We start from the raw sequence: 57,208 nt of genomic DNA on the forward strand, positions 1-57,208 counted from the left end.
CGGTGGTCGAGCGGCCCGGCGGTGACGCCCGGGCCGGCCGGTGCGCGGGGCGGCGCACGGCGGGCCCGCCGTGCGCCGCCCGGACGGCCGGGTCAGACGATCCGGGACAGGTACCCGTTGTCGACCAGCCAGAGCACGTTCAGCTTGGCCGGGCCGCCGGGCAGCAGGCTCGCGTCGAGCTGGTACTGCAGGCCCCAGCCGGGCTGGCCGAACCACGGGGCGATCGGGCCGGCGTGCACCTTGAAGGGCTTGACCACCTTGTAGTCGTGGTAGTTGCAGCCCGCCGGCGGGGTGCCGTCGAGGCTCTGCGGCGGGATGGAGCGGGTGGAGTAGGGCAGTCCCTCGGGGGCGAGGAAGGCGCCGTACTCGCTGCCGTAGCGGTCGATGTTCTGGTTCGGGTAGAGCGTGAGATCGAACTCGACCGGGGTGCCGTCGGGCAGGGTGACGTAGCCGTCGGACGGCGGGTAGATCCAGCCGCCGGCGCCGTTGTTGCCGGCCGGGTCATAGTAGGTGGTGAGGAACTGCTGCTCGCTCAGGGAGCCGGTGCGCTGGTACCCGACGAGTTCCCTGCCGACCCGGCCGGTGGTGGGCAGGTCGGCGGGGCCGAGCCGCTTGTCACCCTGGTAGAAGTCGGCGGAGCACTCGTCGGAGGGCGTGGCGGCCCGGGCGGAGGTGCCCGCGGTGGCGGTGTCGGCCGCGGCGGCCGGGATGCTCGGGGCGATCAGGGCGGCGGCCGCGGCGAGTGGCGCGACGAGCAGGCGAAGGCGAAGGCGCACGGTGTCTCCGTCGTGAGGGGGGTCGCACGGAGGGGGCGTCCTGCTCACCCTCCGTGTCCGTTTCGGCACCAGGCAAGCGGATCAGCTGATCATCCGTCAACACGACTTGGCCGAAGGCGCACCGAATTCCCCGGTTCCGGCCAACCCCCGGACGCCGGACCGGTTCACCCGAAAGAATGAACGGTTCGGCACCGGCCGGACACTCCGGACGGCCGGCCCCGTCAGCGCCCCGGCGCGACCCGCCCGACCAGGTGGAGCAGCCGGTCGAGGGCGTCCTTGGAGTTGGGCTCGGTGAGGTTGACCATGAGCCGGAACGCCACCTTCAGCAGCGCCGGGTGGCCGAGCCCGGCGGCGCCGGCCGCGCCGAGCAGCCTGGGCCGGCCGAGCAGGTCGGCGGCGAGGCGGCCGAGCGCGAAGTAGCCGGCGTAGGCGGAGCGCAGCGCCTGCGGGTAGGCGCGCAGGGCCAGTTCGCGGCCGCGGTCGGTGCGCCGGGCGAGGGCCTGGACGATGGTCTCGGCGGCGTAGCGGCCGGATTCCATCGCGTAGGCGATGCCTTCGCCGGTGCCGGGGCTGACCGTGCCGCCGGCGTCACCGATGAGCAACAGGCCGTCGGCGTAGTGGGGTTGGCGGTTGAGGCCCATCGGGAGGGCGGAGCCGCGGACGGGCTCGGTGACGGCGTCGGGGGTGTAGCCGTACGCGGGCGGCAGGTTGTCGCACCAGCGGCGGAGCAGGTCGCGCCAGTCGAGGTCGACGTGGGCGGTGTCGAGGACCCCGAGGCCGACATTGGCGGTGCCGTCGCCCATGCCGAACACCCAGGCGTAGCCGGGCAGCAGGCGGCGGGCGGGGTCGCCCGGGTCGCGCAGGTCGAGCCAGGCCTCCAGGTAGCGGTCCTGGTGGCGGGGGGTGGTGAAGTAGGTGCGGTAGGCGACGCCCATGGCGCGGTCGGTGCGGCGGTAGCGCTTCATCGCGACGGAGAGGCGGGTGGAGTTGCCGTCGGCGGCGACCACGACCGGCGCCTGGTAGCTGACGGGCCGGCGCTCGTCGCCGAGCTTCGCGGTGACGCCGGTGATCCGGCCGCTCCGCTCGTCCACCAACGGGCCCGCCACGTTGGCCCGTTCGATCAGCCGGGCGCCGGCCGAGGCGGCCCGGCGGGCGAGCAGTTCGTCGAAGTCGGCGCGCCGGCGGACGAGTCCGTGGCCGGGGTAGGCGGACAGCTCGGGCCAGTCGAACTCCAGCGCGCGCCGGCCCGAGATCAGCCGCAGCCCCTGGTTGTGCAGCCAGCCGGCCTGCTCGGAGACGTCGATGCCGAGGTCGGTCAACTGCTTGACGGCGCGCGGGGTGAGGCCGTCGCCGCAGACCTTCTCGCGCGGGAACGCGGACTTCTCCAGCAGCAGGACGTCCAGGCCGGTGCGGGCGAGGTGGTAGGCGGCGGTGGAGCCGGCCGGGCCTGCGCCGACCACGATGACGTCGGCGTTCTCCTCGGTCCGGGCGGGCCGGGGGGCCCGGCCGCCGTCTGCGGGCACCTGCTGCTCTGGGCCGGGCATCACGCACTCCCACGGGGTCGGATCGACTGCGGGCCCGACGGGGCCGCAGGGCTGCCCGGACGGACTCGGACAGGGTCATTCGGACAGGTTGTTCGGACGGGGCCATTCGGACGCGGCCGGACTCGGCGGTCCGAGACGGACGATAGAGAACCACGGCACCCGCCCGCCGCCCCGACACGCGGGCCCGCCCCGATGACCGGTCAATACCGGCCACGGGGGCGGCTGCGCGGTCACCCGCCGGGTCGGGGCCCGCCGTTGACCACCGCGCCGGAGACGGGGCCCGGCCCGTCGGCGGGCCGCCGTCCGACACGCTCCCCCGGGAGACCACGGAGCCCCTGCCTCCGACGGCGGTGTCGGACGGCAGGGGCTCCGTGGAACTGCCACCGGCGGCGTCAGGGGTTGAGCGCCAGCACCACGTAGGCGGCCAGCACGGCGAGGTGCACGGCGCCCTGGAGCGGGGTGGCCCGGCGCGGGATGACCGTCAGGGTGCCGAGCACGACGGTCAGGGTCAGCAGCACCATGTGCGCCGGGCCGAGGCCGAGGACGAGCGGGCCGGAGAGCCAGGAGGAGGCGATCGCGACGGCCGGGATGGTCAGGCCGATGCTGGCGAGCGCCGAGCCGAGGGCCAGGTTGAGGCTGGTCTGCAACCGGTTGCGCAGGGCCGCGCGCAGCGCCGCGATGGTCTCCGGCAGCAGGACGAGCAGGGCGATCACGACGCCGACGACGGAGTGCGGCAGTCCGGCGTCGTCCACGGCGGACTCGATGGTCGGCGAGACGCCCTTGGCGAGGCCGACCACGGAGACCAGGGCCACGCCGAGCAGCAGCAGGCTGATCCAGGCGGCCCTGGCGGTCGGCGGCGCGGCGTGGTCCTCCTCGTCGAGCACCCGGCCCTCGGGGGTGACCGGCAGGAAGTAGTCCCGGTGCCGGAAGGTCAGGGTGGTCACGAACAGCCCGTACAGCACGATCGAGGCGGTGGCCGCGAAGACCAGCTGGGTGGTGGAGAACTGCGGGCCCGGGGAGCTGGTGGTGAAGGTCGGCAGCACCAGGCTGAGGGTCGCCAGGGTGCCGATGCAGGCGAGCGCGGCGCCGGTGCCCTCGGCGTTGAAGACGGCGGTCCGGTACTTGATCGCGGCGACCAGGATGGACAGGCCGAGGATGCCGTTGCAGGTGATCATCACGGCGGCGAACACGGTGTCCCGGGCCAGGGTGGCGGACTTGGAGCCGCCGTCGGCCATCAGCGTCACGATCAGCGCGACCTCGATCACGGTGACCGCCACCGCGAGCACGAGCGATCCGAAGGGTTCCCCGACCCGGTGCGCGATCACCTCGGCGTGGTGCACGGCGGCGAGCACGGCGCCGGCCAGGAAGCAGGCGACGACGCCCACCACCCAACCGGGCAGGTCCCGGTGCCAGGTCAGGGCGAGGACGACGAACGACACCACCGGAACGACGACGGTCCATTGCGCGGCGGCCGCGCGGAGCTTCGTGATCATGCCGCCGAGCATCCCAGACCGGGGGCCGCCCACCCGGTTGCCCGCGCCGGGATACGTAGGGATGTGGTACAACTCATCCCGTTTTGCCCGCTCACCCGCCGTAGTCGGCGAGGTACCGGAGCACCTTGTCGACGTGCGGGCGGACCCGTTCCGGGACGCCTCCGGCGGCCGCCACGGTCTTGTCGCTGGTCCGGTAGGCGGCGGTCACCAGGGCCGGCAGGTCGCGGGTGAGGCCCCGGTGCTTGAGCTGCTGGTCCAGCCAGCAGACGTAGTTGCCCATCGCGGCGATCGCGTCGCCCGGATCCAGGTAGGACTTGGGGCCGTCGTGGGCCGCGGCCTTCGCCCAGGCGTCGAAGACGGCGGGCGTCCACATGGCGATGCCGTACTCGCCGGTCTCGGGACGGGCCGCGTTCGGGTCGAAGCCGCTCTCGGCCTTGAGCATCGCGGCCAGCAGCGCCGGGGTGATCTCGGGCTCGGGGCAGCGCCGGGCGGCGACCTCGATCATGCCGCGGTAGGCCACCGGGACGTCGGAGCCGGCCGGGATCGCGCCGGGCAGCGGGGGCGCGGCCGGGTGGGCGGCCGACCCCACGGCAGGTACTGCCGCGCCATGCTCCGCGGCCTCCGGCTCGGGGGCCCCGGTCAGGGCGAGGACGGTGACGGCGCAGGCCAGCAGGCCGGTGGCGGCCCGCAGGGCGCCGCCGCGGCGGCAGGCCGGACGCGCGCCAGCCCGGGCGACCAGCGCGGCGAGGTCGGCGCGGGCCCGCTCCTCCCGCCCGGGGGCCAGGCAGGCGGTGACCACGGCCCGCCAGGGCCCGGGCAGCGCCTCGTCCAGCCGCAGCGGCGCCGCGCCGCGCGCGTACGCCTGGGCGGCCAGCGAGCGGGCCCGGGCGGTGGCGCCGAGGAACGGGTGCAGGCCGCCGGTGAGCACCTGGTGGGCGATCACCCCGAAGGCCCAGATGTCGGCGCTGGGGCGCACCGCGACGCCGCGCGCGCCGGTGCGCTCGGACCACCACTCGGGCGGGACGTGGTCGGGCGAGCCGAGCGGCGGCGTGTAGGCGTGGGTGCCCTCCAGTTCGGCGGTGAGGCCGAAGTCCGCGATCTTGGCGGTGCCGTCGGGCATCAGCAGGATGTTGGCCGGTTTGAGATCCCCGTGCACCCAGCCGCCCCGGTGCATGTGGGTGAGCCCGGCGCAGACCTCGGTGAGGACGCGTCCGGCGCCGGGCACCGGGGTGCCGGGGCGGGCGGCGGCGAGGACGTCCTGGAGGCTGCGGGCGGCGCGTTCCATCACCAGGGCGACTGCGCCGTCCAGGCCGGGGTGGGCCGGGTCGTCGACGACCGTCACGGCGAGGGTGCGGATCAGGTGGGGGTGGTCCGCGCGGCGGCTGAAGCGCATCTCGCTGCGGGCGACCTCCGTCATGGTCCGCCGCTGGCCGGGGCTGAGCCGGGCGGGGCTGAGCAGTTTGACGGCGGCCGGGGCGCCGTCGGGGCCTTCGGCCGCGTACACGCTGCCCCAGGCGCCGGCCCCGAGGTAGGCGCCGGTGCGGTAGCCAGCGAGCCGGTAGCCGGCCGGTACCTCGAACTGCTGGTCCGGCGGGGGCTGGTCCTTCTCCGGCACCCACTGCTCGGACGCCGGCTCGTCGGGCGGCTGCCCGTCGGGCGCCTGGCCGGCGGGCCTCACGGTCGGGCGGCCGGGCGCCGGGGCGGGAGCAGGGCCAGGTGCTCCTCCCGGACGAGGTCGAACTTCAGCGCCAGGGCCGCGAGTTCCTCGCGCTTGCCGCCGCCGGGGCCGTCCTCGTAGGGCTCGCGCAGCCGCAGCTTCGTCCACACCAGGTAGTCGATGTGGTAGTTGACCGCCGAGCGGGTCAGCCCGTGGCAGGAGGGCAGGGCGCGCAGCCGGGCCAGCACCTCCGTCACACCGGGGACGACGGCGGCGGAGGGCGAGCGCAGCCGGGGCTCGCAGAGCGCGAGCAGCACCAGGAAGTACTTGGCGGTCGGGTCGAGGGCGAACGGGCTGACGGTGAGTTCGCCGCCGACGCCGCCGGGCCGGCCCTCCAGGTAGGCGTGCTGCGGGGCGAAGACCTTGAACCAGGCGGGTTCGCCGAGGGCGGGCAGCAGCACCCGGGAGAACTCGAACGGCACGGGCGCGCCGAGCCGGCCGGGCGCCACCTTGACGTGCTCGCCCGCGCCCTCCAGGTTTTCCACCACGTAGGTGGCGGAGGTGCTGAAGTTGGACAGCCGCCAGTAGTCCTCGGCGGCGGTGACCTCCCCCGCGCGCCGGGAGACGCCCTGGTCGGGCAGGGGGATGGGGGCCGGACGGCCGGGCTCGCCGCGCCCGAACGCCGCGGCCTCGCCGGGGCCCATCCGCAGCAGGCCGGGCGGTTCGCCGGGTGCCATCACGGGCTCCCGGTCGGGCAGTTGCACGATGACCGTGTCCACGCCGACACCTCCGTGGTTCGGGTCGATGCTAACGGCCCGATTCGCCCCGACGGCAGTTCGCCACTCGGACGAGTGAAGGGACACCGCCAACCCGACCCGGGCGTCGCCGAGTTGCCCCCGGGCCGCCCACCTGCCGGTCCGTCGACCGTTCGACGGGTGGTTGCAGCACGTAGTTGAATGGTCACCTTGAGTGTGACGCAACACACACACGGCATGTCCACGTTCTGTGCAAGACTCATCTCAAGGAGTGAGATCCCCTTAATTTCCAAGGAGGTTCATATCATGCGCGCTCGGATCGCAGCTGTGACGATGATGGTGGCAGGGATAGCAGGCCTGGCGGCCGGACCGGCCATCGCGGCCCCGGCGACGACCGAGAACGAAGCGGTGGCCTGCGCCTCCGTGCTCAACAAGCCCTGCATCTCGCACCAGCACGACGGTGAGGGCTTCTTCGGCGTCGCCCAGGTCTCCGCCGACCCGCGCCAGTTGACGATGGTTCAGGTCGCGGTGCGGACCCAGAAGGCCTGGGGCAGCCCGTGGGAGACGATCGCCTCCGCGACCACCGTGCGCCTGGGCTCCGCGAAGGCGGTCACCCCGCGCGTCGTCACCACCGACCTGCGGATCATCTGCGCCACCGCCGGCCCGGCACTGGAGGCGACCCAGCAGGTCACCACCTGCACCAACCCGTTCTGACGGACCCCGCCGCTCCACCAGCACCGGGGCCCTCGATCGACCCGACCCACCCCATCCGCCGGGGCGCCCGCGCCCCGGCTCCAGGGCCGGCCGCCAGCGCACCCGGCGGCCGGCCCGTCGGCATGCGGCGCCCTCGCAGGTCGGCTCCCGGCGGTCCGGGGCCGGCAGAGCGGCTCCGACCAGGGCCCGAGTGGACCTGGGGCACCCGTTCACGGCAAACTGGTCTAGACCTCAAGGGTCTAGACCAAGCACCCGGCTCAGAACGGTGGACCAGTATGGAAATCGTGATCGTCCCTGACGCCTCAGCGGCCGGCGAACTCATCGCCGCGGCGATCACCGATCTGCTGACCGGCAAGCCCGAGGCCCTGCTCGGCGTGGCGACCGGCTCGACGCCGCTGCCGATCTACCAGGCCCTCGCCGAGCGGGTCCGCGACGGCCGGCTCGACGCCTCCCGGGCGCGCATCTGCCAGCTCGACGAGTACGTCGGCCTGCCCGCCGGCCACCCCGAGTCCTACCGTTCGGTGGTGCTGCGCGAGGTCGTCGAGCCGCTGGGCCTGACCGAGGACTCCTTCCTCGGCCCGGACGGCAACGCGACGGACATCGCCGCGGCGGCCACCGCCTACGACCGCGCGCTGGCCGCGGCCGGCGGCGTGGACCTCCAACTGCTCGGCATCGGCACCGACGGCCACATCGGCTTCAACGAGCCCTGCTCCTCGCTGGCCTCCCGGACCCGGATCAAGACGCTCACCCGGCAGACCCGGGAGGACAACGCCCGGTTCTTCGACAGCCTCGACGAGGTCCCGCACCACGTCATCACCCAGGGCATCGGGACCATCCTGGAGGCGCGCCACCTCGTCCTGCTCGCCACCGGCGAGGCCAAGGCCGAGGCCGTCGCCCTCTCCGTCGAGGGCCCGCTGTCCGCTGCCGTCCCCGCCTCGGCGCTGCAGCTCCACCCGCACGCCACCGTGGTGGTCGACGAGGCCGCCGCCTCCGGCCTCAAGCTCGCCGACTACTTCCGCGACACCTACGCCGCCAAGCCGGCCTGGCAGAAGCTCTGAGGTCGGCGGGCCCGTGCGGGAGGCAGTCGCCTCCCGCACGGGCCCGACCCACGTTCCTTCCCGGCAGCGCCCGGCGGTCAGCGCGTGCGGAGCCAGTCGCCGAAGGCCGCCAGGGCGGGGCCCGGATCGCGGCGCCCCAGGCCGATCCGGAAGCGGTCGGCGGGAGCGGGCGTCAGGTCGGAGTGGAACATGCTCGCGGGCAGCAGCAGGACGCCCGCCTGCTCGACCAGCGCGGTGCAGAAGTCCTCGACCCCGTCCGCCCCGAGGTAGCGCGGGTAGGCGACGCAGCCGCCGTCCGGGGCGCGCCACTCGAAGAGGTCGCCGAACTCGGCGAAGAACGCGTCGAACCGCGGCAGGTTCTCCGCGATGATCGCGCGGTTGCGCGCCAGGATCTGCTCGCGGGCGTTGATCGCGATGCGGGCCAGCACCTCGCTCGGCGCCGAGTTGCAGATCGTGGTGTAGTGCTTGGCCCGCTCCAGCCGGGAGCGCAACTCCCGGTCGCGGCAGGCGATCCAGCCGATCCGCAGGCCGGGCAGGCCGAGCGACTTCGAGGTGACGTTGAGCGAGAGGGCGCGTGCGGAGAGGTCGGCGGCCTGCGGCAGCGCCCGGGCCGGGTCGCGCTCCAGACCGCGGTAGACCTCGTCGGAGAAGAGCCGGATGCCGCGCTCGTCGCACAGCTCCACCAGACGCGTGAAGTCGGCCGCGTCGATGACCTTGCCGGTCGGGTTGTGCGGGAAGTTCACCGACAGCACCCGGGTGTTCGGGCGCAGTGCGGCCGCGACCGCGTCGAGGTCGAGCGCCCAGTCGTCCTTCTCGTCCAGGGCGACGCCGGTGACCTCGCAGAGGGAGAGCGGGATGGTCTCGGCGGACTGGTAGTTGGGGGTCACCACCACGGCGTGGTCGCCCCGGCCGAGGAGCACCTGCATGGCGAGGTTGAGCCCCTCCTGCGCGCCGCCGAAGCAGAGCACGTCGTCGGCGTCGACCTCCTGGTACATCCCGGCGATGGCGCGGCGCAGCTCCGGATCGCCGTAGGTCTCGGTGTAGCCGAGGGCGAGGCCGTCCCAGGCCCGGCGGTCCTCGGGGCCGGCCAGGGCGAGGAGTTCGGCCATCGTCATGGTCTGGGCGTCGGAGGCGGCGAGGTGGTGGCGGGCGCTGAACTCCCAGCGCGAGAAGTAGGTTTCGAGTCGGAAGTCGGGGAGCCTGGTCATCTCTCTGTCACTCGCTCTCGTCGGCGCCGGCGCCGGCGCCGGGGTGCCGGTGCTGGGACTCGGGGGCCTGCTGGTTCTCAGGGGCTTGCCAGGGCTCAGGGGCCTGCCGGGGCTCGGGGGCCTGCTTGAGCTCGGCGAGCAGGGTGTAGGCGGTCGAACGGGAGACCCGCAGTGCGGTGGCGACGGCCGGGACGGCGCGGCGGACCGCGAACACCCCGGCCTGGTCGAGTTCGCGCAGGACGGCGAGCCGGTCCTCGCGGCCGAAGCGTTCGAGCGGGCGGCCGTGCGCGCGGACGTAGCCGCCGATCACGTCGTTCATCCGCTCCGTCCAGTCGCGCTCGAAGAGCGGTTCGGGGCGGGGCGCGGTGGGCGCGGCGAAACCCGCCAGCAGGGCGGCGGCGTGCTCCAGCGGGCCCCGGTCGAGGTTGACGCAGAGCACCGCCGAGGGCCGTCCGGCGTCGTCGCGCAGCACGGCGCTGACGGAGGAGAGCCGGCGCCCGTCGGGCAGCAGCTTCTCGTAGGGCCCGTAGACGTCCGGGGCGGACGGGTCGAGGGTGTCCAGTTCGCCGAGCAGCGACGGGTCACCGGGGGTGCGGGGGGTCATCGGGTTCCAGATGGCCAGCACCCGGTCGGCGGTGGCGTCGTGCAGCACCACCTCGGCGTACGGCCCGAGCAGCAGGGCCACGGCGCGGCAGACCGGTGTCCAGGTCCGGACGCGCGGGTCGGGGGTTTCGGTGGTCATGCTCGGACTGTACGTCCAGGCCAGACGTTTAGTCCAGACGATTCACCCGCGACGTTTCGTTCAGGCGTTTCGTTCAGCCGTTTCGTCCGGGCATCCGGCACCTGCGGCGACGACGAAGGCCCCGCCGACGCAGGCGGGGCCTTCGGTGCTCGGGGAGGGTCAGTGGCAGGTGATCAGCAGTCCGAGGACGGCGGTGCAGCTGCGGGTGTCCCGGCTGGTGGCCGGGGTCGGGTCGGCGGGCACGCCGGCGGTGCGGGCCACCGTGACGTCGAAGCTGCGGATCAGGCTGAGCAGGCCGACCGAGATCGAGAAGTGCCGGGTGGTGCTCGCCCCCTTGGCGAGCGGCCCGGTGAGCTTGCAGGTGAGCTTGGTGCCCGCGATGGTGCAGTCGCTGGAGGTCGCCGCGAGGCCGGCCGGGAGGTCGGCGGAGACGGTGCCCGAGGTCAGCGTGTCGGGGCCCTGGCCGGTCAGCGTGACGGTGTAGTCGACCCGGCCGCTCAGCAGGTTGGACACCGGCGTGGCGGTCAGGGCGACGCCGAGGTGGGCACTGGGGGCCGTGTAGCTGAAGCGGTCGGCGGCGACGGCGGCGCTGGTGCCGCCGGGCGTGGTGACCCGGACGTCCACCGGCCCGGTCACCGCGGTGGCGGGGGCGGTGGCGGTGCAGCTGGTCCTGGTGCAGTTGAAGGCGGTGGCGGCGCCCGCCGCGCCGAAGGTCACGGCGGTGGCGCCGTTCAGGTCGGTGCCGGTGACGGTCACCGTCGTGCCGCCGACCCCCGAGCCGCCGGACGGACTGATCCCGGTGACGGCCGGGACGGGCAGCGGGAAGTCGAGCACGTCGACGGCGCCGCCGGTGAAGTCGGTGAGGTAGCCGCGCCGGCCGTCGCCGGTGATCGCCAGGCTGTACGGGCTCGCGCCGACCGGGACGGTCGCGGTGACCGTCCGGCTGGCGGTGTCCACGACGCTGACCGTGTTGTCGGCGTAGTTGGAGACGTACGCGGCGCTGCCGTCCGGGGCGAGCGAGACGGCGTACGGGCCGGCGCCGACGGCGACGGTGCCGACGAGCGTGTTGCCGGTGGTGTCGAGGACGCTGGCGGTGGCGTCGTCGGCGTCTGCGGCCCACAGCCGGGTGCCGTCCGGGCTGAGCGCGAGACCGAAGACGCTGCGGCCGACGGGAACGGTGGCGCTCACCGTGCTGCTCGCGGTGTCGATCACGTTCACCGCCTTCGCGCCGGAGGCGGCGACGTAGAGCCGCTTGCCGTCCGCCGAGACGGCCAGCCCGTGCGGCTCGGCGCCGACCGGGACGGTGGCGGTGACCGTGTTGGTGGTGGTGTCCAGCACGCTCACGGTGTCGGCCCCGGCGTTGCCGACGTAGGCGCGCGAGCCGTCCGCGGAGAGCGCGAGGCCCCACGGCTGGGCGCCGACCGGGACGGTGGCCGTCACGGTGTTGCTCGTGGTGTCCACGACGCTGACGGTGCCGTCGAGGTGGTGGGTCAGGTACGCCCGGTGCCCGTCGGGGGACAGGGCGACCGCGTAGGAGCCGGTGCCGGCGGTGAAGGTGGCGGCCACCGTGTTGCTCGCGGTGTCCAGCACGCTCACGGTGCCGCTGCTCTGGCTCGTCACGTAGGCGTGGCCGCCGTCCGGCGTGAGCGCCACGCCCGCCGGGTAGGGCGCCACCGGCACGTGCGCCTTGACGGTCGGCGGCGGTGTGGCGGCCTCGGCGGTGGCGGGCTGCGACAGCAGTGCGGCCGTGGCCGCGGCTATCGCGGTCACGGCCGTCCAGGTGCGCCCGGGTGCGCGACGTGTTCTCACGAGTCTCTCCAGCATGGTCGGTCAAGGGATGCAACGCCGGTCGCTCCAGCCCCCTGCGGATCCGGAGCCGCACGAAGCGTAGAAGCCGGTATGACCATCCGTCAGGGGCTGATCGGTAATGTCGCCAACTGTTCAGATTCGACCGAGATTCGGACAGCAGCCACCCCGCCGGCCGCGCCCCGTCGCGACCAGGGACCGGCCGGGGGCGGGGCGCGGGCCGACCGTGGATGGGTCATGGGTCGGTCGGGGGCCGGTCGGGGCGGGGGCGTGCAGGAAATTGGAGTTGTGGAGTCGCATTCGATAGCGTTTCGAACGTGAGGCTGACCAAGAGCACCGACATCGCCCTGCGGATCGCCATGCGGCTGGCCGTCCTGAGCGAGGACGCCAACCCGACCACCCGCGAGGTGGCCGAGGCGGTCGGCGTGCCGTACACCCACGCGGCGAAGGTGGTCAGCCGCCTGCAGCACCTCGGCGTGGTGGAGGCCCGGCGCGGGCGCGGCGGCGGGCTGCTGCTCACCTTCGCCGGGCGGACCGGCTCACTCGGGCTGCTCCTGCGCGAGCTGGAGGGGGTCGGCGACGTGGTCGGCTGCGAGGACGACCCGCCGTGCCCGCTGCGGGCCGCGTGCCGTCTGCGCGGTGCGCTGCGGACCGCCCAGGAGGCGTTCTTCGCCGCACTCGACCCGCTCAGCATCGACGACCTGGTGGCCGCACCCACCGGCCCGGTGCTGCTCGGCCTCACCGCCAGGCCCACCGACTGATCCCCCACCCCCCGGGGCCGGGCTCACGCACGGCCTTTAATGCGAATCTCACATACCAGTTAGGAGCCGGACTGATGCTGTCCGCCAAGTCCGCCGAGGTCATCGAGGCCACCCTGCCCGTCGTGGGCGGCGCCATCGGAGACATCACCCCGCTCTTCTACGACCGCATGTTCGCCGCCCACCCGGAGCTGCTGCGCGACCTGTTCAACCGCGGCAACCAGGCCAACGGCACCCAGCGGCAGGCGCTCGCCGGGTCGATAGCCGCCTTCGCCGGCGCGCTGGTCGCCCACCCCGACCAGCGGCCGGACGCGATGCTCGCCCGGATCGCCCACAAGCACGTCTCCGTCGGAATCGACAGCAGCCAGTACCGGATCGTCCACGAGCACCTCTTCGCCGCCATCGTCGAGGTGCTCGGCGAAGCCGTCACGCCCGAGGTCGCCGCCGCCTGGGACGAGGTGTACTGGCTGATGGCCAACGCCCTCGTCGCCGTCGAGGACCGGCTGCGCGCCGAGGCCGCCGCCGGCGGCGACCAGGCCGACCTCTGGCGCCCCTACACCGTCGTCGCCCGCTACCAGGAGACCGACACCGTCACCAGCTTCCTGGTGCGCCCCGCCGACGGCGGCCCCGTCCCCGCCGCCCGGCCCGGCCAGTACGTCTCGGTGCGCACCGAACTGCCCGACGGCGCCCGGCAGATCCGCCAGTACAGCCTCTCCGGCACCGCCGACGGCGCGCTGCGCTTCACCGTCAAGCGTGAGCCCGGCGGCGAGGTCTCCGCCCACCTGCACGACCACCTGCACACCGGCGGCCTCGTCCACCTCGCGCCCCCGCTCGGCGACATCGCCCTCGCCGACGGCGACGGGCCGGTGCTGCTCGCCTCCGCCGGCATCGGCAACACCCCGATGACCGCCATGCTCGACCACCTCGCCGCCACCGGCTCCGCCCGGCAGGTCGTCTCGGTGCACGGCGACCGCGACCAGCTCACCCACGCCTTCCGCGCCGACCTCGCCCAGCTCACCGCCAAGCTGCCGAACGCCACCGCCCACGTCTTCTACGAGCGGCCGCTCGGCGACTGGCCCGCCGAGCGCACCGGCCTGGTCGACCTCGCCACCGTCGACGTCCCGGCCGGCACCACCGCCTACCTGTGCGGCCCGCTGCCCTTCCTGCGCGCCGTCCGCGAGCAGCTCCTCGCGGCGGGCGTCCCGGCGGCGGACATCCACTACGAGGTGTTCGGCCCCGACCTCTGGCTCGCCTGAGATCCCCTGGGACCCCACGAGGTCCCCGAGATCCCCCGCCCCGGCCGGCCCGCTCGGTACGATCGCGAGCGGGCCGGCCGGTGTCGCCGGACGAAGGGAGGGCCGATGCGGGTCGCACTGTTCGCCACCTGCGTCAACGACGCTCTGTTCCCCGCCACGGCGGTCGCCACCGTCCGGCTGCTCGAACGCCTCGGCGTGACCGTGGACTTCCCCGCCGGGCAGACCTGCTGCGGGCAGCCGCAGTACAACACCGGCTACCGGCGGGCGTGCGAGCCGCTGCTGCGGCGCACCGCACGGGCCTTCGCCGGGTACGAGCACGTGGTGACGCCCTCCGGATCGTGCGTGGCCATGGTCCGGGACAACTACCCGCGGATCGGAGCCCGGGCCGCCGCCGACGGCCGGGGCGGCGAACTCGACTCCATGGCCGCCGCGTTGACGCCCCGGGTGTACGAGCTGACCGAGTTCCTCACCGATGTGCTCGGCGTCGAGGACGTCGGCGCGCACTTCCCGCACACCGTCACCTACCACCCCTCCTGCCACGGCCTGCGGGTGCTCGGCCTCGGCGAACGGCCGCTGCGGCTGCTGCGCGCCGTCCGGGGACTGGAACTGGTCGAACTGCCCGGCGCCGAGGAGTGCTGCGGCTTCGGCGGCACCTTCGCGGTCAAGAACGCGGCCGTCTCGGCGGCCATGGCCGAGGACAAGATCGCCCACGCGCTCGGCACCGGCGCCCAAGTCCTGTGCGGCGCCGACAACTCCTGTCTGCTGCACCTCGGCGGCACGCTGCGCCGCCGGGGCGCGGCCCTGCGCCCGCTGCACCTGGCGGAGATCCTCGCCAGCACCGAGGAACACCCGTGGAGGCCCGCATGACCGGCACCTTCCTCGGCATGCCCGCCTTCCGGCAGGCGGCCTCCCCGCAGGCGACCTTCCCACAGGCCGCAGCGGCGGCCGTCCGGGACGAACGGCTGCGCGCCAACCTGCGGCACGCCACCCACACCATCCGGGACAAACGGGCCCGCGCCGTCGCCGAACTCGACGACTGGGCCGAACTGCGTGCGGCCGGCAAGGCGATCAAGGACCACACGCTGCGCCATCTCGACCGCTACCTCGTCCAGTTGGAGGAGGCCGTCACCGCGGCCGGCGGCATCGTGCACTGGGCGGCCGACGCCGAGGAGGCCAACCGGATCGTCGCCGACCTGGTCCGCGCCACGGGAGAGACGGAGGTCGTCAAGGTCAAGTCGATGGCCACCCAGGAGATCGGGCTCAACGAGGCGCTCGCCGCCGAGGGGATCACCGCGTACGAGACCGATCTCGCCGAGCTCATCGTGCAGTTGGGCGAGGACCGGCCCTCGCACATCCTGGTGCCCGCGATCCACCGCAACCGCGCCGAGATCCGGGAGATCTTCGCCGAACGGATGGCCGCCTGGGGCCGCCCCGCACCCGAGGGGCTGACCGACTCCCCCGCCGAACTCGCCGAAGCGGCCCGGCTGCACCTGCGGGAGAAGTTCCTGCGCGCCCGGGTCGCCGTCTCCGGCGCCAACTTCATGGTCGCCGAGACCGGCACCCTGGTGGTCGTCGAGTCCGAGGGCAACGGCCGGATGTGCCTCACCCTGCCGCGCACGCTGATCTCCGTGGTCGGGATCGAGAAGGTCGTACCGACCTGGCAGGACCTGGAGGTCTTCCTGCAGCTGCTCCCCCGCTCCTCCACCGCCGAGCGGATGAACCCGTACACCTCGCTCTGGACCGGCACCACGGAAGGCGACGGCCCGTCCGCCTTCCACCTCGTGCTGCTCGACAACGGGCGCACCGCCGCGCTCGCCGACCAGGTCGGCCGCCAAGCGCTGCGCTGCATCCGCTGCTCGGCCTGCCTCAACGTCTGCCCGGTGTACGAGCGGGCCGGCGGCCACGCCTACGGCTCGGTCTACCCGGGCCCGATCGGCGCCATCCTGACACCCCAACTACGCGGCACCACCAGCCCCTTGGACGCCTCACTGCCGTACGCCTCCTCACTCTGCGGGGCCTGCTACCAGGTCTGCCCGGTGGCGATCGACATCCCCGAGGTGCTGGTGCACCTGCGCGAGCGGGTCGCCGAGCAGGGCGGGCACCCGCTGGAGCGGGCCGCGATCGCGGCCGCCGGGTACGTGCTCGACCACCCGGCGGCGCTCGCGGCCGCCGAGCGGCTCGCCGGGCGCACCCGCGCGCTGCACCCTCGCCGACTGCCCGGCCCGGGCCGGGCCTGGACCGACACCCGGGACCTCCCGGAGCTGCCCGCCGAACCGTTCCGCGACTGGTGGCGGAGGAACCGCTCATGACCTCACGGGAGTTGATCCTCGCCCGGATCCGCGCCGCGCTCGCCGACCCCGCCCCCGGCCGGGACCGGGCAGCGGAGGAGCCGGTCGCCCGGGACTACCTGCGCACGCACAGTCCGGACGATCCGGCGGCCCTGCTCGACCTGCTGCACCACAACCTGGCCGACTACCGGGCCCGGGTGCACCGCTGCACCGAGGCCGAACTGCCCGCCGTCCTGGCCCGGTTGCTGGCCGAACGGGGCAGCCGCACGGTCGCCGTGCCGCCCGGCCTGCCGCCCGCCTGGCTCAGCGCCACCGCCGTCACGGCCGTCCCCGACGACGGCACGCTCACCGCCGCCCGGCTCGACGCCGTGGACAGCGTCGTCACCGGCTGCGCGCTCGCGATCGCCGAGACCGGGACGATCGTGCTGGACGCCGGGCCGGGCCAGGGGCGGCGGCTGCTCACCCTCGTCCCGGACCACCACCTGTGCGTCGTCCGGGCACCCGGGCAGGTCGTCGCCTCCGTGCCGCTCACACTGCCCCGGCTCGACCCGGCCCGCCCGCAGACCTGGATCTCCGGGCCGTCCGCGACCAGCGACATCGAGCTCGACCGGGTCGAGGGCGTGCACGGCCCGCGCACCCTGGAGGTGCTGCTGGTCGACGGCTGACCGCGCCGACCGGGGCCGCGGCGACTCAGCTCATCGTCACCTCGCTGTACCGGTCGCCCTGGGAGCTGTCCCAGGCCACCTGCACCCGGCAGTCGACCGGCCGCCCGGAAGCGGCCAGTCCCTGCCCCGCGATGGCCGCCGACGGGTCGGCCAGCGTGCTGAACAGGCCGCCCGCCGGCGGGGCGCCGCCAGGTGTGAAGCCAAGGTCCGCGGGCGCGACGGCCGTGGGGTAGAACACCGCCCGGCCCGTGATCGTGTACGTCCCCCGCGTGGTGTCCTTGCGCTTGCGGCCGGGGATGACCGAGCACAGCGAGAAGGTGTCCTCGGCACCGTCCGAGACGTTGCCCGCCGCGTCGACCGTCCACAGCTCCCAGTAGCGGGCGACCGTGGCGTGGGCGCTCGACCCCTTCGCGGTGATGTACGAGTCGATCCGGCTGCCCGACATCGCGTTCCAGTCCGTACCGTCCCATTCCTCCACGGCGAAGACGCGGTTGATCTCCTGGATGATGACGCCCTGCTGGGGCGCGGCGACGCTCAACTGCCGCCTGCGCTCGAAGTAGCCGCACTCGCCTTCCAGGTCGTCGGCCGTCAGATGGGTGAGCGCGATCTGCGTCGCCGGCCCGGTTCCGGGCGTGGGGGCCCGCTGGACCGACACCCCCGCGCCGCCGGAGGCGTCGTGGCCGTGTCGCTGCTGCTCGACCAGCCGGGCCACCGCGGCGTTGCCGAGGGTGCGTTGCAGGGGCAGCGCCGTCGAAGGGGACAGCGGGCCGACGGCCGCGGCCTCCCGGGCGCCCTCGGCCGGGAGGTCCGTGCTCCGGCGCTCGGACGCGGCCCTGCGCCGCCGCGCCGCCTCGTCCTCGGATGCGGAAGCCTGATCGCGCATGTGGCCCTCCTGTCGGCACGGCACCGCCCCGGATGCCCTGGCCAACCTCTACCGGACGGCGGGGCGGCCGGGAAGGTCCGCGAGGGCAGCGCGAAGGGCAGCGCGAAGGGCAGTGCGGACGGCAGGGTCCGATTCAGGCGGGCCGCAGCTCCAGCGTGCAGCACTTGGCTCCGCCGCCGCCCTTCAGCAGCTCCGAGACGTCCACCGGGACCGGCTGGTAGCCGTGCTCGACGAGCCGCCCGGCCAGGTGTTTCGCGGCCTCGGGCAGCAGCACCCGGCGCCCGTCCGAGACCGCGTTGAGGCCGAACACCTCGGCGTCGGCCCGGTCGGCGAGGATCGCGTCCGGGTACAGGGTGCGCAGCACGGCCCGGCTGTCGGCGTCGAAGGCCTCCGGGTAGTACATGACGTGGTCGTCGGCGAGCACGGCCAGCGCCGTGTCCAGGTGGTAGAAGCGCGGGTCGACCAGGGTCAGGCCGACCACCGGGACGCCGAAGAACTCGCCCGCCTCGGCGTGCGCGGCCCGGGAGGTGCGAAAGCCCGTCCCGGCGAGCACCCGGCCGCCGGCCACCAGGTGATCGCCCTCGCCCTCATTGACGTGCCCGGCGCGGTGCACCTCGCGGTAGCCGTGCGAGCGGAACCAGGCCTGGTAGGCCTCGGACTCGGCGGCCCGCTCCGGGTAGCGGAAGGTCGCGACCAGCGCCCGGCCGTCCAGCACGGTCGCGCCGTTGGCGGCGTAGACCATGTCGGGCAGGCCGGGCACCGGGTCGATCAGCTCGACGGTGTGGCCGAGGCGGCGGTACAGCCAGTACAGCCGCTCCCACTGGCGGATGGCGAGCGCGGTGTCGGTGGGCTGCGCCGGGTCCATCCACGGGTTGATCGCGTAGTCGACGGTGAAGTACGTCGGCCGGCACATCAGGTAGCGCCGCGGCCTGGCAGTGCGCTCCGGGGTCTGCGTGGGCATTCCTCAACCATCCTCGGGTGCAGGGGAGTTCGGGGATTCCGTTCCCCAGGCCGCTGCCCCGGCAAGGCTGTTCGCACACCCGCGCGGGCGCCCCCGGCGGGCGCAGGCCCCCGCGCACCCGGCGCGGGCTCCGGCGCACGCGCGGCCGATCGCCACGGGACGGACCGCACCGAGCGTCGTGGGGACGCGCCGCGCCGAACGTCACGAGGACGGGCCGCGCCGAGGTGTCACCAGCGGACCGCGCCGAAGTCCACCGGTGCGGGCCGCAGGCCCCGGCAGCGGCCGGCGAGCGCCCGCAGCCGGGCCGCCGCCTCCTCGGCGGGCATCCGGTGCCGCTGGCCGTGGCCGGGCAGCAGCCACTCGAAGCGCAGCGCGTCCAGGCTGCGGTCCAGCGAGGCGGAGAGCTCCTCGATCGAGTACCAGGTCACGGTGTCGTACACCTCCAGGTCACCGGTGGTGCGGGACCAGTACAGGGTGTCGCCGGTGAAGCAGTACCGCTCGTCGACCAGGTACAGCACGCTGCCGCGGGTGTGGCCCGGGAAGGGGTGGGCGGTGACGCCGGGGGCGACCTCCACCGGTTCGACGCCGCGCAGCACCCGGTCGGCGTCGGGCGCGGCGTCCAGGTCGCCCTCGTGGATCCAGATCCGGGCGCCGAGCCGGTCGGCGTACGCCCGGCCGTGCGCCGCGTGGTCGCGGTGCGTCAACAGGATGTCGGTGACCGGGCCGAGGGCCTCGTACCGGGCCGCGAGCGGCTCGGCGTAGCGGGGCGTGTCGACCATCAGCCAGCCCGCGGGGCGGCGGCAGAGGTAGGAGTTGGCCCCGGCGTTGCGGCGGGAGTTGTGGCCGAGCAGCAGCAGGCCGTCGTCGAGGACCAGCGGGAAGGGGTCGGTGGCCGGGTCGAGCGGGCCGGTGCCCGGCCGGATGGAGCGGGTCGGGCAGGCGTGGGCGGCGGCGAGCAGCTGGCGGTGCTCGGCCTCGTCGCGCGGCTGGCGGACCAGCTCGGAGCGGCCGGCGCGCTCACGGATCAGTCCTGGCGCGAGCTGCCGGGCCACGTCGCAGTTGGTGCAGCGGTCGTCGACGGACCACTGCCCGGACAGACCGGAGGTCGGATTCAGAGCCATGGATGTCTTCCCCCTGGAAGGACGGCGGCCGGGCCGGCCGCGCTCTTCGAGCATCGTCCGGGCGGGCCCAAAAGCGGAAGGGGGGCGGGATCTTGCGGTTTCCGGGGGCCGCCGCTCTGCACTCCGGTTGTATTCCGGGTGGGGCACGTGGCCCATCTCACGTGCCGGCGGGGTCACCTACGGTGGCGTAGGTCACTTGAATGGGTGAACTATCTCCTTCATGCCGAACCTCCAGGAGACCCTTGACCTCAGTTCGTATGCCGCCCTCGGCGACAGCTTCACCGAGGGCCTGAACGACCCCGGTGCCGACGGCGCCTTCGCCGGCTGGGCCGACCGCCTGGCCGGGTTGCTCGCCGACGGACGGCCGCCGGGCGGGTTCCGCTACGCCAACCTGGCGGTGCGCGGCCGGCTGCTGGACCAGATCACGGCCGAGCAGGTGCCGCAGGTCCGCCGGCTCCAGCCCGACCTGGCCACCTTCTGCGCCGGCGGCAACGACATCCTGCGGCCCGGCAGCGACCCGGACGAGGTCGCCGAGCGCTTCGAGGCGGCCATCGTCCAACTCACCGCCTCCGCCGGGACGGTGCTGATCTGCACCGGCTTCGACACCCGGGACGTACCGCTGTTCAAGCACCTGCGCGGCAAGATCGCCACGTACAACGGGCACATGCGGGCGGTCGCCGACCGCAACGGCTGCAAGGTGGCCGACCTGTGGTCGCTGCGCGCCGTCCAGGACCGCCGGGCCTGGAGCGAGGACCGGCTGCACCTCTCCCCCGAAGGCCACCAGCGGGTCGCCCTGCTGGCCGCCCGCTCCCTGGGGCTGCGCACCGAGCAGGACCCGGAGGCGCCCTGGCCGGCCACCCCGGAGCCGTCCGCCGCCGACCAGCGGCGCGAGAACCTCCAGTGGGCCCGCGAGTACCTGCTGCCCTGGGTCGGCCGACGGCTGCGCGGGGAGTCCTCGGGGGACCACGTCGAGGCCAAGCGGCCTGACCTGCTTCCGCTCTGACGAAACGTCAGGCGGCACCGGGTGCTGCGGTCGTCCTCGCAGCCCTTGCGGTCCTCGCGGTCCGCGCGGCCTTCGCGGTCCGCAGCACCCGGTGCGCCAGCGCGGCGAACGCGGCACCGACCACGTACCAGAACAGGTCCGGCGGATTGAACGTCGACCCCAGCACCAGCCGGGCCAGCTCGCTGCGCCGCCCCAACTCGTCGGGCACCCCGGTGATCTGGAACAGCTCCACCGCCCAGCTCAGTCCCGCCGCGACCACCGCCGCCCGCCCCGGCCGAACACGGGGCGCGACCAGCACCACCAGCGCGTACACCAGCACCGTGTAGAGCGCGTCCCCGGCGTACTTCGCGACGTCCCCGCCGAGCACGGCCCGCACGCCCAGCCCGGCCGCCACCGTCGCCCCGGCCGCCAGCAGCGGCACCACCCGCACCCGCAGGCGCCCCCAGAGATCATCCACCCGCCCCACCCTACGGCCCGGCCGCCGGGTCCAGGGCTGGGCCGTCCGGGTGACCTCCCGCATCCGTGACGCCCGGGCGTCGTTGGCCGCTGCGTGACCGCACACCGAAGCCTGCTCCGGATGGCCGCCGCCGCACTGTTCCTGACGGCCGTCACCGTTCCCTCCGCCGCTCCGGCCGGCGCCGCCGCCGCGGCCCACCCCGCGCCGCGGATCGTCCGCGGCATCCTCGAACCCCCGCTGCCCGTCGACCAGTTCCCGCCCCAGGTCGAGGAGGCGTGCCACATCTGGCACGACCTGCAGTGGCCGACCGCGAACGCCCCCCGGGACTACCCGGTGGCCGGCTCCCCCTTCGTGATCCGCGGCAGCAACGTCTACGGAAACCGCAGCGGCGACCTCCCCCAGGACGGCCACTACCGCGAGTACGACGTCAACCCGCGCCAGCCCGGCCAGCACCGCGACGCCGAACGCCTGGTCCGCGACCCCGCCACCGACCACGTCTGGTACAGCGACGACCACTACGCCAACTTCCACGAGATCAGCTCGGGATGCTCCTGATCCGACCCCACGGACACCGCCCGTGGGCCGGGACCGGGCACGTCACTCGCGTGACCACTCGGTCTCGGCCTCGGGCTCGCCGACGGCGTCGGACCCGCCCCAGACCCGAACCCTGACCGCCCGGGGCCCCGGGGCCGGTCGGGAGAGCGTGCGCACGAACACCTCCCGGACGTGGTTGGCGGCCTGCTGGGGCGGCCCGTCGTACTCCAGGGGGTTCGGCATGGGCGCGCCGCTCTGCCGGGCCCAGTCGCCGTCGTCGTCCTGGGTCTCCAGGACCCATCGGTAGTGCCGCATCCTGACCTCCTCCGGCCCGGGGCCGTTCCTCGGTGCTGTCCGGTCCGTGCGGTCCGGTCAGTGCAGTTCGGTCGTGGGCTCGGAGCCGATGCCGGTGGCCAGGAGGATCTGCCGCGCCGAGTCGGTACCGCCGGCCCGGACCGCACGGGCCATCGAGGCCAGGGCCGCTTCCCGGCCCGCCTGCGGCGGAACCACGAGCAGACTGAAGTGATCACGGTCGCCCCGCGTGACGATCACCGTGTCGTCGCCGACCGGATACCGGTCGATGCGCACCGACCGGCCCTCGACGACGATCCGGGCCGGCACCTCGTCCCAGGCGTCCGCGTCCAGGCCCACGCTCACCACGGGGCCGAGGTGTTCGGTCAACGCGCCGACCAGGCCGGGCAGTTCGGCGCCGATGTTCCGTGACCGCGGCCACCAGGCGCCATCGAGTGCGCCCTCGCGGGACCGCGTGGTCTCCAGGCGCAGCAGGACCGTCCCCGGTTTCACCGCCTGCCGGAAGCGGTCCGGCAGAAGCCCGGGGTGCGGGGCACCGGCATCGTCCGACATGGCTCGCCACCTCTCCGCGGGCGCGGATCGGGCCCGCTGAACGGGGCCGGCCCTTCGGTTCCAGCAACTGGGCCGCCCCGCCCTCCCACGGTACTCCGACCGCACCGGGGCCGAACGGGCGCCGGCGGACGCCTGCGCGGGGAGGGGCGGCCCTGCTCGACGGCCCGGGGCCGGCCCCGCGTCACCGGGAGCCGCGATGCGTAACACTGTGTGTTGTGTCGAATGCGAAGAATGACGACGGTGGCGCGGGGGCGGGCGGTGCGCCCAGTCCCGACGCCCCCCTGCCGGCCCTCGACCGGGAGCAGGTCGGGGTCCTGCGCCGGGTGGGCCGGGAATGGGGCCGGGCGGCCGGGGATCCGCAGGCGTGGCGCCGGGCACTGCCGGTGGACCCGGAGCTCGGCCGCTTTCCGGCCTCCTCCGAGATCCGGCCGGTGCGCTTCGGCCGCTTCGTGCGGGTGGCCACGGTCGGCGGGCAGCCGTCGCCCGTCGAGGCGGGCGGCGAGGACACCCGGACCTCCCGACTCGGCCGGGCGGGCGCCGGGGTCAGGCACGTGCTGCTCGGGGCCCCGCTGCGCAGTACCGCGATCGCGCACGAGCGGATGCGCAAGCTGGTGGCGCTGCCGGTGCTCTCCGCCGACGCGCTCTCGTCCGTCGCCTACGGGCCCGAGGCGATGCTGGCCGTCCTGGTCCTGGCCGGCACCGCCGGTCTGCGCTACTCGGTGCCCATCGCCGCGACGATCGCGTTCCTGATGCTGGCGGTCGGGGTGTCCTACCGTCAGACGATCCGCGCCTACCCGCACGGCGGCGGCTCGTACATCGTCGCCACCGCGAACCTCGGCCGCCTCCCCGGGCTGGCGGCGGCCGCCGGTCTGATGACCGACTACATCCTCACGGTCGCGGTCTCGATCGCCTCCGGCATGGAGGCCGTCACCTCGGCGATCCCCTCGCTGCGGGGCGACGCCGTGCCGATCGGCCTCGCCGTGATCGGCGTGCTGCTCGCCGGGAACCTGCGCGGCGTACGGCAGGCGGGCGCCCTGTTCGCCGCACCGACCTACGCCTTCGTCCTCGCCATCCTCGCCCTCATCGCCTTCGGCCTGTACGACGCGGCCGGCCACGGCTTCCAGCCCACCGCGGCTCCGCAGTCGACCGCGACCGAGGGGGTCGGCGTGCTCCTGGTCCTGCGCGCCTTCGCCTCCGGCTCGACGGCGATGACCGGCATCGAGGCGATCTCCAACGCCGTCCCGGCCTTCCAGCCCACCGAGTGGCGCAACGCCCGTACCACCCTGACCTGGATGGTCGGCCTGCTGATCGTGCTCTTCGCCGGCACGGTCGCGCTGGTCCACCTCGACGGCGTCGTCCCCGACGCCCAGGAGACGGTGCTGTCGCAGCTCGCCCACCGCGCCTTCGGCCCGGGCTTCGGCTACGTCTTCACCCAGGCCGCCACGGCCGCGATCCTGCTCCTGGCGGCCAACACCGCCTACAACGACTTCCCCCGCGTCCTCTACCTCCTGGCACGCGACAACCAGGCGCCGCGGATCTTCCTACGGCTGGGCGACCGGCTGGCCTTCAGCAACGGCATCGTCGTGCTCTCGGTCGCCGCGGCCGCGATCTACGCGGCGTTCGACGGCATGACGGCGCCGCTGATCCCGCTGTACGCGGTCGGCGTCTTCCTCGCCTTCACGCTGTCGCAGACCGGCATGGTCGTGCACTGGTGGCGCCTGCGCGACCGCCACTGGCGCAAGAGCCTGATCTTCAACGCCGTCGGCGCGCTGCTCTCGGCGACCGTGCTCGTCACCGCCGCGATCACCAAGTTCACCTCGGGCGCCTGGTTCGCCGCGCTCGTGGTGGGCCTGTTCATCCTGGTGGCCACCAGGATCCGGCACCACTACGAGCAGGTCGCCGCGGCGCTCGCCCTGCACCCGCACGCCGTCGAGGTCCCCGGCCGCGCCCTCACCCGCCCGCGCCCACGGGACGGCGCGCCCGCGCCCTCCGCAGAGGCGGAAGCGGAGTGTGAGCGCGAGGCGGAGAGCGAGGAGACTCCCGAGGAGATCCACCCGCTGCTGATCGTGCCGATCGCCGCACTGGACCTGGCCGGCATGCGCGCCCTCGCCTACGCCGCCTCGCTCCGCCAGCCCGTCCTCGCCCTGCACATCAGCGCCAGCGAGGAGGAGGCCCAGCGCTTCCGCGCGTACTGGAACCTGTGGGGCGACCACCTGCCCCTGAAGATCCTCCTCTCCCCCTACCGCACGATCGTCGCGCCCCTGGTCAACTACATCGAGGCCCTGCACGACCAGCGCCCGGACCTCACCCTGACCGTCGTCCTCCCGGAGATCGTCGTACGGCACCGGCGCCACCGCCTCCTGCACAACCGACTCGCCCCCCGCCTGCGCAGGGCGCTCCGCCCACTGCCGAAGATCGTCGTCACCACCGTCCCGTTCCACGTCTGAGGACTGTCCAGCGTGTCCGCACCCGGACCGCTACGCGCCGGCGGGCCAGGAGGCGGCGCGGCTTCGGGCGACGTCCGCCCGCCGGCCGGCCTCGCCTGCGCCGGTGGCGGGCACGACCGCCGAGGGCAGGACGTCGGTACCGGGTTCCGGTCCGGTCGCGCCGCGGGCCGGCTCCGAGGCAAGCAGTTCGCTCGCGGTCCGGCTGTCGGCGGGGTCGGCCGCCCGGGCCATCAGCCGCTCGGCGGTGACGGCGTCCGTCTCCGGCGGTACGACCAGCAGGTTCAGCCGCAGCGGGGCGTACGAGCAGACCACGATCAGGTGCTCGTCCTGCTCGACGGTGAACCAGCCCACGTGGACGGTGTGCCCGGCGACCGGGGCCCGGTGCGGGACGGTCGGCCACTGCGCGGGGTTCACGGTGGCCCGGGTGACCCGCCCCCACGGACCGTCCAACGCTGCGGCGAGGGAAGGGAGTTCGAGGAGAAGATCACGCGAGCGGGGCCACCAGGCGCCGTCCAGCCGACCGGGCCGGGTGCCCTCGGGCACCCGGGAGAGCCGTGCTGCGGGTACCGGGGCGGTGGGCGCCATCGCGCGATCGAGGGTCGTGGTCATGATCGAAGACCTGTCCCCGGACCCGGCCTCGGGCCGGATCCGGCATCGTCGTTCGCCGGAGACGACGCCAGTTGTCTTGCCCGGCATGCGAGGTGCCTTCGGTGATGTCCAGGCTACTCTCCGCCAGGCCCGGACCTCGCATGGCGGCCGCAGCAGCGCTTTCCCGACGATTCGTCGGCCGCGAGCCAGCACCCGGCTTCGATCGGATGGTTCCGGCTGCACGCCGGTGACTGTTTGCGCACGCGGCGTGTGGGACGACCCGCTGGAGTCCCGCCCCTCGCGCCGGGAGCGGCCGGCCGACGGGCAGCGGCGCGCCTGCCTGCCCTTCGGGAAGGGCGAGGAGAGGTGCCCGGCGAACGGCTTCGCCCTCAAACCGACCGGCAGGCCCGCCGCCCGGCCGCCGCCGCCGCGTCCGGCCTCTGCCAGGATGGGCGTCCTCGACCCCGGGCGCGGCGAAAGGGCGGCACAGTGGTGGAACTCGACCCGAAGAGGCTGCTGATCCTGCGCCAGATCGCCGATGCCGGCAGCGTGGCGGGCGCCTCGCGCGCGCTGGGCCACACCCCCTCCGCGGTGTCCCAGCAACTGGGCCGGCTGGAACGCGAGGTCGGCGTCCCCCTGGTGGACCGCACCGGTGGACGGGCCGAACTGACCGCCGCCGGCCGCCTGTTGGCGGGCTACGGCGACCGGATCGGCCAGGCCCTCCAGGACGCCGCCCGCGACCTGCGCGCACTCGGCGCCGCCGCCGCCGGCCCGGTCGCCATCGGCGTGCCGCCGCCCGCCATCACGTTCTTCGCCACCACCGCCGTCCACCTGCTCGCCCGCACCCACCCCGACCTGGCCCCCCGCCTGGTGGAGACCGGACGGCAGGAGGGCCTGCGCGCGCTGCGCCTGGGCGAACTGGACGTCCTGGTCATCGAGGACGACCGGCAGGAACCCACCCCGCTGCCGCCCGGCGTCGAGGCGAGCGTCATGTTCGAGGACGCCTACCGCCTGGTCGTCCCCTCCGACTGGCCCCCGCTCACCGACCCCGCCCAGCTGACCGGCCGCCCCTGGATCGCCGCCCCGACCGGCTCACCCCGCCAGCTGGCCTTCCGACGCCTGGCAGCCCGGCACGACATCGTGCCCCTGGTCGAGCACACCGCCCACTACCGCTTCGCCGTCTACACCATGCTCGCCGCCCGTCTGGGCGCGGCGATCCTGCCCGCGAACGCCGCCGCCCTGATCGGCCCGGGCGCCGGCACCGTCACCACGCTGCCGGTACCGGGCACCTACCTGGTGCGCCTGCTGCGCCGCACCGGACCGTGGGGGGCGCCGCCGGCGGTGCGGGCGGCGGCCGAGGCGCTGCAGAGCGCGCTGCTGGCGGCGAGCGAGCGGCTGGCGGCCCAGGGCCTGACCGAGAGTGAGCCGCGCGTGAACGGCCACCTGGTCGACCCCAGCGAGCCGAACACACCCGCCGACCCGCCCGTCGCGACACCGTAAGCGCTGCTGAACGCCGGGGGTGAGCGCCGCTTGCTGGTGCCCGGCCCGGCCCTCTGCCAGCGTGGCCGGGTGACCACCATCGCGGACGAGCGACCCCCCGCCCCTCCTCCTGCCCCCTCCGGCGGGCTGCGCCGCCGGGCGCGCGCCGCCACGCGTCTGCTCCAACGGGCGGCCTGGGCCACCACGCTGGTCGGCGCGGTGACGACGGCCTGCACGCCGTGGGGATCCACGCCCTGGTACACCGGCTGGATCGGCGCGGCCGGTGCGGCGGCACTCGCGGCGCTGGCCTCACCGGTGCGGCCGGCCCTGGGCGAGAGCCCGCGCTCCGGCTCCGTCGCCGCCCTGTTCCACGGCGCCATGCTCGCCCTGATGCTCTGCACCTTCGCCGGCTGCTTCGCCTTCTCCCTCAGCGGCTGGTTCCACGAGCACGACCGCGACCTGCACGCCACGCTGCGGGTGTCCGCCACCGTCACCGGCTGCCACAACAGCGGTGACACCAGTACCGAGTGCACCTTCCTCTGGACGGCGGACGGGCACGAGTACCGCGCCGCCGAGGGCACGGACGTGCAGTGGCCCGACGGGCACCGGGTCGACGTGCGGATCGATCCCGTCCACCCGCAGCGGGATCCCGTCACCGACGGCGGCTACTGGCCGCTGTGGATCGCGGTCGTCGTGGGCGGGATCGGCACCCCGTTCAGCCTGTGGGCCTGGTGGGTCCTGGAGGAGTCCGCGAACTACTGACACCGCACCGGGCCCCTGCGGGTGCGGGTGTCAACCAATCGTCTCCGGATCAACACCGAACTCGGCGTGACCAGCAGGCTCCAGGCCGACCTGCTGCTCCAACGGCCGCGCGCGAGCGGGCAGGGAGGCCTGAACACCGCTCAAGGCCTCGCCGACGGCGAGGCCTTGAGCGTGCCGGTCAGCCCACGGTGGTGGTGCTCAGGCGTCCACGCCGTAGTACTGCGCGAGGAAGCCGGTCACGTCCGCCGCGTGCGGGAGCAACTCCGGCAGTTGGGCGGCGAGCGCGGAGCGGGTGGCCTCGGCGAGTTCGGGCAGGCCGGTGGCGGCGCCCTTCACGTACGGGTCGAGGCGGCGGATGAGCTCGTAGTTGCTCTCCACGTCGAGCTGGCGCATGGCCTTCTCCAGCGGCGGCGCCCCGGCCGGCGGGACGGCGGGCAGCACCCGGCTGACGAAGGTGACCCGGTGCAGCACCCGCCAGCACGGGGGCTTGCGGTCCGACTGGCGGGCCTGGCGCAGCGCCGCCGCGTTGGGGTCGTTGCCGTTCGCGAGCCAGGTGGGGTCGACGACCTTGTGGAAGAAGGTCTCGAAGTGCTCGCTGTCCTCGCCGAGGTAGAAGCTGAGGAAGCGGTAGGCGTCCACCTTGCCGGGCACCTTGACGGGTTGGCCGTCCTGGTCGAAGACGGGCTTGCGGTCCTGGTCGTAGCGCTGGAGGTTGGTGGCGGGGTTGACCTCCACGTTCAGTCCGAAGGAGCGGGTGGCCTCCTTGCCCCGGGCGCGGGTGGCGGTCATCCCGCCGCCGACGGAGGCGTCCAGCTGGGCGCCGATGCCGATGCCGGCGATCTGGAAGGAGGTGCCGACCGAGGTGCCGACCGATCCGGACAGCGAGTACGAGCCCGAGGTCGTCTCGCTGACCACGTCGGTGGTCTCGGTGGTCTCGGCGAAGAACCCTCCGGCGGCGGTCCAGACGTAGGTGTTGACCAGGTCCCGGCGGGAGAAGCCCTGGCCGGTGGCGCTGTCGGTGGTCCCCCGCTCGCGGGCCGGCGAGGCGTCGGTGCCGATCGCGCCGCCGAGTACCCGGCCGGCCCGTTGGGCGGTGGGGTCGGGGGCGTGGGTCTCGGTGGAGACGGTGTCGTAGTAGCTGTGCAGGCGCTGCTGGTCGCGCTGGATGCGGCGCTTGAGCGCGTACGCCTCGCGGGGCTTGAAGTAGCTGTACTCGCCGCGCTCGCGGGTGCCCCGGTAGTCGGGGTCGGCGACCTTCCCACGCTCGTCGAAGCCGACGGTGCCGTCGAGGGTGCCCTGCTTGGTGTAGCGGGGGTTGATCGGGAACGGGATGACGTTCCAGTCCTTGGGGATGTCGGGGTTGGGCTGGATGCGGTAGGCGACCAGGGCCCCGCTGTGGGCCAGGCGCAGGGCGAAGACGTCGGCGGTCTGGGACTGCACGACGGCGAAGCCGGTGTTGGCCGGGACGTAGCGGCGGCCGGTGGCGGGGTTGAGCAGGCGGCCCGGGTCCTCCCAGTGGCCGGTGAGGGAGACCTTGGTGGTGCGGGCGGTGTTCTCGCCCTGGGAGACGGAGGTCTCCTCCGCCCAGCTGTTGGAGAACTCCAGGTTGCCGCGCACGCCGGCGGAGACGCCGCCCTTGGCGATGGCCTTGGCGATGCCGAAGCCGAGCGGGGCGGTGATCATCCAGACGTCGACGTCCACCTCGTTGGACAGGGCGAACCCGAAGGCGGCGTCGACGCTGCGCTCCTTGGCGGAGGACAGCGAGCGCACCACCTGCTCGGCCTCGGTGAGTTGGACGGAGGAGGCGCCCTCGAAGGTGTCGCTGCCGGGGTCGGTGAGCCCGGCGGTGAGGTTCTCCGAGGGGACCGGCGGGGCGCCCTCCACGTAGCCGACGAGCTGCGGGTCGAACTGGATCTGGCTGACCCATTCGCTCACCAGCTCGCCGACCTTGTAGCCGGTGACCAGGTGCCAGCGCCCGTCCCGCAGGTAGCTGTAGGCGCGCTTGAGGACGCCGAACGCCTCGCCGCGGGCGCCGTACTGCATGTCGGCGTACTCGGCCACGGCCGGGGCGGCGGAGACGGTCTCGTGGAACGGGGTGCGCATGCCGGCCAGCGCCGAGCGGACCTGCGCGGTGTCGGTGGAGACCGGCGCGCTGGACAGGACGGTGCGCGGGCGGGTGGCCTCGGCGCCCAGGCGCAGGTGGTTGCCGCGCAGGCCGTCGTCGCGGACCTGGGCGACGTCCGGCTCGGTGGAGTCGCGGTCGAACGGCCAGTAGGCGACCAGGTCCTCCTTCTCGCCCTTGAGCCGGGTGAAGAGGTTGTCGAGCACCTGCTCGTGGGTGCGGGCGGTGCGCCAGATCCGCACCTCCTCCAGCACGCCGTTCAACGACTCCGCGGCCTTGCCGCCCCTGATCACCGCGCCCAGGGTCAGCTGGGCGTCGCCGGCGTCGGCGAGGGCCGCGCTGTCGGGGGCGCCGGGGGTGCCCGCCGGGTCGCAGGCCACGGCGACGCCGTTGCGGTAGAGCCGGAAGACGCTGCCGCGCGGGTCGGGGTTGCGGACCCAGCGGGCGCCGCGCAGCCGGGCGGGGTGCGAGCCGGTGGCGTCGGCCGCCGTGCCGCCGGCGTTCTCCTCGAACCGCCAGTGCGCGATCAGGCCCCGGTCGCGGGCGGTGACGGCGGTGCCGAGCCGGGCGGCGTCGCGGGCGGCGCCCCAGATCCGGACCTCGGCGAGCACGCCGGTCAGCCGCTGCACGACGGAGCCGTCGCGGGCCCGGCCCAGCTCCAGCGGCGCGTCGTTGCCGCGCGGGCCGGGGCCCTCGTAGCGGGCCGTGCCGATCTCCCGGCCGTCCAGGTGGAAGCGGATGTCCTGCCACTCGCGGACCGCCACCGACTCGACCAGCTCGACGCTCTGGGTCACCGGCTTGCCGTCGGCCCCGGCCGCGGTGATCTGGCGGGTGCCCTTCTGCTCCTGCATCGAGCGCCCGCTCTTGCGGACCACCGCGATCCGGTGGAACGCCCCGGCCTTGACGCCCTCGGTGGAGGTGTACCGCACGGCCCGGCCCTCGGGCTCCTCGAAGGCGAACTCCAGCCTGCCGTCGGGCAGCACCGCCAGGCGGTACGGCACGCTGCCGCCCGCGCCGTCGGCGGTGCGGCCCTTGGAGAGCAGGCCCTGGGTCTCGCCGAGCCGGTCGAGGCGGGCGAAGACCTCCAGCGTCAGGTCGTCGGCGATGTCGAGGGCGTCGTCGTCGGCGACCTCCAGGTAGGCCTCGCCGTCCAACCGGACGGCCCAGGACTGCTGGTAGGCGGCGGCGAAGTGGCTCCACTCGCTCAGCGGGAAGGTCTCCCGGCTGACCACCCGGCGATCGCCGACGGTGGCGACAGCCCAGTAGCGGCCGCCCTCGATCGGCGACGGCGCGGGCACCGGGCCCGGCTTGCCGCGCAGTTCGGCGTGCCGCTGGTTGCCGGAACGGTCGGCCAGCACGGGCTGCGCACCGGCCGCCGGGGCGGAGTAGAGCCAGTAGCCGAGCAGCCCGGTCTCGCCGCCGGTGAGCCGGCGCTTCATCGCGGCGCGCACGTCGTCGCCGCCGCGCGCGCTGGACCAGAGCCGGACTTCGTCGATCTGTAGGGAGGCGAACTTGGTGGCCTGGAAGGGCACCTGCGCCAGGGAGAGCCTGCCCTGGCCCCGGTAGGGGGCGCTCGCGGTGCGGCGGGCGATCTCCTGGCCGTCCCGGTAGACCACCTGCTGGCTGGTGCCGCGTTCGAAGACGCAGGCCCAGTGGTGCCACTGGGTGTCGCCGAACCGCTGGGTGGTGTCCAGGTCGTCGCCGAAGAAGGCGAAGGTGAACTTGCCGTTCGACCGGAAGCCGATGTGCAGGCTCTCGTTGTTGCGGCCCTGGTCGCCGCCGTGCCCGAGGACGAAGTGGTCGCGCTCGTCGACGGCGGTGCGGCGGGCCCAGAACTCGACGGTGAAGTCGCCGTCGCCGAAGCCGAACGCGCCGGGCACCACCGCGGCGGCGCTCACCCCGTCGTAGGCCAGCGCCGAGGCGGCGGGGCCGCCGAGCAGCCCCAGGCCGTACGGGGTGTCGCCCGCGTTGGCGTGCACCAGCCGCACCGGGCCCTCGACCCGCTCGGGGTTCACCCAGGCCTCCAGGGTGAGGTCACCGGGGGTGGCGGCCCGCGGCAGTTGCTCGGCGGGCAGGGTCAGGAAGCGCCCCTGCCCGTCGAAGGCGTAGGCGCGGCCGGGCATGTCGGCGCGCCAGCGTCCGCCGTGGCCGCGCAGCAGGTCGCCGGCGGTGCCGACCGGGATCTCGGCGAGGCCGCCGGGGTCGACGGTGACCAGCCGGGAGCCGGACGAGAGCGCCACACCGGGCGCGGAGGCGGTGGCCCAGCGCTGGTCGTAGCGCACCCGCTGCACGCCCATGCCCGGCTTCAGCACCGTCGGGTCCGCGCCCGCGCCCAGCTTCAGCGACTTGCTGCCGGCGGGGTGGTCGCCCTCGAAGCGGAAGCCGTGGCCGCCGACGGTGACGAAGCCGGGGCCGACGAGCCGGGCGAGGGTGCCCTCGGTGAACTCCACCACGCCGCCGTCGATCCGCAGCACGGTGCCGATCGGCACCGGCTGTTCGGCCGCGCCGTTGACCACGGCGGCGAAGTCCTCGGCCCGGCGGGGCAGGTGGGACCACTGCTCGCTCTGCCCGTCCCGGCAGATGGTCAGCTTGACCTGGGCCGGGTTGTCGCCGACCTCGACGGTGATCTCCGCCGCGGCCAGGTCGGTGGCGGCATCGCGGGCGGTGAAGGCGAGCGCCTTGCCGCCGGCCGTCAGCCGCCGGGAGGAGCGCAGCACCTGCGTGTCGTAGTAGCCGGCGAAGAACTGGCCGTTGGCGCCCCGGAAGTAGAGCACCAGGCTGCCGGTGGCGCTGTCCAGCAGGAACGGCCGGTCACTGCCCCGGGCGAAGGCGAGCAGCGCGCCGGAGCTGCTGAGGCCGGTGCGGTCGACGGAGAGCTGGGACATGGGCAGGGCGATGTCGTCGGAGCCGCGCACGCCGCCGGTGAGCCGGCCCAGCTCCTCGCGCTTGGCTGCCAGCAGGGCCTGCCGGGCCGGCAGGTCGCGGCGGTGGCGGGCGAGCGCGTCCTGCTTTCCGCCCAGTGTCAGCAGCCGATTGTCGATGTCCAGGATCTGCTGGTTCCGCTGGGCGGCACTCGCGCCCGGCCTGCCGGAGGCGCCGTCCTTCTCCAGCACGATGACGCCCTCGCCGGAGGCGTTGACCGTCCCGTAGTCGTACTGCACGATGCGGTCGCCCTGGCTGTCCCGGGCGCAGACCAGCTTGCCGCTGCGGCGGACCACCAGGCCTCGGCCGTTCCAGCTGTCCAGCGCGAAGTGGGTGGCGTCGTTGTCGGCCTCCCGGCGGTACTGGATCAGCGGGGTGTCGTTGTCGGTCTTCCCGCCGGAGAGGTTCATGTCCAGACCGGAGTCGACGTTGCGCAGGAAGTAGCAGGGGGCGCCGTTGAGGTTGGTGCCGGTGGATTCGAAGGTCCACAGTGTGGAGGCGGCCGTCCGGTTGGCGGTGCGCACCAGCGGGGCCGTCGCGTCCTTGCGGTCGTTCTCCACCGCGAGGTACTGGTCCCGGCCGTCCTTGGGCAGCCTGAACCGCAGCCGGTAGCGCCAGAGGGTGACGTCGTCGTCCTGGCCTGCCCGCAGTTCGGCGCGCCGGCGCTCCAACTCCGGGACCTCGGCGGTCTCCTGCTGGAGGCGGGCGATCTCCGCCTCGGAGTTGGCCACGTCCCGGACGAGCTTGGCCACCTGGGCGTCCAGGTCACCGACGGCGTCCACGGCGCCGCTGGAGTCGGGGGCGGCGAGCACCGGCAGGGCCACCCGGTCCGGGATCTCGGCCAGCCGGCCGTCCCCGCCGACGCCCAGGTCGAGGGTGGCGAGGTAGGCATCGTCGGTGGCCTTGCCGCTCACCGGGTCGGGCCCGCCGGTGGCGCAGGCGAGCAGCACCCGGGCCTGGCGCTTGACGGGCTTGGCCGCGCCGTCGTACCCGGCCGGGGAGGCCTCCTGCTGGTGGTGCAGGACGGCGGAGAGGCCGGAGACCACCGTACGCCCGGTGAAGGCGAAGCTGTCGCGGCGCACCCCGGGGTTGTCGCCGATCGGGGCCTCGGAGGTGATCCAGGCCGGCCCGCCGCGCAGAGCCGCGTTGCGGGCGTTGTCCGTCTGGTCGTACAGCGTGTCGCCGGCGCCCTCGTCGAAGCGGTAGTAGACGGCCAGGCCGGGCTCGTTGCCGATCAGGCGGCGGCCGCGGTCGGCGGCCAGCTCGTCGCCGCTGCGGGGGCGGTTCCAGATCCGGACCTCGTCCAGTTCGGCGCGGCCGAACGAGCCGAGGGCGCGGCCCAGAGTCAGCGGGCCGAGACCGGCGTAGGGCATGTCGGTGGTGCGGCGGCCGAGTTCGACGCCGTCGCGGTAGACGATCTGCTCGCGGGTGGCGCGGACGAAGACGCAGGCCCAGTGGTGCCAGTCGGTGTCGCTGGTGCGCCGGCCGACGTTCAGGTCGTCGGCGTAGAAGGCGAAGGCGAAGGTGTCGTCCGAGCGGAAGCCGATGTGCAGGCTGCGCAGCCGGGCGCCGGCGGCCGCGCCGTGCCCGATCAGGAAGTCCTCCCGGCCGCCGGTCGCGGTGCGCCGGGCCCAGAACTCCACGGTGAAGTCCGCGTCGGCGAGTTGGAGGGCGTTGGCGGGCAGCTCGGCCACGTCGTCGACGCCGTCGAAGCGCAGCGCCGTCTCGGCGTGGCCGCTCTCGCTCACCGCCGGTACCAGCGGCCGGCCGGTGAACGGGCAGGTGCCGGGGGCGGGTTCGTAGACGGCCTCGCGGTAGCGCTCGTCGGGGCTGGTCCAGGCCTGCGAGCCCTGGGTGTTGAACAGCCCGTCGCGGCTGCGCTCGACGCTGAAGCCGTCGATCCGGGCGGTGGCGTCGTTGTGCGCGAAGATCTGCCAGCGCTCCCTGCCGTGCACGGCGGTGGGCACCAGCAGGGCGGTGAACCGGCCGCGGGAGAGGTTGCGGACGAAGTTGAGCTCCTGGGTCGGCTCGATGAACGCCCGGCCCTCCATGTCCCGGGTGCCGAGGCTGTCCTTCGCGGAGTCCGGGCGGCCCTTGTGCCGGCTGCGGCGGTAGCGGACCTCCAGCACCGGCTTCAACTCGCCGCCGACCAGCAGGAACCGGTCGCAGAGCAGCGTGGCGTCGACCACCGGCGTCCGGCCCGCACCGCCGCCGGCGAGGTAGTCGGTGCGGGTCGGGTCGGCCGAGGAGCCGGTGCCGTCGGCGAGCCGGAAGACCGCGTCCGCGTCGTCGGCCCGGATCGACTGGCGCAGCACGTACAGGTGGGTGCCGTCGGAGACCACGTGGAAGGGCGCGGCCGCACCGAGCCTGGCCGTGCTGGACAGGAACGGGTCCAGTTCGTCGTCGCCGAGCCGCTCCGCCGGATCCGCCTCGACCCGCCCGCCGCGCTTGACCACGGGCATCCGCACCGCACCGGCCACCGCGTAGCCGACCCGGGCCAGCTCCGCCGGGAACGGCAGCGGCAGCGGGTTCTCCGACCAGTACGCCGCATCCGCCTCCCCGCGCGCCTCGTCGTGCTGCGACAGGTCGAGGACCGTGTAGACGATCCGCCGCTGGTCGTCCATCGCGAAGGCGACCGTGCTGCCCTGGTGCCGCACGGTCGTGGTGTGCACATAGGAGCGGTCGCTGTAGACCCGCGCCAGATGCTGAACCTCCGTCAAACCCGCCACCTCACAAGCCGTTGGCCGCCGGGAACGCGACGGCCGGTGATCAACACTTAACGTGTCGACGCTCTCACTCGACGTGACGGGTGGGCAAGGTGGCTTTCCGCCAGTGCGCGGCTGGAATCCGATCATGCACGGGCGCGGCGGATTCCCCGCGAGTGCGAAGGGCGGGCGGAAGGACTGCGCCTGAGGTCAGGCCGGGCGGGCCGTCGCCGTGGACGCGCGGGCAGGCCGGTGCGGTACCGGGTGCGGCATCACGGTCATACTTGATCGGAAGTCGATCGAAAGATATGGTCCGATCAACCAGCGGCGGTTCGGAGCAGTACGGGGGACAGGCGATGACCATCTCGGCCGAGGAACGTCGGGACCTGATCCTCAAGGCCGTCGGCGAGGCGAGCGGGCCCCTGCGGCTCGCCGACCTGGCGGCGCGGCTCGCCATTCCGGCGGTGACCGTGCGGCGGGACGTCGCCGCGCTGGCCGAGGCCGGCCGGGTGGGGCGCTCACACGGATTCGTCGTACGGCGCACACCGGAGAAGCCAACGGACGGCGAGGGCGGGACCCGCGCCCTCGGGCTGCTCGTGCCCTCCGTCGGGTCGTACTTCGACGAGCTGATCAACGGAGCCCGGGCCGCCGCGACGGCGGCGGGCGCCCGGCTGGTCCTCGGCATCGCCCCGTACGAGGCCCGCGACGACCGCACGCAGGCCGAACGGCTGCTGGAGTCCGGCCTGGACGGGCTGCTGCTCGCGCCCAACCTCCTGCCGGGCCGGCCCGCGCAGGCCCACGACTGGCTGGACGACCTGCCGGTGCCCGCCGTCCTGGTCGAACGCGGCGCGCCCGAGTACGGGGGCCCCGGCGCCGGCCTGGACTCCGTCGGCTCGGACCACCGGCAGGGCGTCCTCCTCGCGCTGCGCCACTTCGCCGACCTCGGCCACGACCGGGTCCTGCTCGCGGCCCGCGGCGACTCCTGGACGGCCCGGGAGGTCCGGGCCGGCTACCAGCACGGCACCCGGCTGCTCGGACTGGCCGCCCTGCCCGTCCTGGACACCCTCGGTGACGACGGCCGCCCCGCCGACTCCGACCGGCTCGCCGGGCTGATCGCCGACGCCGTGTCCGACGGCGTCCGCGCCGCCCTCATCCACAACGACCAGGACGCGATCCAGCTGCTCCCGCTGCTCCGCGCCCGCGGCCTCGCGGTGCCCGACGACCTCGCGCTGATCGCCTACGACGACGTGTTCGCCGCCCTGGCGGCCCCGCCGCTGACCGCCGTCGCCCCGCCGACCCGCGCGGTCGGCGAGACCGCCGTCGGCCTCCTGCTGCGCCGCCTCACCGCCGGGCCCGATCTGCCGGTGCACCGGATCTCCCTGCTCCCGGCCCTGCGCATCCGCACCTCCTGCGGCGGCTGAACCCCAGCCCCCGGCCGGGGGCCCGTCCAGCTGCCACCTTCGCAGGGCGGTCCGCCCATGGGCCGGGCCGGGGAGCGCTACCGCCGCAGTCCCGCCAGCCAGACGGCGGCCACGCCGAGCAGCGGAGCCAGCGGGGCGGCCTCGGGGTACCACGGCGCCTCGTACTCCCAGCAGACCCAGGCGTCGGCCGGCAGCAGGGCGAGGCAGGCGGCGATCGGCAGGGTGCCGGCGCCGAGCGGCAGCGGCGTGCGGTCGGCGGCCGAGGCGACGTCCTTGACCTGGACGTGGCCCAGCCGGCCGGCCAGCGCCCGGTGGGTGGCCTGCGGCGGCTCCCCGCCGAGGACGGTGTGCTGGAGGTCCCACAGGGCGCCGACGGCCGGGTGGTCGACGGGGGCGAGCAGCCGGGCGAGGTCGCGGCCGGTCGGGTGCGAGTCGTGCGTCTCGACCAGGACCCGGACGCCGAGCGCGGCCGCGCGGCCGGCGACGGCGGCCAGCCGCCGGGCGGCGCGCTCATCAGCCCGTTCGTCAGCCGCCGCCGGGCCGGGCGCGGCGCCGCCGCGCGGGAAGACCCGGACGGCCGGGCAGCCCAGGTCGGCGGCGAGTTCCAGGTGTCCGCCGAGGTCGGCGAGCAGCGGGACGTCCGCGCCCGGGGCGGCGATGCCGAGGTAGGAGGCCAGCGCGAGCGGAACCGTCCCGGTGGACGCCAGTGCGCGCACCGCGGCGCGCCGCTCGTCGGCGGTCAGGCCGGGGTGGACCGGCTGGCCCGGGGCGCAGCGCAGTTCCAGCCCGTGCCAGCCGTGGTCGGCGGCGAGGCGCGCGGCGGCGGCGAGCGGCAGATCGGGCAGGCCGAGGGTGGACAGGGCGAGTGGCACGGGTGCTCCTCAGGTTCGGTCGCCGGGCGGAAGTCGGCGGGCGAAGGCCGCTCCCGGCGACAGCTCCGCCTCGTGGACGGTGCCGTCGGCCCACCGCACCCGCAGCCGGTAGGCCTCGTCGGGAGCGGCCGCCACGTCCGCCGTCGGGCCACCGAGCGGCGGGAGCTCGCCTGCGGCGGCGGTGAGGCGGGCTGCGGTGAGGCGGGCTGCGCACACCAGCAGGTGGACGGCCCCGCCGGTGGCGCCGGTCAGGACCGGCAGGGCGGCGTCCGCCCCGAAGGCCGTGCCGTCCGGGACGGGGCTGGTGCGGGCGGCGGTGTAACCGTGCAGGGCGCGCAGTTCGCTGGTCAGCAGCCGGCCGTCCAGCGTGTGGGCGGTCGCGGTGGCAGAGGCAGAGGCAGCGGCGGTGCCGGGCCGGGCGGGTGGCAGGTGGTCTCCGGCGACGGCCCAGCCGCCCTCGCGCAGCGGGGTGCCGGGCGGGGCGCCGACGACCAGGTGGGCGCGGACCTCGTCGGCGCCGTGGGCGAGGGTCAGCGAGGTGACGGTGACGCCGGGCAGGGGGTGTCCGCCGGCCCGGGGGCGGTGGGTGGAGGCCGCCCAGCCGTCGCCGGTGGCGAGCGGGGTGATCGGGCCGCGTTCGGTGGGTTCGCCGTCGACCAGCAGGGCGAGGTGGTTGTCGGCCGGACCGGTGTGGACGGGGCCGGTGGCGGTGGAGTGGGCGAGCCGCGCGTAGTGCGGGTCGTCGGGGTGGACGCGGTCGGCGGGCTGGTCGTCGCTGCCGTGGTTGTGGAGGCGGACCAGGCCGTCGGCCGCGGTGGACTGGACCAGCCAGCCGGGGCCGGGCAGCACGCGGACGGTGTCGCGGCGTTCGGCGGGCGCGGGCTCCTCGCGGTCGGTCCAGGCGGGGTGGTCGGCGGGCAGCAACAGGCCGAGGAAGCCGGAGGCCGCCCAGTAGGGCGAGGAGGGGCCGGAGTAGGGCTGGACGAGCGGGGGGTGGGGGCCGTACCAGCCGAGGGTGAGCAGGCCGTCGGGGTCGGTGGCGCCGCGGTCGAGGAAGTGGCGCAGGGCGCCGGAGGCGAGTCGGCGGGTGGTGCCGGGGGTGAGCGGGGTGTGGCCGGTGAGCGTGCCGGCCCAGAGCGGGGCGGCGGCGGCGAACCGGTAGATCAGCGAGCGGCCCTGGTGCACCGGCGCGCCGTCGCCGCCGAACAGGTGGGCGTGGTCGGCGAGGTGGGCGGCGAGCCGGGGGCCGTACTCGGCGAGCAGGGCGCGGTCGTCGGCGAGGTGGGCGTGCAGCACGGGGTAGAGGTGCAGGGCCCAGCCGTTGTAGTGGTCGAAGGCGCGGGGGCGGCCGTCGGTGTACCAGCCGTCGCCGAGGTAGAAGCGGTCGACGCGGTCCAGTCCGCGCCGGACGGCGGCGCGGGCGGCGTGCTCCTCGATGCCGGCCTCGGCGAGGAAGCCGCCGACGGCGAGCGGGAAGAGCCACCAGTTGTTGTCGTTGGGCGTGCGGTGGAGGGTCTCGGCGAGCCACCGGGCAGTTCTGGTCCGGACGTCGGCGGGGAGGCGGTCCCAGAGCCAGGGGCGGGTCAGCCGCAGGGCGAACGCGATGGCGGCGGCCTCGACCATGGCCTGGCCGCGGTCGGTGACGACGGGCCAGGACGCCGGGTCGTCGTCGGTGAGGTCGCGAGCGGTGGTGGGGTGGCGGGTGCCGGCGTCGAGTCCGGCGGCGTAGCGGTCGAGCAGGCCGTGGGGGTCGGCGCCGCCGGCGCCGGCGATCCGCAGGGCGGCGAGGAGGAAGGTGCGGGCGAAGCCTTCGAGGGCGTCGGAGCGGCGGCCGGACCAGCTCGGCCGGGGGCCGGGGAGGTCGATCAGCGCGTGTCCGGGGCCGGCCCAGGGGAGGACGGCGTCGAGCAGCCCGTCGGCGGCGGCCTCCCAGTGGGCTCTGGTCCAGCCGGTGCGGGGGCTGAGGGCGTGGTCTTCCGGGGGCAGCAGCACGGCGGTGTCCTCCATGGCCCGGGGCTCGGGAGTCGCGCCCCGTGCGGGGAATCTAGAAAGCGGTTGATCGTTCGTCAAGGCTTTTGATCGCAACGGATCATTTGATCCAGATCTCTTGACTTCGATCGATCGCCCGCCCAGGATGGCGACCACTTGCCCGCCCGGTCGCGGCCACCGGCAGCCCCCCTGACCCCCCGACCGCGCCCCCCTCTCCCGGAGTCGTGCATGCCCTCACTCCCGCTCCCCCTCCCCCACCCCCGGCGCAGACTCCTCCGCGCGGCCGCCGGCGGCCTGCTGTCCACCGTCCTCCTCGCCGCCTGCGCCGGCAGCGGCGGCGGGGCCCCGAAGGCCGACGACGGCAAGCCGGTCACGCTGACCTTCTGGGCCTGGTCCAAGGGGACGAAGGAGGTCGTCGCCGCCTTCAACGCCTCCCACCCCGACGTCAACGTGGTCTACGAGGAGATACCCTCCGGCACGGCCGGCGGGTACGCCAAGATCTCCAACGCGGTGAAGGCCGGCAACGCCCCCGACGTGTTCAACGTCGAGTACGCCCAACTGCCGGACTTCGTCAGCCAGGGCGCCGTCCAGGACATCTCCAAGCTCGTCCCCGGCGAGCTCAGGGCGAAGTACCTGCCGCAGACCATGGACCTGACCACCCTCGGCGGCCGCACCTGGGCGCTGCCCCTGGACGCCTCGCCGCAGGCCTTCTACTACCGCAAGGACCTCTTCGACCGGGCCGGCCTCACCCCGCCGAAGACCTGGGACGAATTCCGCACCGCCGCGCAGAAACTGAAGCAGGCCCAGCCGGACACCCGGATCGCCACCTTCTTCCCCGACGACCCGGCCACCTTCGAGGCGATGGCCTGGCAGGCCGGCGCCCACTGGTTCACCGGCCGCGACGACGCCTGGAGCGTCGACCTCAACGGCGCCGGGACCAAACCGACCGCGGACTACTGGCAGCAGTTGATCGCCGAGGACCTGGTCCGCGTCCAGCCCTCGTTCAGCCAGCCGTGGACGGCCTCGCTGCAGAAGGGCGAGACCGCCGGCTACCTCGGCGCCTCCTGGGGCGGCGGGGTGCTGAAGGGCACCCTGCCCGACGCGGCCGGCACGTGGGCCGTCGCCCCGGTGCCCAGCTGGGACGGCACCCCGGCCAGCGGCATGGTCGGCGGCACCACCTTCGCCGTCTCCAAGGACAGCAGGAAGGCCGGGGCCGCCGTCGAGTTCGCCACCTGGGCGACCACCACGCCGGAGGGCATCAAGGCCCGGATCGCCTCCGGCACCTCCTCCGCCTTCCCGGCCGCGCCCGCCCTCGTCCCGGTGGCCGAGGAGGCCTTCACGGCCGACTTCTACGGCGGCCAGGACGTGTACGCGCTCTACACGGACGCCGCGAAGTCGATCAAGCCGAACTGGCAGTGGGGCCCGACGATGAACGCGACCAACAACGCGCTCAAGGACGCGTTCGGCAAGCTCACCCAGGGCGGCACCGTGCAGGCGGCCCTCGACGCCGCGCAGCAGTCCACCCAGGCCGAGCTGAAGAACCGCGGCCTCAAGGTCAAGCAGTGACCGCCCACCCGCCCCGCACCGGGCCCGGGCCCGCCGTCGCCGCCCGCGCCCGCCGGCGCGGGCGGTACGGGGCCCCGGCCGTCCTGCTCGCCCCGTTCGTGCTCCTGTTCACGGCCTGCACGCTCGTCCCGATCGGCTACGCCGTCCACCTCAGCCTGTACACCGAGCACCGCTCCGGGCTCGGCTTCGGCGGCGGCGAGACGGTCTTCACCGGCCTCGGCAACTACGCCCGGGCGCTCGGCGACCAGGCGTTCCGCTCGGGCTTCTGGACCACCGCGCAGTACTGCCTGCTCTACATCCCGCTGATGACGGGGCTGGCACTGCTCCTCGCGCTGCTGCTGGACTCGGCGCTGGCCCGCGCCCGCCGCTTCTTCCAGCTGGCGCTGTTCCTGCCGCACGCGGTGCCCGGCATCATCGCCGCGCTGATCTGGGTCTACCTGTACACGCCCGGCATCAGCCCGGTCATCGACGTGCTGAACGCCGGCGGCGCCCACCCCGACCCGTTCGGCGCGCCACTGCCCGCCGTGGTCAACATCGCGCTCTGGGAGTGGACCGGCTACAACATGGTCATCTTCTACGCCGCGCTCCAGGCCGTCCCGCGCGAAGTCCTCGAAGCGGCCGTCGTCGACGGCGCCGGACCGCTGCGGACCGCCGTCAGCGTCAAGATCCCGCTCATCCGCGCCTCGATCGTGCTGGTCGGCCTGTTCACCCTGATCGGCTCGCTCCAGCTCTTCACCGAACCGATGATCCTGCACGGCGCCTCCCCCGGCGTCGTCTCCACCTGGACGCCCAGCATGTACGCCTACACCGCCGCCTTCGACCGGGGCGACTACGGCCTGGCCGCCGCCGCCTCGGTGCTGCTCGCGCTCGCCGCCGCCGCGCTGTCCTTCCTCGTCACCCGGGCCACCCGCCCGCGCCCGGACCGGCGGACGGAGGCCACCGGATGACCACGCTCGCCCCCGGACGCCGCCCCCGGCAGCGCTCCGCCGCCCGCAGCCACCCGCCCCGCCGGCCGTGGACGCTCTCCAAGGCCGCCGTCAACGGCGCCCTCGTCCTCGCCACCGCCTACACCCTGCTGCCGCTGCTGTGGCTGGTGACCGCCGCCGCCAAGAACACCGGCGACCTGCTCGGCGGGCGCGCCCTCTCCCCCGCCACCTGGCACCTCGGCGACAACCTGCACGCGCTGGCCACCACCGGGGACGGCATCTACTTCCGCTGGTACCTCAACTCCCTGCTGTACGCCGGGCTCGGCGCCCTGGCCTGCGCCCTGGTCTGCGTCTGCGCCGGGTACGCGTTCCACGTCCACGCCTTCCCCGGCAAGGAGAAGCTGTTCGGCCTGGTGCTGCTCGGCGTGCTGGTGCCCACCACCACGCTGGCCCTGCCGATGTACCTGCTCGCCTCGGACCTCGGCGTGGTCAACACCTTCTGGGCGGTCTTCGTGCCCTCCCTGGTCAACCCCTTCGGCGTCTACCTCGCCCGGGTGTTCTGCGCGGGCTACGTCCCCGGGGAGGTGCTGGAGGCGGCCCGGATGGACGGCGCGGGTGAACTGCGCACCTTCTGGTCGATCGGCCTGCGGATGATGACGCCCGGCTTCGTCACGGTGTTCCTCTTCCAGTTCACCGCGATCTGGAACAACTTCTTCCTCCCCCTGGTGATGCTCTCGGACAACCGGCTCTTCCCGGTCAGCCTCGGCCTGTTCAGCTGGAACGCCCAGACCCACGCCTTCCCCGAGTACTACCCCCTCGTCGTCAGCGGCTCGCTGCTCGCCGTCCTCCCGCTGGTGGCCGCCTTCGTCGGCCTGCAACGCCACTGGCGGGCCGGCCTGACCGCAGGAAGCGTCAAATGACCACCACCACAGCCGACATCCGCTCCCCCGCCGCCCCGGCCCGCAGGCCCCGCGCCCTGCTCGCAATGGACCGCGCCCTGCCCGCCCGGCTGCTCGACCGGCACGCCGTCCAGCGGCTCACCGACCTCGCCGACCTCGACCCCGACCTGGTCGTGGACGACTTCGCCGCCCCCGAGGCCGCCGCCGCGCTGGCCCGCACCGAGGTCATCATCAGCGGCTGGGGCTGCCCGCCGCTGGACGAGGCCGTGCTGGCCGCCGCGCCCCGGCTGCGCGCCGTCATCCACGCCGCCGGCTCGGTCAAGCACCATGTCACCGAGGCCTGTTGGCGGCGCGGCCTCCAGGTGACCTCGGCGGCCTGGGCCAACGCGCTGCCCGTCGCCGAGTACACCGTCGCCGCCGTGCTGCTCGCCAACAAGCGGCTGCTCGCGATCCGCGAGGACTACCGGCACCGGCGCGCCCCGCACGACTGGCAGGGCGCCTACGCCGCCGCCGGGAACTACCGGCGCACAGTGGGCATCGTCGGCGCCTCCCGGATCGGGCGCCGGGTGCTCGAACTGCTCGGCCCGCACGACCTCGACCTGCTGCTGTACGACCCGTACGTGGAGGCCGCCGAGGCCGCCGCGCTCGGTGCCCGGGCCGTCGGCCTGGACGACCTGTGCGCCTCCTCCGACGTGGTCACCGTGCACGCCCCCGAACTGCCGGAGACCCATCACCTGGTGGACCGCCGCAGGCTCGCCCTGATGCGCGACGGCGCCACCCTGGTCAACACCTCCCGCGGCTCGCTGGTCGACCAGCAGGCGCTCACCGACGAACTCGTCGCCGGCCGCCTGGACGCCGTCCTCGACGTCACCGTCCCCGAGGTCCTGCCCGCCGACTCACCGCTGTACGAACTGCCGAACGTCCTGCTCACCCCGCACGTGGCCGGCTCGCTCGGCGGCGAGCTGCACCGGATGGCCGCCGCCGCGGCCGACGAACTCGCCCGCTACGCGCGGGGCCTGCCGTTCGCCCACGCCGTCCACCCCGAAGGCATCCACCGCACGGCCTGACCGCCCCCCCGTTACCAGCTGCAAGGAGACCACCCGTGGACCGCAAGGTGATCGGCGTCGTCCTGAACGGCGTCACCGGCCGCATGGGCCACCGCCAGCACCTCGTCCGCTCGATCCTCGCCATCCGCGAGCAGGGCGGCCTCGACCTCGACGACGGCCGGGTGCTCTGGCCCGAACCCATCCTGCTCGGCCGCAACGAGGCCAAGCTGCGCGCCCTGGCCGAACGCCACGGCCTGGAGCACTGGACCACCTCGCTCGACGAGGCGCTCGCCCACCCGCTCACCGAGGTGTACTTCGACGCCCAGGTGACCCCCGCCCGGGAGGCCGCCCTGCGCGCCGCGATCGGCGCCGGCAAGCACGTCTACACCGAGAAGCCGACCGCCGAATCCCTCGACGCCGCCCTGGAGCTGGCCCGCCTCGCCCGGGCGGCCGGCGTCCGCAACGGCGTCGTCCAGGACAAGCTGTTCCTGCCCGGGCTGCGCAAGCTCAAGCGGCTGGTCGACGGCGGGTTCTTCGGCCGGATCCTGTCCGTGCGAGGCGAGTTCGGCTACTGGGTCTTCGAGGGCGACTGGCAGAGCGCCCAGCGCCCGTCCTGGAACTACCGCGCCGAGGACGGCGGCGGCGTGATCCTCGACATGTTCCCGCACTGGCGCTACGTGCTGGACAACCTCTTCGGGCCCGTCCGCACGGTGTACGCGCACACCGCCACCCACATCCCCCGCCGCGTCGACGAGCAGGGCCGGGCCTACCCCGCCACCGCCGACGACGCCGCGTACGGCGTCTTCGAGCTGGCCGGCGGCGTCGTCGCGCAGATCAACTCCTCCTGGGCGGTGCGGGTCGACCGGGACGAACTGGTCGAGTTCCAGGTCGACGGCACCGAGGGCAGCGCCGTCGCCGGGCTGCGCGAGTGCCGCGTCCAGCACCGGGCCACCACCCCCCGGCCGGTCTGGAACCCGGACCTCCCGGCCACCGACCCCTTCCGCGCCCAGTGGCAGCCGGTGCCCGCGAACGAGGAGTACGACAACGGCTTCAAGGTGCAGTGGGAGCTGTTCCTGCGCCACGTGGCGACCGGCTCCGCCTACCCGTGGGACCTCCTGGAGGGCGCCAAGGGCGTCCAACTCGCCGAACTCGGCCTGCGCTCGGCGCGCGAGGGCCGCCGCCTCGACGTCCCCGAGCTGGTGCTCTGATGGCCGAACTGGACCTGCCCGGGCACGGCCGGCTGCGGCTGCGCGAGCCCGCACCGCTCGACCTGCCCGCGCACCCGCCCGCCTCCCGCACGGCCTTCGCGGCCGCCCACGTCGTCGCCGACCCGCTCGGCGCCAACGCCGCCGGCGCCCCGGCCGCCCTGGACTGGGACGCCACCCTCGCCTTCCGCCACCGCCTCTGGTCGCTCGGCCTCGGCGTCGCCGACGCCATGGACACCGCCCAGCGCGGCATGGGCCTGGACTGGGCCGCCACCCGCGAACTCATCACCCGCTCCGGCGCGGCGGCCCGCGCCGTCGGCGGCCGGCTCGCCTGCGGTGTCGGCACCGACCAACTCACCGACCCGGCAAGCTCCTTGAGCGACATCACAGCCGCTGCCCTGAGCGAGGTGGCGGACGCCTACGAGGCGCAGCTCGCCGTGGTCGAGGCGGCCGGCGCGCAGCCCGTCCTGATGGCCAGCCGGGCCCTCAACTCCCGCGCCCGTGGCCCGGAGGACTTCCTCCGCGTCTACGACGGGCTGATCCGGCAGTCCGCCCGGCCGGTGATCCTGCACTGGCTCGGCGCCGCCTTCGACCCGGCACTGGCCGGCTACTGGGGCTCCGCCGACCTCGACGCGGCCACCGACACCGTCCTCACCCTCATCCGCGAACACCCCGGGCGGATCGACGGCATCAAGGTGTCGCTGCTGGACGCCGACCGGGAGATCGCGCTGCGCCGCGCCCTGCCCGCCGGGGTGCGGCTCTACACCGGCGACGACTTCCACTACCCCGAACTGATCAAGGGCGACGAACTCGGCCACAGCGACGCCCTGCTCGGTGTCTTCGACCCGATCGCCGGCCACGCCGCGGCAGCCCTGCACGCCCTCGACGCCGGCGACACCGCCCGCTACGACGCGCTGCTCGGCCCGACGCTTCCGCTGGCCCGGCACCTCTTCGCGGCGCCGACCTACCAGTACAAGACCGGTGTGGTCTTCCTCGCCTACCTGGCCGGCCACCAGGAGCACTTCACCATGGTGGCCGGCGCCCAGAGCGGCCGGTCCGTACCGCACCTCGTCGAACTGCTCCGACTCGCCGACGCCGCCGGGGTGCTCCCCGACCCCGAGCTCGCGGCCGACCGGATGCGCCGCTACCTCGCCCTGGCCGGGTGGTCGGCGTGACCGCACCTCACCCCGCCGAGCGGGGCACCGCCGCCCCCGGACTGGAACGGCTCTCGCTCAACCAGATCACCACCAAGCACTGGACCCTGCCCGAGGCCGTCCGGGGCTGCGCGCAGGCGGGCATCCCGGCGATCGGCCTGTGGCGGGACAAGGTCGCCGAGACCGGAACGGCCCGCGCCGCCCGGCTGGTCCGCGACAGCGGCCTGACCGTCAGCAGCCTCTGCCGGGGCGGCTTCCTCACCGCCGCCGGAGCGGAGGGCCGCCGCGCCGCGCTCGACGACAACCGGCGGGCCGTCGAGGAGGCCGCCGAACTCGGCACCGACACCCTGGTGCTGGTCGCCGGAGGCCTGCCCGAGGGCAGCCGCGACCTGCCCGGCGCGCGCGCCCGGATCGCCGACCTGCTCGCCGAACTCGCCCCGTACGCAGGACAGTTCGGCGTACGGCTGGCCATCGAACCGCTGCATCCGATGTTCTGCGCCGACCGCGCCGTGGTCTCCACCCTCGGCCAGGCGCTCGACCTCGCCGCGCCGCACCCGGCCGCCCAGGTCGGCGTGGTCGTCGACAGCTACCACGTCTGGTGGGACCCGGCGCTGCCCGAGCAGCTCGACCGGGCGGGCCGGGACGGCCGCATCGCCGCCTACCAGGTGTGCGACTGGACGCTGCCGCTGCCCGCCGACGTCCTGCTCGGGCGCGGCCACGTCGGCGACGGCCACATCGACTTCCGTTCCCTCACCGACCAGGTCACGGCCGCGGGCTACACCGGCTGGATCGAGGTCGAGATCTTCAACGAGCGGATCTGGGCCACCCCCGGCGCGCAGACCCTCGCCACCGTGGCCGACCGCCACCGCACCCACATGGTCGCCGCGCCGCGCCGGTAGCCGTCGGGCGTCCGCCGTTCGGCCCTGCCCTACCCTGGCAGCCCGTGCCACCCCCTCGAAAGCTGGTCACGCCATGATCGAAACGATCGAACTCGACTACGACGACTCCGGGTTCCGCCGCAACGGGGCCCCGCACCGGATCGTCGCCGGCGCCCTGCACTACTTCCGCGTCCACCCCGAGCTCTGGGACGACCGGCTGTGCCGCCTGCGCGCCCTCGGCGTCAACACCGTGGACACCTACATCCCCTGGAACTTCCACGAACTTCCCACCGGTGAGATCGACTTCACCGGCTGGCGGGACGTGGCCCGGTTCGTCCGGCTGGCCCAGCAGCACGGACTGGACGTCATCCTGCGGCCCGGCCCCTACATCTGCGCCGAATGGGAGTTCGGCGGCCTGCCCGCCCGGCTGCTCGCCGTCGACGGCCTGCGCCTGCGCCTGCGCTGCGCCGACCCCGCCTTCCTGGCCGCCGTGGACGGCTGGTTCGACGCCCTCGTGCCCGAGCTGGTGCCGCTGCTGGCGAGCCGCGGCGGCCCCGTCGTGGCCGTCCAGGTCGAGAACGAGTACGGCAGCTACGGCACCGACGCCGGCTACCTCGCCCACCTGCGCGACGGCCTCCTCGCGCGCGGCGTGGACTGCCTGCTGTTCACCGCCGACGGCGCCGAGGACTTCATGCAGCAGGGCGGCGCGATCCCCGGCCTGCTCGCCACCGCGACCTTCGGCTCCCGCGCCCCCGAGCGCTTCGAGGTGCTGCGCCGCCAGCAGCCCAAGGGGCCGCTCGCCGCCATGGAGTTCTGGATCGGCTGGTTCGACCGCGTCGGCGGGCCCCACCACGTCCGCGACCCGGAGGAGACCGCCCGTTCCCTGGACGCACTCCTCGCCACCGGAGCCTCCGTCAACCTCTACATGGCCCACGGCGGCACCAACTTCGGCCTCTGGTCCGGCGCCAACCACACCGGCACCAGCCCCGACACCCCGGGCTACGAGCCCACCACCACCAGCTACGACTACGACGCCCCCATCGGCGAGGCCGGCGAGCTCACCCCCAAGTTCCACGCCCTGCGCGACGTCATCGGCCGGTACCTCCCCCTGCCCGACGGCGAACTCCCCGCCGAGCCGCCCCGCCTGACCCCGCGCCGCATCGACCGCAGGACCGGCCGGGCCCGCCTGTTCGACTCCCTCGACGCGCTCGCCACCCCCCACCACCGGCCCGTCCCGGAACCCATGGAGAACCTCGGCCAGTCACTCGGCCTCATCCACTACCGCACCCGTGTCCCCGGCCCCCGCCCCACCCTGCCGCTGCGCGTCGACGGCCTCGGCGACCGCGCCCAGGTCTTCGCCGACGGCAACCCCCTCGGCACCCTCGACCGCAACGACCCCGGCGCCACCCTCCCGCTGGCCACCACGCCGGCCGGCGCCACCCTGGACATCCTGGTCGAGGCGCTCGGCCGCACCAACTACGGCCCCCAACTCGACGACCGCAAGGGCATCCGGCGCGGCGTCTCGCACGAACGCCAGCGCCTCCACGACTGGGAGATCCGCCCGCTCCCCCTCACCGACCTGAGCGGCCTGGCCTTCGACCCGGCCACCACCGCCACCGACGGCGACCCGGCCTTCCACCGCTTCGAGACCGACCTCGACACCCCCGCCGACGCCTTCCTCGCCCTCCCCGGCTGGGGCCGCGGCCTGCTCTGGCTCAACGGCTTCCTCCTCGGCCGCTACACCGACGAGGGACCGCAGCGCACCCTCTACGCCCCCGCCCCGCTCTGGCGCCCGGGCACCAACACCCTCGTCCTCCTCGAACTCACCCGCCACGGCGAGGCCCTCGACCTCCGCGACCGACCCGACCTCGGCCCCGTCACGGACGCCCCCAGCTCAGAGTTCTGAAACCCCGCCTCACCGACATCGTGACCGCCCTGCTCACCGGCTACGCCGTCGCCTCGACGACCCGGCCGGTCGGGGACTGAGCGTTCCCGCGGTGGTCGGCTACCGGCGCCGGCCCCAGCAGGTGATCAACGGGGCGGTGGTCACGTCCAGTTCGGTGTCGCGGAGGTCGGCCAGGTGCCGGTCCAGGTCGGCGGCGGTGAGGCCGGGGCCGACCAACTGGTCGCGGAGCTGACGGACCGTCGCCGCCTCCAGCTCCCGGCAGGCCGGGGAGGTGACGGGGAAGTACGCCTCGGCGGCGACGTCCGTCAGGCCCGCCTCGCGGAGCAGCCGGGGCAGGGTGCGGCCGAAGGCGAGGTCGGCGCCGCGCTCGGCGAGCCGGGCCCGGAACGCCCGGCGCACCCGGTTCGCCAGCTCCTGGTCCGGTCCGTGCTCGTCCGGGCAGGCGAGCGGTTGCAGGGCCGGGTCCGCGTCCTCCACCACCAGCCAGCCCCCGGGCCGGACCGCCGACGCCAGCCGTCGCAGCACCTCGGCCCGGTCCGGCAGGTGCACCAGCACCAGGCGGACGTGCACCAGGTCGAACAGCTCGTCGGGCAACGGGTCGCGGGTGACGTCGTGCCGGCGGACCTCGACGCGGTCGGCGGGCAGTCCGGTCAGCCAGCTGGTGTCGAGGTCGCTGGCCAGGACCCGGCCGGTCGGCCCCACCCGCTCGGCCAGCGCCAGCGGGATCCCCGGGCCGCCCGCACCCACCTCCCAGCAGTGGTGCCCGTCGGCCGGGCCCAGCCGGTCCAGGTGCTCCAGCGTCCACGGGTCGAACAGCTCGGCGATGCCCTCGAACCGTCGACCCGCCTCCCGCTGCCGGTTGTCCAGCAGGTAGCCGCGCTCGTCGCCCATGCTCCGCGCCTCTCGGATCGCCCTTGCCCGTCGCCCCGCCCGTCGCTCGACGCGGCCGACCGCGATGGTAGGCGATCGGCGCCGGGTGCGCGAAGGCACCCCGAGGAACGCACCCTCGCGTCTCCCGCCCCGGGCTGCGGCGTCCCGGGACGGGGAGGGACGGCGAAGCCATGGTGGACCGGGCCTCCGCGCTCCTAGCGTGGCGGCCGACCGGTCCGACCGGTGCGGACCGCGGACCGCCCGCGGACCCGCCCGGACCCGCCCGCCAGCCCGCCAGCCCGCCAGCCCGCCAAGGAACAGGTGGCCCCGTTCATGTACCCCGACTTCACCCCGCCCCGCCCCGGTCGCCGCTCCTTCCTGACCGGCGCCCTCGCGGTCGGCGGCGGTGCCCTGCTCGCGTCCGCCCTGCCCGCCGGGGTGGCACGAGCCGCCGACGGGCCGACGGTCGCCGACACGGCCGCGTGGGGCGCCCGGCCCTCCAGCATCCCCGTCAACGTCCTGGCCGGGGTGCCGGACAAGGTGATCGTGCACCACACCGCGACCCCCAACGTGACGGACTACTCGCAGGCGGCCGCGTTCTCGCTGGCCCGGTCGATGCAGACGTACCAGATGGACAGCGAGGGCTGGATCGACACCGGGCAGCACTTCACCATCAGCCGCGGCGCGTACGTCCTGGAGGGCCGCCACAACAGCCTGTCCACGCTGCGCGGCGGCGCCCAGCACGTCGAGTCCGCCCACTGCACGGCGCAGAACACGGTGGCGATCGGCATCGAGAACGAGGGCACCTACACCACCGTCGACCCGCGCGGCGAGCAGTACGCGGCGCTGGTCGACCTGATCACCTACATCTGCCGCCAGTACGGGCTGCGGGCCTACCAGATCTACGGGCACCGGGACTTCAACAACACCGAGTGCCCCGGTGACCGCCTGTACGCGCTGATCCCGCAGCTGCGCCGCGACGTCGCGGCCCGCATCGGAGGAGACCCGACCGGGCCCGTGTGGCCGGTGCTCACCAGCGGGGCCTCGGGCGAGACGGTGCGGACCCTCCAGTACCTGCTGGTGCAGCACGGCGCGAGCCTGACCGTCGACGGGGCGTACGGGCCCGCCACGCAGAGCGCCGTCACGGCCTTCCAGAACCTCACGCACGCCGCCGCGGACGGCATCGCGGGCAACCAGACGTGGAGCCAGGCGGTCGCGCCCCTCGCCGACGGCGCCTCGGGCGGCGCGGTGCTGGCCGTGCAGAACCAGTTGGTCGCGCACGGCATCCAGGTGGGCGTGGACGGCGCGTTCGGCCCCGGCACCCGGTCCGCGGTGACGGCCTTCCAGACCTCGGCCGGACTGCCCGCCGACGGGGTGGTGGACGCCCGCACCTGGAGCCGGCTGGTCGCCTGACCCCGTGCCCGCCGGCCCTGGCCCGGATCACCCGACGCCCCCACGGATCCGTTGCGTCCGCGGGGGCGTCGTCGTGGTCAGCCCAAGGTCCTGTCCGGCCGGGACGGCCGGCGGCCGGTGACGGCCAGCACCAGGCCCGCCGCCAGCACCAGCACGAGGGCGATCAGCGGCCGCAGCAGGGCCGTCCGACAGCGGTGGGTCCCCGTCGGCCCGGGTGCCGGCGGCACGGCGGTGTCCGGCGGTGCGCCGACCGGTGCGCCCGCGGCGCGGCAGCCGTCCGCCCGGCGCCACAGGTCGAGCAGCCGGTCGGTGTCGCCGGCGCAGACGGAGGCGATGCTCTCCACGGCGTCGCGCGGCGGGAACTGCTTGCCGTTCACCCACCGCTCCCAGGAGGACTTCGCGTAGTGGGTGCGTTCGCTGAGCCGGGCGTACGTCAGGCCCGACTCGGACTTCAGCGACCGGAGCTCCCTGGCGAGTTCGTCGGCAGGGGCTGGAGACGTGGTGTACGACGCGTGGTGGCGGTCCATGTGGCTTCTCCCCCGTTGCTCTGTGCTGTGACCGTGCCCGGGCCGGGAGCCTGCCGGCGTGCCGGCCAAGGCGCGGCCCACTCTGCGGGATTCTCCGCCGGTCTTCGAGCGTCTTCGGCGGTTCTGAGACGGTCCGAGGTCGTCCCACGGCCCGGAGCTGCACCTTGGGACGCCGGGGCGGAGGCATCGTGAGACGGTGTCCGGGACGCGGGCCCCGGGTGGGCGCGCCGCAGGGCGCGGCGCCCGGGGAAGCGGGCGGTGGCCGAGGGAAGTCGACCGATTAGACTGATCATCCGAAAGTGGATCAGTTTGCATCCTCCACCGACCCGCCCGAGGTACCCGCGATGAGCCAGTCCTGGAAGCCGCTCCCTGACGATCTTTCGGAACCCGCTCGGCGTCTGGCCGAGGAGCTGCGCGCGGTCAAGGACGCGCACCAGATCTCACTGGCCGAACTCGGGAAGAGGACCTACCTCAGCAAGGCCTCCTGGGAGCGCTGGCTGAACGGGAAGCGCCTGATCACCCCGCAGGCCCTGGCCGGCCTGATCGCCACGGTCGAGTGCGACGCCGATCTACTCACCTCCCTGCTGCGGAAGGCCGAGGCCGCGCGCGACGCGGACGAGGCGCTCTTCCCCGAGGCTGCGCCCGCGCCGGCCGAAGCCCCCGCGCCCGCGCCCGCGCCCGCAGCGCCGGCCGAGGCCCCCGAGCCCCAGCCCGTACCCGCGCCCGCACCGCCCGCCGAGGTGCCCGAGCCGGCGGCCGAAGCGCCCGACGCCGCCCCCGCCTCACCGCGGCCCGCCCCGTGGCGGCGGCCGGCGGCCGGCGTGGGAGCCGCCGTCGCCGCCGTGCTCATCCTGTTCGCGGCCCTGTACCTGCGCGGCCCGCACGGCGGCAACGGCACGGCATCGGCGGCGACGCTCCCGCCGAAGACGGCGGCGACGACGGCGACCGCCGGGTCGGCGCCGCTCTGCGAGGGCGTCGGCTGCGCCGGCAAGGACCCCCAGGACATGCGGTGCGACGTCGACCAGCGCACCCTGCTGACCGGCAACGTGGGCGAGGTGGTCCTCTACGTCCACTACAGCCCGCGCTGCCGGGCCGCCTGGTCGGGGATCACCGACGGCTCCCCCGGGGACAGCGCCACCATCACCACCAACCACGGCTCGCAGGAGACCGCCCTGATCCACTGGGGCTACGACAACTACTCCGTGATGGTCGACGCGAGCCCCGGCGACACCACCTTGCAGGTGTGCGGCCACCAGAAGGAGGGCGACAGCTGCACCGGCGTCGTCACCGACCTCGCCGCCCGCGCGAGCGCCCTCCCCGGCCCCCCGCCTCCGGCCGCCGCTCCCACGCCCACACCGACACCCACGCCCACGTCCACGCTCTGAGGAGCCGCCACCATCGCGGCGAAACTCACTGGCGGCTCGGGCCCGCACGAACGAGCATGGCCCGCATGAGCGACCAACCCGAGCGATGGACCCAGGCGACCGTCTACCCCGACATGTGGGCCGACCCGGACGACGACCCCCGCAACAGCGAGGGAGTCAGCCCGGACGGCGAACTCCCGACTCTGAACGACTTCCTGACGAACTACCGCCACACCCTACGGATGAAGTGCGAGGGCCTGGACCCGGAGCAGCTGGCCCGCCGCTCCGTCCCGCCGTCGACGATGTCACTGCTCGGCCTCGTCCGGCACCTCGCCGAAGTGGAACGGGACTGGCGCGGCTGGATCAGCGACGGTGATCCGCTGCCGAAGCTCTACGGCCGGCGGGACGCGGACTTCGACGGAGCCGTCGCCGAGCAGGCCGAGGTCGACGCGGCCTTCGCCGACCTCGCCCGCGAACAGGCCGCCACCGACGCCGCCCTGGCCGCACACCCCGATCTGGGCGTGCGGCTGGGGAAGAACGGCATCGCGGTGCGAGAGCTGCTGGTGCACAGGATCGACGAGTACGCCCGTCACTGCGGGCACGCCGACCTGTTGCGCGAGTGCCTCGACGGGCGGGTCGGCCAGTGAGGCCCGTCCCGGTGCGCTGACCTCGGCGGGCGGCCCCGTCAGGCGGCGCCTCGCTGGAAGGCGGCGCCCCGCCGGAACACCGCCGACAGGCTCGCTCCCCCGGTGCCCGCCACCGCGCAGCGCAGCGCCAGCGGCCCGGAGTCCGAGAGCACCGTGATGCCGGTGCCGCCGCTCGCGAGCCGGTAGCCGTCCCGCGCCAGCGTCAGCTGGACGGTGGCCGCCTTCCGGGTGGGGTCGGCGACGGCGACGGAGAGGTCGCCGCCGTTCTCGCGAAGCAGGACGGAGCAGGGGGCGGAGACGGTCAGCGGGCCGACCGTGCCGGGGGCGAAGAAGTTGGCGAGGGTGAGTCCGAGTCCGGGCACGCTGATCGCCTGGGCGTCGGCCGTGTTGGCGAGCACGGTGGCCGTCGGGGCCGCCGCGCAGGCCGCCGCCTGGTCCGGGCCGGCCCCGGGCATCAGCACGTAGTGGTACGTCCCGTCGACGGGGTCGGTGCCGTGGTCGAGGCCGATCGACAGGTAGGTCCGGGTGATCGGGTCGGGCGCCCCGCCCCGGTTGATGTCGACCCACGCCCCGGTCCGCCGTTCGCGGGCGAGGTCGAGGGTGGCGCCGTCGGGGAACACCCAGGCGCCCGACCCGGCCAGCGCCGCCCAGCGGACGCCGTCGGCCCTCCGGCTCCAGCCGGGGTCGGCGGGCTGGCGGACGCCGTCCAGCACGAACTCCCGATCTTCGCGGGCCCCGAGGTTGCGGTGGTCGACGGTCGTGCGGACGGCGACGCCGTCGGTGCAGCCGATGCCCGCGCCGAGGCAGACGATCGAATCGTCCAGGCAGAACCAGGACTTGCGCCCGACCAGGGCGGAGCCGAGGCCCCGGACGTCCTGGCCGACCACCGACCAGTCGCCGTCGCTCGCCCCGCCCGCCCAGGCGGTCGCCGGGCGGGCCTGGCCCCAGTCGCCGCCGGCCCCGTCGGCCAGCGGGCGCGTCGACACGGTGGTGCCGGGCAGCCGGTAGGGGTCGGCGGTGGGCCAGAAGGAGTCGCTGTACTGCTCGTCGCCCTGCTCGCCGCCGTACCAGTAGAGCATTCCGCTGCCGCTGTGCCAGGCCCGCAGGTTCTCGCCGTTCCCGCACTCGTAGAAGGCGGTCCGGGACGAGGACAGGCTGAGCTGCGCGCTCCAGCCGGGCCGGCGGTGGACGGCCCGGTCCATGGTGAACACCCGGCTGCCCGTGCCCTCGTCCGCCGCCCGGGTGCCGGAGTCCGCCAGGAGGGCCTGTGCGCGGGCGAGTTCGGGGATGTCGGCGAGGACGTTGGACAGGTAGGGGAGCACCTGGTCGCGCTGGAGGGAGCCCTTCACGGCGGCGCGCCAGGCCGCCGCCTGGGCGGCCGGCACCGACCCGGAGTCGGCCAGCCGCAGGACGTCCCCGAGCAGGGCGTGGCCGCGCACGTGGTCGTCCAGGCGGGCCCGCCGCGCGTCGCCGGCCTGCACGCCCCGGCTGACGGCGCGGCCCGAAACCCCGTCCATCACCAGGCCGTTGAAGAGGAACGGCAGGAACCCCCGGTCCACGGCGGTGAAGACGTTCCGCAGCGCGGGATCGGTGACGGCCCAGGGCGTTCCGGCGAGCAGGCGCAGCAGCCGGCCCAGGCTGCCGAGCAGCACCTCGCCGTAGCTGCCGGTGTACGGCACCCAGGTGTGCTGGACGAAGCTGCCGTCGGCGTAGATCCCGTCGCCGGTGGTCACGTAGCGGAACACCGGTGACAGCCCCCGCTGCGCGGCGGCGACCGGGGCCGCCGAGCGGCCGATGACACCGCGCAGCGCGAGCACCCGGCACAGGTCCACCCGGTTGGCGCCGGTGCTGGTCCCGGTGTACTTGTCGACCACCGAGGACGGGACGAAGTGGTCCACGGCCGCACCGCACGCGGCCGCCCGTTCGGCCGTCAGGAGGTCGCCGAGCAGCACGCACACGTCCAGCAGCGCCTGGGGGGCGCCGATCTGCCAGTCCCACCAGTTCCCGTACGACGTGGTGGTGGCGGTGTAGGCGCGCTGGAGCACCCAGTCCAGGCCGGTCGCGACGGCGGCGCCGAGGCCGGGATCGCCCGTCGAGCCGGTGGCCGGCCGGGTGAGGGCCAGGGCCATGAGCCGAAGCCGCCCGACCGTCGACGTGACGGCGGCGGAGGCCGAGCCGACCGGCAGGTCGGGCCAGAGCGACCCGGGCTGCGGGCTCAACGCGGCCTGGTGGCCCCGCGCCTGGTCGCCCAGCGCGGTGAGAGCGCGGGCGAACGGCGGCGCGGCCGGGTCGTACCCGGTTCCGGTCAGCTGCTCGGACCAGGCCGCGCGCATCGCGTCGTAGCCGTCGGCGGCCCGGGCCTCGGTGGGCCCGCCGAGCCACCACGCGGCCGCCGCGGCGGTGGCGGCGGCGCTGGTCCTGAGCAGTCCGCGCCTGCTCAGGACCGGTATCGCCGCCAGGTCACCGGTCTCCGTCCACGAGCTGTCCATCGGGCCGTCCTTCCTCGCGAACTCCCTTGTCTGACCGGAGAGTAAGCGCTTTCTATCGCGAGGACAACGCTTCCGGCACGGGCCCGTGACCGGAGGGCCGGCTATCCGACCGGCCCCGTCGACCCGCGGGGCACCAGTTCGGTGGCGAGGACGGCCCGCTGCGGCTCGGGGCCGGGGCGGTGCAGCGCGAGGCGCAGCGCCGTGCGGCCGAGGTCGAGGTGCGGGATGCGCACGGTGGTCAGGCCGGGCCTGAGGTCCTCGGCCCCGGGCAGGTCGTTGAAGCCGACCACCGAGACCTGTCCGGGCACGGCGATCCCGTGCTCCCGCAGGACCGTCAGCACGACGGCCGCCACGTCGTCGTCGTGCGCGAAGACCGCCGAGAAGTCCGGCGGCCCCTGGGCCAGGCGGCGGCGCAGCCAGGCCCGCGCCCCGTCCCGGGTGTGGCACCCCTCCACCGTCAGTTCGGCC

Annotated in this window: 46 protein-coding genes (1 of these 46 cut by a window edge); 24 read left to right on the forward strand and 22 right to left on the reverse strand. The window is 74.6% G+C overall.

What is annotated here, in order from left to right; translation table 11 throughout:
* Positions 1–92 precede the first annotated feature (92 nt).
* From AB0O82_RS26515 to AB0O82_RS26535, 5 genes are all read right to left on the reverse strand, one after another.
* The gene (locus AB0O82_RS26515) at positions 93–776 is read right to left on the reverse strand and encodes a TNT domain-containing protein (RefSeq protein WP_363586440.1); all 684 of its coding nucleotides are present in this window, start codon (positions 774–776) and stop codon (positions 93–95) included.
* Between the two features lie 221 nt (positions 777–997).
* Complete coding sequence (locus AB0O82_RS26520; RefSeq protein ID WP_363586441.1) at positions 998–2,320, reverse strand: geranylgeranyl reductase family protein; 1,323 nt, start codon at positions 2,318–2,320, stop codon at positions 998–1,000.
* Positions 2,321–2,712: 392 nt separating this feature from the next.
* Entirely contained in the window at positions 2,713–3,813 is a 1,101-nt protein-coding gene (locus AB0O82_RS26525; protein WP_363586442.1) for an ionic transporter y4hA, read from the reverse strand.
* 91 nt (positions 3,814–3,904) lie between these two features.
* Positions 3,905–5,491 (reverse strand): serine/threonine-protein kinase, encoded by a 1,587-nt coding sequence (locus AB0O82_RS26530; RefSeq protein ID WP_363586443.1) that lies wholly within the window; start codon positions 5,489–5,491, stop codon positions 3,905–3,907.
* Entirely contained in the window at positions 5,488–6,249 is a 762-nt protein-coding gene (locus tag AB0O82_RS26535) for a serine/threonine protein kinase (RefSeq protein ID WP_363586444.1), read from the reverse strand. The genes AB0O82_RS26530 and AB0O82_RS26535 overlap by 4 nt, the downstream gene beginning before the upstream one ends.
* 282 nt (positions 6,250–6,531) lie before the next feature.
* Between AB0O82_RS26535 and AB0O82_RS26540 the strand changes: the two genes are divergently transcribed.
* Both AB0O82_RS26540 and AB0O82_RS26545 read left to right on the forward strand, forming a co-directional pair.
* Entirely contained in the window at positions 6,532–6,939 is a 408-nt protein-coding gene (locus tag AB0O82_RS26540; RefSeq protein ID WP_363586445.1) for a hypothetical protein, read from the forward strand.
* A gap of 275 nt (positions 6,940–7,214) precedes the next feature.
* A complete protein-coding gene (locus tag AB0O82_RS26545) occupies positions 7,215–7,997 on the forward strand; it encodes a glucosamine-6-phosphate deaminase (RefSeq protein ID WP_363586446.1) in 783 nt (260 codons plus the stop codon).
* 77 nt (positions 7,998–8,074) lie between these two features.
* Here the strand turns inward: AB0O82_RS26545 and AB0O82_RS26550 are convergent, their stop codons facing one another.
* The 3 genes from AB0O82_RS26550 to AB0O82_RS26560 form a co-directional block, all read right to left on the reverse strand.
* Complete coding sequence (locus tag AB0O82_RS26550; RefSeq protein WP_363586447.1) at positions 8,075–9,205, reverse strand: aminotransferase class I/II-fold pyridoxal phosphate-dependent enzyme; 1,131 nt, start codon at positions 9,203–9,205, stop codon at positions 8,075–8,077.
* A gap of 7 nt (positions 9,206–9,212) precedes the next feature.
* Positions 9,213–9,947 carry a PAS domain-containing protein gene (locus AB0O82_RS26555; RefSeq protein ID WP_363586448.1) on the reverse strand — a complete coding sequence of 245 codons (735 nt, stop codon included), beginning with the start codon at positions 9,945–9,947 and terminating at the stop codon, positions 9,213–9,215.
* 159 nt (positions 9,948–10,106) lie between these two features.
* Positions 10,107–11,756, reverse strand: a complete 1,650-nt coding sequence (locus tag AB0O82_RS26560) for a YncE family protein (RefSeq protein WP_363586449.1) — start codon at positions 11,754–11,756, stop codon at positions 10,107–10,109.
* A 314-nt stretch (positions 11,757–12,070) separates the two neighbouring features.
* On the opposite strand from AB0O82_RS26560, the gene AB0O82_RS26565 reads away from it, so the two are divergent.
* The 5 genes from AB0O82_RS26565 (at position 12,071) to AB0O82_RS26585 (ending at position 16,720) form a co-directional block, all read left to right on the forward strand.
* Positions 12,071–12,514 (forward strand): Rrf2 family transcriptional regulator, encoded by a 444-nt coding sequence (locus tag AB0O82_RS26565; RefSeq protein ID WP_363586450.1) that lies wholly within the window; start codon positions 12,071–12,073, stop codon positions 12,512–12,514.
* 74 nt (positions 12,515–12,588) lie between these two features.
* Positions 12,589–13,767, forward strand: a complete 1,179-nt coding sequence (locus tag AB0O82_RS26570) for a globin domain-containing protein (RefSeq protein WP_363586451.1) — start codon at positions 12,589–12,591, stop codon at positions 13,765–13,767.
* Positions 13,768–13,872: 105 nt separating this feature from the next.
* Complete coding sequence (locus AB0O82_RS26575) at positions 13,873–14,634, forward strand: (Fe-S)-binding protein (RefSeq protein WP_363586452.1); 762 nt, start codon at positions 13,873–13,875, stop codon at positions 14,632–14,634.
* Entirely contained in the window at positions 14,631–16,076 is a 1,446-nt protein-coding gene (locus AB0O82_RS26580) for a lactate utilization protein B (RefSeq protein ID WP_363586453.1), read from the forward strand. The genes AB0O82_RS26575 and AB0O82_RS26580 overlap by 4 nt, the downstream gene beginning before the upstream one ends.
* Entirely contained in the window at positions 16,073–16,720 is a 648-nt protein-coding gene (locus tag AB0O82_RS26585; protein WP_363586454.1) for an LUD domain-containing protein, read from the forward strand. Before AB0O82_RS26580 ends, AB0O82_RS26585 begins: the two co-directional genes overlap by 4 nt.
* A gap of 25 nt (positions 16,721–16,745) precedes the next feature.
* Here AB0O82_RS26585 and AB0O82_RS26590 read toward each other — a convergent pair whose 3' ends face one another.
* The 3 genes from AB0O82_RS26590 to AB0O82_RS26600 all read right to left on the reverse strand — a co-directional run bounded on the left by AB0O82_RS26590 (position 16,746) and on the right by AB0O82_RS26600 (position 19,685).
* Positions 16,746–17,603, reverse strand: a complete 858-nt coding sequence (locus tag AB0O82_RS26590; RefSeq protein ID WP_363586455.1) for a hypothetical protein — start codon at positions 17,601–17,603, stop codon at positions 16,746–16,748.
* Between the two features lie 133 nt (positions 17,604–17,736).
* Positions 17,737–18,564, reverse strand: a complete 828-nt coding sequence (gene ddaH / locus AB0O82_RS26595; protein ID WP_363586456.1) for a dimethylargininase — start codon at positions 18,562–18,564, stop codon at positions 17,737–17,739.
* Positions 18,565–18,791: 227 nt separating this feature from the next.
* Positions 18,792–19,685 (reverse strand): MBL fold metallo-hydrolase, encoded by an 894-nt coding sequence (locus tag AB0O82_RS26600; protein WP_363586457.1) that lies wholly within the window; start codon positions 19,683–19,685, stop codon positions 18,792–18,794.
* Between the two features lie 220 nt (positions 19,686–19,905).
* Between AB0O82_RS26600 and AB0O82_RS26605 the strand changes: the two genes are divergently transcribed.
* Positions 19,906–20,688, forward strand: a complete 783-nt coding sequence (locus AB0O82_RS26605; protein WP_363586458.1) for an SGNH/GDSL hydrolase family protein — start codon at positions 19,906–19,908, stop codon at positions 20,686–20,688.
* Between the two features lie 7 nt (positions 20,689–20,695).
* Here the strand turns inward: AB0O82_RS26605 and AB0O82_RS26610 are convergent, their stop codons facing one another.
* A complete protein-coding gene (locus AB0O82_RS26610) occupies positions 20,696–21,145 on the reverse strand; it encodes a DUF2809 domain-containing protein (RefSeq protein ID WP_363586459.1) in 450 nt (149 codons plus the stop codon).
* Positions 21,146–21,265: 120 nt separating this feature from the next.
* Here AB0O82_RS26610 and AB0O82_RS26615 point away from each other — a divergent pair, with 120 nt between their 5' ends.
* Positions 21,266–21,700, forward strand: coding sequence for a ribonuclease domain-containing protein (locus tag AB0O82_RS26615; protein ID WP_363586460.1), 435 nt, complete (start codon positions 21,266–21,268; stop codon positions 21,698–21,700).
* 42 nt (positions 21,701–21,742) lie between these two features.
* Here AB0O82_RS26615 and AB0O82_RS26620 read toward each other — a convergent pair whose 3' ends face one another.
* Together AB0O82_RS26620 and AB0O82_RS26625 are read right to left on the reverse strand one after the other, a co-directional pair.
* Complete coding sequence (locus tag AB0O82_RS26620) at positions 21,743–21,994, reverse strand: hypothetical protein (RefSeq protein WP_363586461.1); 252 nt, start codon at positions 21,992–21,994, stop codon at positions 21,743–21,745.
* Positions 21,995–22,051: 57 nt separating this feature from the next.
* Positions 22,052–22,543, reverse strand: coding sequence for a DUF5994 family protein (locus AB0O82_RS26625; RefSeq protein ID WP_363586462.1), 492 nt, complete (start codon positions 22,541–22,543; stop codon positions 22,052–22,054).
* A gap of 599 nt (positions 22,544–23,142) precedes the next feature.
* On the opposite strand from AB0O82_RS26625, the gene AB0O82_RS26630 reads away from it, so the two are divergent.
* Positions 23,143–24,990, forward strand: a complete 1,848-nt coding sequence (locus AB0O82_RS26630; protein ID WP_363586495.1) for an APC family permease — start codon at positions 23,143–23,145, stop codon at positions 24,988–24,990.
* Between the two features lie 30 nt (positions 24,991–25,020).
* On the opposite strand, the gene AB0O82_RS26635 is transcribed toward AB0O82_RS26630, so the two are convergent.
* Positions 25,021–25,599 (reverse strand): DUF5994 family protein, encoded by a 579-nt coding sequence (locus AB0O82_RS26635; RefSeq protein WP_363586463.1) that lies wholly within the window; start codon positions 25,597–25,599, stop codon positions 25,021–25,023.
* Between the two features lie 471 nt (positions 25,600–26,070).
* On the opposite strand from AB0O82_RS26635, the gene AB0O82_RS26640 reads away from it, so the two are divergent.
* Positions 26,071–27,078: a LysR family transcriptional regulator gene (locus AB0O82_RS26640; protein ID WP_363586464.1), complete on the forward strand. Its 1,008-nt coding sequence runs from the start codon at positions 26,071–26,073 to the stop codon at positions 27,076–27,078.
* 69 nt (positions 27,079–27,147) lie between these two features.
* Positions 27,148–27,819 carry a DUF3592 domain-containing protein gene (locus tag AB0O82_RS26645; protein ID WP_363586465.1) on the forward strand — a complete coding sequence of 224 codons (672 nt, stop codon included), beginning with the start codon at positions 27,148–27,150 and terminating at the stop codon, positions 27,817–27,819.
* Between the two features lie 198 nt (positions 27,820–28,017).
* On the opposite strand, the gene AB0O82_RS26650 is transcribed toward AB0O82_RS26645, so the two are convergent.
* Positions 28,018–35,583, reverse strand: coding sequence for a LamG-like jellyroll fold domain-containing protein (locus AB0O82_RS26650; RefSeq protein WP_363586466.1), 7,566 nt, complete (start codon positions 35,581–35,583; stop codon positions 28,018–28,020).
* Positions 35,584–35,924: 341 nt separating this feature from the next.
* Between AB0O82_RS26650 and AB0O82_RS26655 the strand changes: the two genes are divergently transcribed.
* Positions 35,925–36,989: a substrate-binding domain-containing protein gene (locus tag AB0O82_RS26655; protein WP_363586467.1), complete on the forward strand. Its 1,065-nt coding sequence runs from the start codon at positions 35,925–35,927 to the stop codon at positions 36,987–36,989.
* Positions 36,990–37,066: 77 nt separating this feature from the next.
* Here the strand turns inward: AB0O82_RS26655 and AB0O82_RS26660 are convergent, their stop codons facing one another.
* Both AB0O82_RS26660 and AB0O82_RS26665 read right to left on the reverse strand, forming a co-directional pair.
* The gene (locus AB0O82_RS26660) at positions 37,067–37,861 is read right to left on the reverse strand and encodes a TIM barrel protein (RefSeq protein ID WP_363586468.1); all 795 of its coding nucleotides are present in this window, start codon (positions 37,859–37,861) and stop codon (positions 37,067–37,069) included.
* Between the two features lie 9 nt (positions 37,862–37,870).
* On the reverse strand, positions 37,871–39,868 hold the full coding sequence (locus tag AB0O82_RS26665) for a DUF2264 domain-containing protein (RefSeq protein WP_363586469.1): 1,998 nt from the start codon (positions 39,866–39,868) through the stop codon (positions 37,871–37,873).
* Positions 39,869–40,078: 210 nt separating this feature from the next.
* Here AB0O82_RS26665 and AB0O82_RS26670 point away from each other — a divergent pair, with 210 nt between their 5' ends.
* The 8 genes from AB0O82_RS26670 (at position 40,079) to AB0O82_RS26705 (ending at position 49,430) form a co-directional block, all read left to right on the forward strand.
* Entirely contained in the window at positions 40,079–41,416 is a 1,338-nt protein-coding gene (locus tag AB0O82_RS26670; protein ID WP_363586470.1) for a sugar ABC transporter substrate-binding protein, read from the forward strand.
* A gap of 83 nt (positions 41,417–41,499) precedes the next feature.
* Positions 41,500–42,363, forward strand: coding sequence for a sugar ABC transporter permease (locus tag AB0O82_RS26675; protein WP_363586496.1), 864 nt, complete (start codon positions 41,500–41,502; stop codon positions 42,361–42,363).
* Positions 42,360–43,262 carry a carbohydrate ABC transporter permease gene (locus AB0O82_RS26680; RefSeq protein ID WP_363586471.1) on the forward strand — a complete coding sequence of 301 codons (903 nt, stop codon included), beginning with the start codon at positions 42,360–42,362 and terminating at the stop codon, positions 43,260–43,262. Before AB0O82_RS26675 ends, AB0O82_RS26680 begins: the two co-directional genes overlap by 4 nt.
* A gap of 65 nt (positions 43,263–43,327) precedes the next feature.
* Entirely contained in the window at positions 43,328–44,308 is a 981-nt protein-coding gene (locus AB0O82_RS26685; RefSeq protein ID WP_363586497.1) for a hydroxyacid dehydrogenase, read from the forward strand.
* A gap of 35 nt (positions 44,309–44,343) precedes the next feature.
* Complete coding sequence (locus tag AB0O82_RS26690) at positions 44,344–45,495, forward strand: Gfo/Idh/MocA family oxidoreductase (protein ID WP_363586472.1); 1,152 nt, start codon at positions 44,344–44,346, stop codon at positions 45,493–45,495.
* Entirely contained in the window at positions 45,495–46,667 is a 1,173-nt protein-coding gene (locus AB0O82_RS26695) for a dihydrodipicolinate synthase family protein (protein ID WP_363586473.1), read from the forward strand. The genes AB0O82_RS26690 and AB0O82_RS26695 overlap by 1 nt, the downstream gene beginning before the upstream one ends.
* A complete protein-coding gene (locus AB0O82_RS26700; protein WP_363586474.1) occupies positions 46,664–47,545 on the forward strand; it encodes a sugar phosphate isomerase/epimerase family protein in 882 nt (293 codons plus the stop codon). The genes AB0O82_RS26695 and AB0O82_RS26700 overlap by 4 nt, the downstream gene beginning before the upstream one ends.
* 73 nt (positions 47,546–47,618) lie before the next feature.
* A complete protein-coding gene (locus tag AB0O82_RS26705) occupies positions 47,619–49,430 on the forward strand; it encodes a beta-galactosidase (protein WP_363586475.1) in 1,812 nt (603 codons plus the stop codon).
* Between the two features lie 99 nt (positions 49,431–49,529).
* Here AB0O82_RS26705 and AB0O82_RS26710 read toward each other — a convergent pair whose 3' ends face one another.
* On the reverse strand, positions 49,530–50,321 hold the full coding sequence (locus AB0O82_RS26710; RefSeq protein WP_363586476.1) for a methyltransferase domain-containing protein: 792 nt from the start codon (positions 50,319–50,321) through the stop codon (positions 49,530–49,532).
* Between the two features lie 300 nt (positions 50,322–50,621).
* Here AB0O82_RS26710 and AB0O82_RS26715 point away from each other — a divergent pair, with 300 nt between their 5' ends.
* Positions 50,622–51,713, forward strand: coding sequence for an N-acetylmuramoyl-L-alanine amidase (locus AB0O82_RS26715; protein WP_363586477.1), 1,092 nt, complete (start codon positions 50,622–50,624; stop codon positions 51,711–51,713).
* Positions 51,714–51,790: 77 nt separating this feature from the next.
* Here the strand turns inward: AB0O82_RS26715 and AB0O82_RS26720 are convergent, their stop codons facing one another.
* The gene (locus AB0O82_RS26720) at positions 51,791–52,240 is read right to left on the reverse strand and encodes a helix-turn-helix transcriptional regulator (protein WP_363586478.1); all 450 of its coding nucleotides are present in this window, start codon (positions 52,238–52,240) and stop codon (positions 51,791–51,793) included.
* A gap of 299 nt (positions 52,241–52,539) precedes the next feature.
* Here AB0O82_RS26720 and AB0O82_RS26725 point away from each other — a divergent pair, with 299 nt between their 5' ends.
* Both AB0O82_RS26725 and AB0O82_RS26730 read left to right on the forward strand, forming a co-directional pair.
* The gene (locus tag AB0O82_RS26725) at positions 52,540–53,625 is read left to right on the forward strand and encodes a DUF2690 domain-containing protein (RefSeq protein WP_363586479.1); all 1,086 of its coding nucleotides are present in this window, start codon (positions 52,540–52,542) and stop codon (positions 53,623–53,625) included.
* Between the two features lie 56 nt (positions 53,626–53,681).
* Positions 53,682–54,251, forward strand: coding sequence for a DinB family protein (locus AB0O82_RS26730; RefSeq protein ID WP_363586480.1), 570 nt, complete (start codon positions 53,682–53,684; stop codon positions 54,249–54,251).
* A gap of 38 nt (positions 54,252–54,289) precedes the next feature.
* Here AB0O82_RS26730 and AB0O82_RS26735 read toward each other — a convergent pair whose 3' ends face one another.
* Together AB0O82_RS26735 and AB0O82_RS26740 are read right to left on the reverse strand one after the other, a co-directional pair.
* Positions 54,290–56,740: a polysaccharide lyase 8 family protein gene (locus tag AB0O82_RS26735; protein WP_363586481.1), complete on the reverse strand. Its 2,451-nt coding sequence runs from the start codon at positions 56,738–56,740 to the stop codon at positions 54,290–54,292.
* 101 nt (positions 56,741–56,841) lie between these two features.
* A protein-coding gene (locus AB0O82_RS26740) for a LacI family DNA-binding transcriptional regulator (RefSeq protein ID WP_363586482.1) crosses the window boundary here: on the reverse strand, positions 56,842–57,208 show its end. It continues 650 nt past the right edge of the window; 367 of the gene's 1,017 nt are visible here — the last part of the coding sequence; its start codon lies beyond the right edge, outside the window — the gene reads right to left on this strand; it ends in the stop codon at positions 56,842–56,844.

Origin of the sequence: Kitasatospora sp. NPDC088264, assembly GCF_040685715.1 — a bacterium.
Lineage (GTDB): Bacteria > Actinomycetota > Actinomycetes > Streptomycetales > Streptomycetaceae > Kitasatospora.

Excerpts from the sequence above, each read along its gene's own strand:
- AB0O82_RS26520 (WP_363586441.1), bottom strand. The coding sequence starts at position 2,320 with ATGCCCGGCCCAGAGCAGCAGGTGCCCGCAGACGGCGGCCGGGCCCCC.
- AB0O82_RS26525 (WP_363586442.1), bottom strand. The coding sequence starts at position 3,813 with ATGATCACGAAGCTCCGCGCGGCCGCCGCGCAATGGACCGTCGTCGTT.
- AB0O82_RS26540 (WP_363586445.1), top strand. The coding sequence starts at position 6,532 with ATGCGCGCTCGGATCGCAGCTGTGACGATGATGGTGGCAGGGATAGCA.
- AB0O82_RS26545 (WP_363586446.1), top strand. The coding sequence starts at position 7,215 with ATGGAAATCGTGATCGTCCCTGACGCCTCAGCGGCCGGCGAACTCATC.
- AB0O82_RS26550 (WP_363586447.1), bottom strand. The coding sequence starts at position 9,205 with ATGACCAGGCTCCCCGACTTCCGACTCGAAACCTACTTCTCGCGCTGG.
- AB0O82_RS26555 (WP_363586448.1), bottom strand. The coding sequence starts at position 9,947 with ATGACCACCGAAACCCCCGACCCGCGCGTCCGGACCTGGACACCGGTC.
- AB0O82_RS26570 (WP_363586451.1), top strand. The coding sequence starts at position 12,589 with ATGCTGTCCGCCAAGTCCGCCGAGGTCATCGAGGCCACCCTGCCCGTC.
- AB0O82_RS26575 (WP_363586452.1), top strand. The coding sequence starts at position 13,873 with ATGCGGGTCGCACTGTTCGCCACCTGCGTCAACGACGCTCTGTTCCCC.
- AB0O82_RS26580 (WP_363586453.1), top strand. The coding sequence starts at position 14,631 with ATGACCGGCACCTTCCTCGGCATGCCCGCCTTCCGGCAGGCGGCCTCC.
- AB0O82_RS26585 (WP_363586454.1), top strand. The coding sequence starts at position 16,073 with ATGACCTCACGGGAGTTGATCCTCGCCCGGATCCGCGCCGCGCTCGCC.
- AB0O82_RS26590 (WP_363586455.1), bottom strand. The coding sequence starts at position 17,603 with ATGCGCGATCAGGCTTCCGCATCCGAGGACGAGGCGGCGCGGCGGCGC.
- ddaH (WP_363586456.1), bottom strand. The coding sequence starts at position 18,564 with ATGCCCACGCAGACCCCGGAGCGCACTGCCAGGCCGCGGCGCTACCTG.
- AB0O82_RS26600 (WP_363586457.1), bottom strand. The coding sequence starts at position 19,685 with ATGGCTCTGAATCCGACCTCCGGTCTGTCCGGGCAGTGGTCCGTCGAC.
- AB0O82_RS26605 (WP_363586458.1), top strand. The coding sequence starts at position 19,906 with ATGCCGAACCTCCAGGAGACCCTTGACCTCAGTTCGTATGCCGCCCTC.
- AB0O82_RS26615 (WP_363586460.1), top strand. The coding sequence starts at position 21,266 with ATGGCCGCCGCCGCACTGTTCCTGACGGCCGTCACCGTTCCCTCCGCC.
- AB0O82_RS26620 (WP_363586461.1), bottom strand. The coding sequence starts at position 21,994 with ATGCGGCACTACCGATGGGTCCTGGAGACCCAGGACGACGACGGCGAC.
- AB0O82_RS26625 (WP_363586462.1), bottom strand. The coding sequence starts at position 22,543 with ATGTCGGACGATGCCGGTGCCCCGCACCCCGGGCTTCTGCCGGACCGC.
- AB0O82_RS26630 (WP_363586495.1), top strand. The coding sequence starts at position 23,143 with ATGCGCAAGCTGGTGGCGCTGCCGGTGCTCTCCGCCGACGCGCTCTCG.
- AB0O82_RS26635 (WP_363586463.1), bottom strand. The coding sequence starts at position 25,599 with ATGACCACGACCCTCGATCGCGCGATGGCGCCCACCGCCCCGGTACCC.
- AB0O82_RS26655 (WP_363586467.1), top strand. The coding sequence starts at position 35,925 with ATGACCATCTCGGCCGAGGAACGTCGGGACCTGATCCTCAAGGCCGTC.
- AB0O82_RS26665 (WP_363586469.1), bottom strand. The coding sequence starts at position 39,868 with ATGGAGGACACCGCCGTGCTGCTGCCCCCGGAAGACCACGCCCTCAGC.
- AB0O82_RS26670 (WP_363586470.1), top strand. The coding sequence starts at position 40,079 with ATGCCCTCACTCCCGCTCCCCCTCCCCCACCCCCGGCGCAGACTCCTC.
- AB0O82_RS26680 (WP_363586471.1), top strand. The coding sequence starts at position 42,360 with ATGACCACGCTCGCCCCCGGACGCCGCCCCCGGCAGCGCTCCGCCGCC.
- AB0O82_RS26685 (WP_363586497.1), top strand. The coding sequence starts at position 43,328 with ATGGACCGCGCCCTGCCCGCCCGGCTGCTCGACCGGCACGCCGTCCAG.
- AB0O82_RS26695 (WP_363586473.1), top strand. The coding sequence starts at position 45,495 with ATGGCCGAACTGGACCTGCCCGGGCACGGCCGGCTGCGGCTGCGCGAG.
- AB0O82_RS26705 (WP_363586475.1), top strand. The coding sequence starts at position 47,619 with ATGATCGAAACGATCGAACTCGACTACGACGACTCCGGGTTCCGCCGC.
- AB0O82_RS26710 (WP_363586476.1), bottom strand. The coding sequence starts at position 50,321 with ATGGGCGACGAGCGCGGCTACCTGCTGGACAACCGGCAGCGGGAGGCG.
- AB0O82_RS26720 (WP_363586478.1), bottom strand. The coding sequence starts at position 52,240 with ATGGACCGCCACCACGCGTCGTACACCACGTCTCCAGCCCCTGCCGAC.
- AB0O82_RS26730 (WP_363586480.1), top strand. The coding sequence starts at position 53,682 with ATGGCCCGCATGAGCGACCAACCCGAGCGATGGACCCAGGCGACCGTC.
- AB0O82_RS26735 (WP_363586481.1), bottom strand. The coding sequence starts at position 56,740 with ATGGACAGCTCGTGGACGGAGACCGGTGACCTGGCGGCGATACCGGTC.